This window comes from Bacillus sp. B2-WWTP-C-10-Post-4, assembly GCF_009183805.1.
Classification (GTDB): Bacteria; Bacillota; Bacilli; order Bacillales; family Bacillaceae_G; genus Bacillus_A; species Bacillus_A cereus.
Map to the genome: position 1 here is coordinate 1 of NZ_WEII01000042.1, position 43,571 is coordinate 43,571.

A 43,571-nucleotide genomic window follows, 5' to 3' on the forward strand; every position below is an offset into this window, starting at 1 on the left:
GTATTAGGCACGCCGCCAGCGTTCATCCTGAGCCAGGATCAAACTCTCCAATAAAGTTAGTTTGTCTAGCATCTAAAATAAAAATTGACGTTTCACGTTGTTTGTTTCGTTCAGTTTTCAAAGAACTTGTCCGCCACTTCAGAAGCGACTTCATCATATTAACATCTTCATTTTTCGATGTCAACTAAGTTTTAAAATTTCTTTTTTGTCGTTTTCTGCGTTTCCGCATCAGCGACGTTTATTAATATACCATCACAATTTTTAAATAACAAGTGTTTTTTTATAAAAATATAAAAAAATTATCTACCCTACTTTCTTCTATAGAAATAACTATTATCCTCTCTACTAAAAATAGTTATTCTGATTGTATATTACTACACTTCATTCAACTAAATTGAATTTCACAATACCTTCCCAAATTTTCATTCTCTTCTATATTAAGGTTTATAATAATTATCCTTCTATAAAATAACTATACAAATTAGCCGTAAGAAAAAATCCCATCTACATTAAACAGCCACTCGCGCGCATTATCCCCTTCCTTCTCATTCGAAAATTCCCCCCTACAAATTAACAACATTCCAATCCTAATATAAACTTAAGGGCATTGTTAGAATTTTTTTACATTTAATTAATGAAAAATATCCATTTTTTGTTATATAGTAAGAAAGGACGCACTCAACTATAAATAAACCAATGGAGGAATTATTTTATGGATAGGTTAACAAAGTTTTCATTAAAAAACCGAGCTGCCATTATCATCATGATCTTTCTCATTTCCATACTCGGTGTTTATTCCGGCTCTAAATTACCTATGGAATTTTTACCAAGTATCGACAATCCGGCAATTACCGTCACAACCTTATCTCAAGGACTCGACGCTGAAACGATGACAAAGGATGTAACTGATCCTCTCGAAAAACAATTTCGCAATTTAGAACACGTCGACACCATTACTTCTTCTACATACGAGGGATTATCACGTATCGACATTACGTATACATCAAAAGCAAACATGAAAGATGCAGCACGCGAAGTCGAAAAAGCCGTCAATACAATTAAATTACCTAAAGATGTAACCAAGCCCGTAGTTAGTCAATTAAACACTTCTATGATTCCACTCGCTCAAATTACTATCCAGAAACAAAACGGTTTTTCAAAAGCAGATGAAAAACAAATTGAAAAAGAAATCGTACCACAACTCGAAAACATTGATGGTGTTGCCAACGTTATGTTTTTCGGAAAATCCACCTCTGAATTATCTATCGTACTTGATCCGAACCAATTAAAAAACAAAAACGTAACATCACAGCAGGTACTAACTGTTTTACAAGGAAAAGAAACTTCTACTCCAGCTGGGGCAATTACTGTTAATCAGGAAGAATACAACCTCCGCGTCATTGGGGACATAAAAAATGTAAATGACATTAAAAACATCACTGTGGCACCCCAAGTGAAATTGCAAGACATTGCTCAAATTGAAATTAAACAACACTACGATACAATTTCACATATAAACGGAGAAGAAGGCACAGGATTAATCATCATGAAAGAACCGAGTAAAAATGCAGTTGCCATTGGAAAAGAGATTGATAAAAAAGTTAAAGAGATAGATAAGGAATATAAAGATCAATTTTCTATTAAACTTTTGGCTTCAACCCATGAACAAGTTGAAAATGCTGTTACTAGCATGGGAAAAGAAGTAATACTTGGAGCAATCGCTGCAACTCTAATTATCTTAATCTTTTTACGTAACTTCCGAACAACACTCATCGCTGTTGTCAGTATTCCATTATCTATTTTATTAACACTCTTTTTACTACATCAATCTAACATTACGCTTAACATTTTAACCCTCGGTGGTTTAGCTGTTGCGGTTGGGCGTCTCGTCGATGATAGTATCGTTGTCATCGAGAATATTTTCCGCCGTTTACAAAAAGATTCTTTCTCTAAAGATATCATTCTCGATGCAACGAAAGAAGTCGCAGTCGCAATTACTTCTTCTACTTTAACAACGGTCGCTGTTTTTTTACCTATCGGCCTCGTATCAGGAGCAATCGGAAAATTAATGTTACCTATGGTATTAGCAGTTGTATATTCTATACTATCATCCTTAATCGTTGCACTAACAGTTGTTCCACTTATGGCTTTTTTACTACTCAAAAAAACAAAGCATCGAAAGCCAAGTTCTTCATCACGATATGTCGCTACATTAAAGTGGGCTCTTTCTCATAAATTCATTATTCTACTTACTTCATTTTTATTATTTGCAGGATCAATTGCGGCCTATATATTACTACCGAAAGCAAACATAAAATCTGAAGACGACACAATGTTATCTATTAACATGACATTTCCAGCCGATTATAATGCTGAATCTCAAAAACAAAAAGCATTTGATTTTGAAAAGAAATTACTTTCTAATTCGGATATAACAGACGTTATTTTACGAATGGGATCTAGCGCAGAAGATGCACAATGGGGGCAAACAACTAAAAATAACCTCGCTAGTATATTCGTAGTCTTTAAAAAAGGTTCTGATATTGATCAATATATTAAAGAGTTAAAAAAGGAAAATAAAACTTTTGAGCCTGCTGAACTTGATTATATAAAAACAAGTTATTCAAGCTCTGGCGGCGGCAATAACTTACAATTTAACGTAACAGCTACTAACGAAGCGGATTTAAAAGAGGCGGCTACTATCGTTGAAACAAAACTAAAAAGCATGGATGATCTTTCTAAAGTAAAAACAAATTTAGAAGACTCTAAGAAAGAATGGCAAATTCATATTGATCAAACAAAGGCTGAACAACTAGGTTTAACACCAGAAATAGCTGCGCAACAAGTAGCATTCCTTATGAAGAAATCACCTATTGGCGAAATTACAATTAATAATGAAAAAACTACTATTATGATAGAACACAAAAAAGAAAACATTAATAAACAAGAAGATATTTTAAATACAAACATACTATCACCTATTAATGGCCCAATACCTTTAAAAGACATCGCAACTATTTCAGAAAAACAAACGCAAACAGAAATTTTCCATAAAGACGGAAAAGAAACAATCCAAATTACAGCCGAAGCTTCAAATGAAGATTTGAGTAAAGTAAACACAGCAGTAAATAAAGCGATAACTGACTTAGATTTACCTAGTGGTGCAAAAGTAAATATCGCAGGAGCTACTGAATCTATGCAAGAGAATTTTACAGATTTATTCAAAATTATGGGGATTGCAATAGGGATTGTATATTTAATTATGGTTATCACCTTCGGGCAAGCACGTGCTCCTTTTGCAATCCTATTCTCTTTACCGTTAGCTGCTGTCGGCGGTATTTTAGGATTAATCATTTCAGGAACACCTGTTGATATAAATTCCTTAATCGGCGCATTAATGTTAATCGGGATTGTTGTTACAAACGCTATTGTATTAATAGAAAGAGTCCAACAAAATCGGGAACACGGAACGGAAACAAGAGAAGCCTTACTTGAAGCAGGTTCTACTAGACTACGCCCAATTATTATGACAGCTATTACAACAATCGTTGCTATGCTCCCACTTCTATTTGGCCAATCCCAAGCAGGGAGTATGGTATCAAAAAGTTTAGCCGTCGTTGTCATCGGTGGTTTGGCAGTCTCAACTCTTCTTACATTAGTAGTTGTTCCAGTTATGTATGAACTATTAGATAAAATCGGGAGAAAAAGACGCTCCCGTAGAAAAATAAGCACTTCTACAGAAACACCTGATATTTAAAAGAAAAGGGTTATCTTCACGAATGAAGATAACCCTTTTTCTCTACCTACTCATATAATCCATCATTTTTTCCGCATACCGTTCTAGAGATTCACTAGAATCCACAATCTAAATTACATCTGTTCGTCTATATAATTAATCACAAATTCAACAATCGTTACGCCCTTTCCTTCTATAATTAAAATACAAAAGAACCCCCTATTTATAAGTAGAGAGTTCTTCTTTATAATTTATGCCGCTTTTACCTTTTTCGTCGTTTTACTTTTTCTTTTCGTTCCTGTAAAGCGCTTGTGTAATATAGATGCTACTAAGCGTGAAATAACATTGAATAGTAATACCATAATAATTAATACAGCTGCAGATTTTGTCGCAATTAACTTCGCATCCGGGATAATTCCTTCAGAATTTAACTTCCAAATGTGAACCGCTAACGTTTCAGCTGGTCTAAATGGATTTAAAGGATGAGCAGGACTTGAGAAGTCCGCTGCTGAATTTAAAATCGGAGATGTTAAACCCGCTGTATAAATTAATGCCGCTGCTTCACCAAATATACGACCCGCAGCTAAAATAACACCTGTAATGATTTGTGGTAATGACGACGGAATAATAATACGAGTGATCGTTTGCCACTTCGTTGCACCTAGCCCAAGACTTGCCTCTTTCACATTAGAAGGAACTTCTGAAATCGCATTTTCACAAACACGCGTTAAGCCCGGTAAGTTTAAAATAGTTAAAGCAAGGGCACCACCCATTACTGTATATCCCCAACCAGTCATTGTAACAAACACTAACAAACCGAATAAACCAACAACAATAGAAGGTAAAGATGCCATTGTCTCGATACATAAACGAACAAAGTTTAAAAAACGTCCTTGCTTTGCATACTCTGCTAAATATATTCCAGCACCTAATCCAAGAGGAATAGATATAATAAGCGTTATAACAAGCATATAGAAGGAATTGAATAACTGCGGACCAATCCCACCACCAGCTCTTGTATTGCTTGGTTCTCCAAACAAGAAATTAGGATCCCAAAAACCCCATCCCTTTTGTAAAATCTCAAACACTAAGAACACTAGCAAAGCTACAACTAAAGCTGCAATCGTATAAAAGATACCTGTCCAAACTTTATTTACCGTTCTTGCATTCATTATTATCGCTCACCTCTTTGCCCAATCGCTCGAATTACTAAAATAAACAGGAATGAAATAACAAGTAAAATCATTGCTAAAGTCCATAGCGCATTGTTCCAAGCAGTTCCGTTTAATGTATTTGTCATGTCCATTGTTAAAATACCAGTTAACGTCGCTGTCGGACTGTATATTCCTTCTGGTAATTTAATCGTATTCCCGATTACCATTTGAACCGCTAGCGCTTCGCCAAAAGCACGCGCTAAACCTAAAACAACACCTGTTAAAATCCCTTTCTTGGCAGCAGGAACAATTACTCGGCTAATCGCTTGCCATTTCGTTGACCCTAGACCATAAGAAGCTTCTAAATAATCAAATGGAACAGAACGTATTGCATCAGAAGCTATACTAGCAATAGTTGGCAAAATCATAATACTTAATACAACAATACCCGCAATTAAACTAAAGCCCACTCCCCCAAACGAATCACGTAATAGTGGCACTAAAATCGTAACCCCTAATAATCCGTATACAACCGAGGGAATACCAACTAATAATTCTAAAACAGGCTTCAATACTTTATTTCCAAACTTTGGCGAAATTAAATTCATGAATATAGCAAGAGCTATAGCAATTGGCGCACTAATAATGACCGCACCTAACGAAACCACCGTTGAACCTACAATGAAAATTAAAGCCCCGAAGGATCCTTGATCAGCATTTGGATTCCATTTTGTCGATGTTAACATCTCAGTAAATGAGATACCACTTTGTGTAAAAGATTGAATACCTTTACCACAAATAAACGCAATAATAGCTAATGTAATTAAAACAATAAAAATACCACAAAACGTAACAAGTGATCTTCCTATATATTCACTTTTTACGTAATTAATTTGTTTTTTCCCCTTCATCACAGGACAGACCCCACTTCATAAATTGAAATGAACAGGACTGGCCTTGCAGCCAGCCCCATAAATTTTATTACTTATTTAATTTAGACATTGGAATATAACCCATATCTTCTACTTGCTTTTCAAAATCTTTACCTTTTACATAGTCAATGTAAGCTTTTGTTGCTTCTTTTGCCTCACCTTTTGTTACCATGTACTCGTAAGACCAAAATGGATATTTGCCAGACGCAATGTTTTCAACTTTCGGTTCAGCACCATCAATTTTTACTGTTTGTAGCGCACCTTTTTTCTCGCCGACCATGTAAGACATCGCTAAATAACTTACTGAACCTGGAGTAGAGTTAATTGCTTGTTCTACTGCACCGTTAGAATCTTGTGTAGTACCAGTTCCATCATTGATTTTCGCGTCTTTCATAATTGTTTTTTCAAATGTAGCACGTGTACCAGAAGAAGCTGGACGATTAATTACGTTGATTTTTTCATCTTTCCCGCCTACTTCTTTCCAGTTTGTTACTTTTCCAGTGAAGATATCTTGTACTTGTTGTACTGTTAAGTTATCAACTTTTACATCTTTATTTACGACAAGTGCGAATGCAATACCCGCTACCTTGTTATCTACTAATTCTTTCGCCTTATTAGCATCTTTTATTTTATCTGCAGATGGAACATCTGAGTTACCAATTTGGACTGCACCAGAAGCTACTTGGTTAATTCCAGTTCCACTACCGCCACCTTGCACTTGAATAGAAACGTTTGAATTTTTCTCCATAAATTTCTTTCCGGCTTCCTCTGCAAGAGGTTGAAGTGCTGTAGAGCCTGCAGCTGCTATCGTACCTGACAATTCTTGTTTTGCATTATCGTTTCCTTTAGCATCTTTACCTGATGTCTCTTCTGCTTTTCCACATCCCACTAATGAACCCGCTACCACTAAAGCTGCTAAAGAAAATTTAATACCCTTTTTCATAACCATGTCTTGTACCCCCATTTGGATTATCACTTTTCACATTTGTCTACTTCTTTCGAACACAAATTCATTGTAGGACAATAATATTATGTAAGTGTTAAGCAATTTTTAATTTTAAGTAAATGACGATAATAATCCTTAAAAACTAGGAATCCCAACATTTATAGTTAAAGAACCCAACAAAATCCACACCATTTAAGCTGTAATGTAAATTTATTCTTAACAATGTAAATCCAATGTAAATGTTTTTCTCTCTTTTTCCCTTTTAATTAAAGTTAAATTTACAATTACGCTGTATTTTGTAACTTTTACATGCCTAATTGATGCACATAAAAAAGAATTTCAGTAATATTTTTTAGTACAACTAAATAAATTGGAACAATTCTAAAATTAAATGAATATTTTTAAAGTACCAATTGACAGCATCATCCAATGTAGTCTACTATATTACTAACAAAAAGTTTACCTAAGGAAACTTTTTAAACTCAAACTAAAAATATAGAGATGAGGTAACTTTTATGGTATCGGCTAATATAAAACCACTTTCCGAATTTAAAATAGGAGAGTTTGTACAAATTGAGAAGATACAATTAGAAGGAACTATGAAACGACGCTTATTAGATTTGGGATTTATCCCAGGGGCGACGATTAAAGTATTGCAACGCAGTCCACTTGGAGATCCGGTCGCTTATCAAGTGAGCAACACAACTATTGCACTGCGTAAAGAAGAAAGCTCCCTTATTTTCGGGGTATTAATAGGAGATGATTTCAGATGAGCAAACATCGTATCGCTTTAGCTGGTAACCCGAATACAGGGAAAAGTACATTATTTAATACTTTAACAGGCTTAAAACAACATACTGGAAACTGGACGGGAAAAACTGTTTTAAAAGCTGAAGGAGAATATGAACATAACGGAAGTAATTATACATTAATAGATTTACCGGGAACTTACTCACTATACTCAAATTCCGCAGACGAAGAAGTAGCGAGGGATTATATTATATTTGAAAAACCAGAAGTAACTGTAGTTGTTATAGACGCAACTGCTATGGAAAGAAATTTAAATTTAGCACTCCAGGTGATGGAGATGACAAATAATGTAGTCATTTGCATTAATTTAATTGATGAAGCCGAGAAAAAAGGGATTGTTATCGATGAAAAGAAATTAGCAAAATCACTTGGTGTACCTGTCGTTAAAATTTCAGCACGTAACCGAGTAGGTATTGGTCATTTGCTAAATGTTATTGCAAGAGTAGCAAATAAAAAACTAATTCCAACACCAATTAAAATTACTTACAGCGAAAAAATCGAAAATATGATTCAGAAATTAGAACCACAAATTTATAAAGTGTTCGGTGATACGTATCCAGCACGTTGGATTGCGTTACGTATATTAGATGGAGATAAAAATTTCTTAACTACACTTCAAAAACACCATAATGAACCACTTGTAAGGGAGGTCGTAATTAATGGAATCTCACTCAGCCAGTAAAGCTCTTCCATTAGACTATATTATTCAACATGCACAAACACTTTCAAAAGAAGATATACGAGATGATATAGTCGGAGATATTTACCGAACATCTGCAAGCATATGTAAAGAATCTGTCCAATATACAAATACTGATAAATTATATCGTTCCGAAAAACTAGATAAAATTTTCACATCTCCAATCTGGGGATTCCCAATTATGCTCGGTATTTTATCTATTATTTTTTATCTTACAATTGCAGGCGCTAACGTACCATCTGATATGATTGCCGAATTCTTCGGATGGGCCGAAGGATATTTAACATCTTGGTTCCAAGCAGCGCATGCACCTGAATGGTTACATGGCATTTTAATACTTGGTTTGTTCCGTGGTATCGGTGCTGTTATTAGCGTTATGTTACCACCTATGGCAATCTTTTTCCCTATGTTCGCGCTATTAGAAAACTACGGATACTTACCACGTGTCGCGTTTAATATGGACCGCTTATTCAAACGATCCGGCGCACACGGGAAACAATCTTTAACAATGGCAATGGGATTTGGTTGTAATGCAGCAGCCATTATGTCAACACGTATCATTGAATCACCACGTGAACGTATGCTAGCAATTTTAACGAACAACTTCGTTCCTTGTAACGGTCGCTGGCCTATGTTAATTTTAATGGCTTCACTATTTATGGCTGCTGGTTATACAGGCAGTATGCAAACATTGGTTACTGCTGGTGTTGTAGTTGGAATGGTTGTAATTGGTGTTATTATGACATTAACCGTTTCTTGGGTACTATCAAAAACAGCCTTAAAAGGGGTTCCAACTCACTACACACTTGAGTTACCTCCGTACCGCAAGCCAAAAGTTTGGAATACAATTGTTCGCGCAACACTCGATAAATCAATCTATGTTTTAAAACGAGCTATAGTTGTTGCTGCCCCTGCGGCTGTATTAACTTGGTTACTTGCTAACATTTTTATCGGTGACACAAGCTTACTTATGTATTTTGTAAACTTCCTAGATCCATTTGCTAAAATGTTAGGACTTGACGGGTTTATTCTAGCTGCATTCATTCTTGGACTACCCGCTAATGAAATTGTAATCCCAATTTTATTAATGTCTTACTTATCAACTGGGGCTTTAACTGAAATAGATGATTTTAATCAAATTAAAAATCTATTCCTAGAAAATGGTTGGACTTGGTTAACAGCGTTAAACACAATGTTGTTCTCACTTCTTCATTTCCCGTGCGGAACAACACTTGTTAATATATACAAAGAAACAAAAAGTGCAAAATGGACATTCTTATCGTTTGCAATCCCTACCGTTATCGCCATTGTTGTTACATTCCTCTCTACACAATTGGTACATTGGTTAGGGCTTGTATAAAGCAAAGCATACATAGAAGGTATCCCCCTTCACATATGCTTTGCACGAAAGAAACCTGAAATTATTCAGGTTTCTTTTTTTGCACATCAGTATTCCACGGCTGTGCTCCATACGTTGTGAGTTTTTTATGAATAAAATATATAGTTCCTGGAAGAACTGCCATTAATATCGTGCAACTAATTCCTAATCCAGTAAACAACTTTCATCACCTTATTTCACTCTTTTCGGTAAAGCTGAACCTGAATGTTCAATTGTTGGATGAACATGAACAGTAATTTCAGCATTACTAAAGTAATTTTCGCCTTGATCCCAATTCTTACTTACCTTTTTCCACTCTTTATAATTATGTCGCTTATACACTTCCCCTAACTCTAGTACATCTACCTTATATTTTTTTTGAACAAGTTTAATTGATTTTTGAATACGCTTCTCCATTTCTTCCGATATATCCTTCTCTAAACGCTTTTCATTCAAAACCTTTTTATGATCACTAAAATGCAACTCAGCCAATGTGCCTTCCAGAGATAAATGAATATCAAACTTTGGTTTTGTAGCATTCGTTGTGGATACTTTAATTTTTCGACGTAACTTATGAATTTCATATGTAATAAGTTGATTCTTTTTACGGATGGTAAAAAAACCTCCAATTTTTTTACCTATTATATAATTCATCCCTACTGTTTCTTCCCCACTCAAATTGCCTACACACTTATTATCCTTTCCACGAAACAATGCTGCACCGTTCATTTGTACTCCTTGTTTTGTTAGTTCCAGAATAGGTAATACAAAACTTCGGTTAGAGATCATCTTTTCCTGCACCTCACCAATTCTTGCAGCCTCAATCATTTGGGCATTTTTCGGAGGGTGTTCAGCTAACATATCAATATACTGCGCCGGTAAATTTTCAGGCTTGGCACTTTGTTTTAAAATAGCTTCGGCATTTTTATTAGAAACGAACAAACGAATATTTCTTCTCATCTCATGATCGCGAATATATACATCTAACGTATTTTGTAAAATGTATGGATGTGAAAGTAATTCTTCAGAGAAAATAATCACCTGTATATGAGGGAAAAATAATGTACGACTAATTTTTTTGGCGATTATTCTTATTTGTTCAAATACACTATCTGCTTTTGCACTAACATTAATATAATTTTCGCTATCCCCACCCCCTTGTCCACCCTGTTGAGACAATTTACTGGGGAGTACCATCTGATAGGTCCCTTTCATAATTGGATTCGCTTTCTTCTCCTTCACAATATCGTAAGCCGCTCCTACTACAAATCCTCTTTCTTCTATCTCTTCTAACTCAGAACACCCACTCATAAATCCAGTTAAAGCCATAACCATTATAATTTTAAGAAGGTGTTTCATTTCCACCATTCCTTCTTTTTATTTTATATACAATTAAAACGAGCAAAGGTGCTAACACAACAAACCCCATATCTATCCAAGCTAAATAAGTCCCATAACTTGATAAAGCATTCAAACTACTAGGTATCATATTCACCATAAAAATAATAGGGGCACTTATGAAAATAAAAATTTGTTTCTTCACTTTCGGAAACATAGCACAAAACAATAAAGATGCAACGTCATAATACATTGCTGTAGTGTTATAAATAGTAATAATCCAAGTCGTAAAAAAAATCGCATCAAACCTTTCTAAAAATCCTCCACCAATTTCAATTTCTTTCCCTAATTCAATTGTTGGATATGTCAATCCACGTGTTGTCATATACGTAAAAACACTAATACAAGTTACATAAATTAAAATGTATGACAGCACGTTTACCATCACCGCTTTCGCGACTGCCATTGGCGCTTTTTTCGCTGTCTTATCATTCAGCAACACCGCATAAAATAAAGCTACTTCAAATCCAATAAACGTAAAAATAGAATTTTTAACTCCAACAGCATATTGACTTACTTTCGTTTGAAAAGCTGGTAGTAAATTATTTATTTCCATTAAATTTATATTTAATAAAGAAAGAAGTACTATCGCAATTAAAACAATAGGTAAGAATAAAACATTTAACCTTAATAAGGCTGCTCTTGATCCTGCTATTCCATAAATAACAACTAATAAAAAGAAGAAAGACAGTAGTTGTATTGGTGTATCACTAAATAAATACGTTTGAGAAATAACTGAAATCATTCGCGATTCATATGCTGTCAAAGCAGCGAACGTTAATACTAAAATGCTACTAATTGTGTATGCAACAGGCTTCGTCAAATGCGCACTCGTATATTGAACAAAATTTTGTTTCGGAAATAAGATAGCCACTCTCGTCACAAACCAACCTAAAACTGCACAGATCAATCCACCCAAAAGCAAAATAATCCAACCGTCCGAAAATAAAGTTTGGTTAGCAATATCTCTTGGCATAGACAATGCCCCTATACCAATAATGGTCGATGATACCGCAAACCCAATTTCCCGAGATCCAATCTCTTCATCGCCATACTCAAATGGTTTCAATTATTTTCGCTCCTTTGGACGTATTGTAGAATCTTTTGTTTGTAAGTACTCCGGTCTATCTTTCAACATCGCTTTTGGTATGCGAATAAATTCTTCTTTCCAATCTTTATAAAATGCAGGAGCAATTGGAGTTGTATACGGTATACCAACACTTGTTAAATTTGTAATATGAACAGCAAGTGCAATCAGAGCTAGAATGATTCCATACAACCCAAAAGCAGTTGCAGCTAATACAAAGACGAAAAGTAAAATCCGGAACGTAATCGTAATACTATATACAGGAAGCGAGAACGTAGCAATCGCAGTAACTGCAATAATAATAACTAAAAACGGATTTACAATCCCTGCATTTACCGCAGCTTCTCCAATTACAAGACCTCCTACAATCCCTATCGTTTGTCCCATTGGTTTGGGCAATCGGATTCCAGCTTCTCGTATTAATTCCATAGTCAAGGCCATCATTAACGTTTCAATATATGCTGGGAACGGAACACCTTCCCTCGCACCTGCAATTGAATAAGCCAGTTTAGAAGGAATAAGTCCTTGATGATAAGATACAAGTGCTACATACATAGCTGGTAACAAAACCGCAATTATGCCTGAACCCATACGTAAAAATCTTAATAACGTTCCAATCACCCAGCGCTCGTAATGATCTTCTACAGATTGAAAAATATCAACAAACACAAGTGGTGCAATAAGAGCAAACGGGGATCCGTCTACTAAAATGGCCGCCTTCCCTTTCGCTAATGAGGCTATAATATTATCAGGCCTCTCTGTATTCAAAAACTGTGGAAATGGGGATAAATTATTATCCTGAATTAATTGTTCAATCGTACCTGTTTCCAAAACGACATCTGTCACTATTGATTGAAGACGGCGATCTAACTCTTTTACAATGTGAGGATTAATAATATCTTCTATATATACTAGGGTTACTTCTTTCTGCGATCGCTTCCCCATAATATAAGATTGGAACCTCAACTTTGGATCGCGTAAGCTGCGTCGGATTAACATTTTATTCACATTAATATCTTCATTTAATCCAACTCTCGGTCCACGTATTAAATCTTCTGTCACTGGTGGTTCTAAACTTCGCTTCTCCCAAGCCCTACTATTAATAATGATAGCGGTTTGAATATTATCAATTAATATAACTGTATCTCCCGCTAAAATCGCATTTATAATATCCGGAAATGTTGTCTTCTTACCCACTTCCGCAATAGAAATAAAACGATCCAATAACGTCTGAACGACAGCCGCTTCATTTTGCACTTCTTCATATTGAAGAGTACGAACTACATATTTATAAACATTATCCTTGTCTGTTAACCCACATAAAAATACAACCGCACAACGTGTAAAACTCCCAGCAAGAGCAACTTCTCTAATTGTTAAATCATTAGGTGAACCTAACTCATCCCTAATTTCTTTCATAACTTCAAATAAGTTACCTTCAAGCTCTAACAATTTCCCCACCTAACTTCCTTTTCAACAAGTTTTTAGTTAGATTCCGCTAATTGAAGAAAATATATACAAAAAAGAGCTATCTCTTTTCAAAGATAGCTCTAATAAAGTAAAACTTTAATCAACCCTCACCAATCGGGCTTTTACAGGCAGCAGGGCCCCCACCTAACTTCTTTGCTTCCGCTGAATTTTGAGGTGGGGGTCTTACTGCTTGTTAATGCGGGATAAACGAATTACTTTTCCACTATTATAGTGTTTTTCTTTATAAATACACCTTTTGTAAATCCACTGACTCCAAACATCACAATTATATTAATTAGCAATGCGACTATACCTACATTCAAATCTTTTATATACTGCGGGAAACTCGGAAACATCGTGGCTATAGTTGAACCAGATAAGGTAATATATGCGACCACTAATAGCCCAACTCCCATTCCTGCAATAGCTCCTTGCTTCGTAATAATTTGACGTGGAAACAAACTACATACAAGTGCAGGGAAAAGTTGTGTAACGATACTGTATCCCATTAATAGAAGCGCTCCTATCGTTTCTCCTCCTTTAAATGTAAATAAAACTGCCACGAGCGTTACTACAGGCACAAATAATTTTGCCATCTTAGCAACTTGTCTATCTGAAGCAGCTGGAACTATCGTTCGATAAATATTTTTCGCTAACAATGTAGAAGCCGCCATAACAAGCATCGAACCCGGAACCAATGCCGTTAATACTCCCGCACTACCAATAATTCCAATAAACCAAGGGTCAAACGTTTGAAGAGCAAGTCTGAACAATGAAAGGTCTACATCCCCTCCTTTTAATCCCGGAACCTGTAATATAGCAGCAAATCCTGCAAAAAATACGAAAAGTAAAACTAAAGAATACAATGGCATAATTGCTGCATTTTTACGAAATACTTTTTCATTTTTTGCAGAAAAAGCAGAAGCAAATGTATGAGGCCACATATAGAAACCGAGGGCCGTTAATATAATAGTAGAAACAAACCAAGAAATACTCATTCCTTCTTCAGGTAAAGATAAAAATCCCGGTTTCGCTGCCTCTACAGCCTCAAACATCGGCTGAAATCCTCCATAATAATGATACGGTAAATATATACCTAAAAACATAACGATAAACAGTATCATAATATCCTTCAAAGCGGCCGTCCAAGCCGAACCATGTATACCTGAAACCATTACATATATAGTTATAACAATAGCACCAATCCAAACCGCAACAACAGGTGACACCCTTCCGTAAGAAGCTTCTGAAACGATAATTCCCAGTCCTTTTAACTGTAAAACAAGATATGGGATGATGGAAACAACACCAACAATTGAAACAATAATCCCAAGCGCTTTACTTCTATATTTCTTCGCAAAAAAATCCGACTGTGAAACAAGGTTATGCTCTTTCGCATACTTCCAAATCGGTGGCAATAAAAAATACGATAAAAGATAAGCTAAAGCGCCATAGCCTAAAATATAAAAGGTAGGTGCTCCTTTACTATACGCCCAGCCACTTCCTCCCAAAAATGTAAACGTCGTATAAATTTCACCTGCCATAAGGAGAAAAACAAAAATAGTGCCAAACCCTCTTCCCCCAACTGACCATTGCTCTAAATTCATATCTTTTCCATGTTGTGCCCGAATCCCTAAAAATAGTGCGAGAAACAAAAATAAAATAATGATAAGTAATGCAGTCATTTTACATCCTCCTTATTAGCAGGATCAAACACGTACACAAGCCCCATACAAAAAGATGTAATAAACACTGATAATAATACCCAAAATAATAAAAATGGCATCCCTAATACGTAAGGAGTAACTGAATTCGCAAATATTGGCCCAACTACTAAACAAAGAACTGGGATAAGCGCTAGAATGTGTATTTTCTTCATCTCATTCTCCTTTACTTATAAATTTCATAATGGCTGATACAAAGACTTCCACTCCAATCGGTAATGCATCTTCGTCAATCGTAAAACGAGGGTGATGGTGAGGATATATAATACCTTTCTCTTTATTTCCCGCTCCGATAAAAAAGAATGTCCCCGGTGCCTTTTGTAAAAACGCTGAAAAATCTTCTCCAGCCATCGTCGGCTGTAAACGAACAACTCTATCCCTTCCATAAAGTTGTAAGGCCGTTTGTTCAATAAGCTCTGTAGCTTCATAGTCATTTACAACTGGTCGATACCCATATTCATATGAAAATGTATATTTCGCTCCGTAAGATTCCGTAATATGCTTCACAATCCGCTCAATCTTCTTCTCTGTTTCACCTCGTAATTCATGTCTTAAACTTCTCACTGTCCCTTCAATCTCGGCTTGCTCTGGTATTACATTATGAGTTGTCCCCGCATGAAATTGCGTAACAGATATTACGAGAGAATCTAATGGATTCGTGAGGCGAGATACAATTTGCTGAAGTTGCGAAACGACTTGTGTTCCGATTGCAATACTATCCACCGTTTCATGAGGGATTCCAGCATGTCCACCTTTTCCCTCTATCTTAATTTTAAAAACATCCGGTGCAGCCATTGCAGGACCATAAATAACACCTATTTTCCCAACCTCTAACGACGCCCAAAGGTGAGCACCAATAATATAATCCACACCTTCCATTACACCTGCAGCAACCATCTCCTCTGCACCACCAGGAAAATTCTCTTCAGCATGTTGGAATAGAAAACGAATCTCCCCTTTAATCTTCTCTCTTTCTTCTACTAACTTATATACAACCCCAAGTAATATCGCTATATGTCCATCATGACCACATGCATGCATTACACCTTTATATGTAGAAATAAAATCAAACTCATTTTCTTCATGAATAGGAAGAGCATCCATATCGGCGCGAATCGCAACTGTTTTGCCCGGATGTTTACCTACTAACTTTGCCATCACACTATATTTAGTCGGTCGTGACACTTCTAAACATGGAAATTTCCGAAGTATATCGAACACAAACTGCGATGTTTTTTCTTCTTGAAAAGATAACTCTGGATACTTATGAAAATGCCTTCTCCACTCAACTAACTGATTTTTTAACAAAACAAGTTCCTTTGCAACATCCATTTCTCTTCTCCCCTTCTTCACCAAGTTAAATGTTATTATAACGTGAATTGTTAACTTTTAAAAGAATGTTCTGAATTTTCAGTGATGATAAACTAAAAAGAAAAAGCCATCCAAAAGATGACTTTTTCATTATTATAAAATAGTAATTGCTTGTTTTCCCATTTGCTCCCAAGCTTTCTCAAATTCTGCTCGCGGAACAGCCAAACGTGGATTATTTTTAAGAGGATCATTTACATATACAAAGTTTTGATCATATCCAATTACTACTGCACTATGCTCATAATATGTAATTTTCACTTCGCCTGAACTCGTATTCCATGTTTCAAAACTACTTTCAGCTAGCGGCTTAAACGTCGTATTAATAATGACCCATACCGGAGAGCCTGAACTAATTACTTTATATATATCTTGCATGTCTCTACCTGTTAAATTAATTACTTTTTCAGGAACATATTTTTCTGCTAAATCAAAGATTGGTTTATTGTACACACCATATCCAGGCTCTGCCTTTGTATAAATATTTCCCACAAATCCCTCGTAAGGATTTCCACGCAAACCATTTTGTTCAAATGGAACACGATGAATTTCGCTAGCAAGTTGCATCTTATCTACTTGTACACCTTTATATTGCAGCAACATAGCTAAACTTGTCACTTCACATCCTCGAGGTAATTCTGGTAATTGTTTAATAAACGGAACATCTTCAATCATAGCTGCTTCTTTCATTTCAGATAGAAATTCTAGGCGTAGAACTTGCGCCTTTTGCATGATTTTATCTTTCCCTATAAAAAACGCAGCAGCAATTATAATCCCAAAAACAAAAAGATATTTTAACTTTTTCATTATAAACAAAACTCCATTAATTATTATTTTACAGACACAACTCTTATCATTGTACCCTTCTTCTTACTAGTTTGCTAGAAAGATCATGTGAATTATCGCTCATAGAATGAATTATAAAAATTCTAATTATTTTTAATAAAAAGAAAAATAAATATACATTTCCAGAATATTTTGCTAAAATCAAAATTGTTAACATAGTGAAGATATCACCATGTTAACAAACATTCTTAGAGTATTTAGTCATAGTTCGTTTTTTTACATACTCCATTCATTTCATAGCAAATAAACCGAGTGTGTGTTGCATCCCCCACTAATGATTAAAAACTCAGAATAAAACGAAGTTCACACATTCAAGAAAATACGGGGTGAGGGCATATGAATCAACAAATTGAACAAACAGATTTAAAACGAACAATGAAAAGTAGACACCTATTTATGATTGCACTCGGCGGTGTTATCGGAACCGGGCTATTTATGGGATCTGGTCAAATTGTCCATAATGCCGGACCTGGTGGTGCTATTCTTGCATTTTTAGTCGGTGGATTTGTTATGTATTTAACGATGTTATGTCTTGGTGAATTATCCGTTGCTATGCCAGAAGCAGGTTCATTCCAAAGTTATGCAAGCAAATTCATTTCACCTGGTTTTGGATTTGTTGTCGGTTGGATGTATTGGTTAAATTGGGCTGTTACAGTTGGCGTAGAGTTAACAACTGTAAGTATTTTAATGAAACGCTGGTTTCCAGACGTTTCTTCATGGATTTGGTGCGTTACATTTGCAGCGGCACTCTTCCTCGTAAACGCTTTATCAGCAAAAGCATATGCAGAAGCAGAGTTTTGGTTCGCAAGTGTAAAAGTCGCAACAATTGTTATTTTCATCGTACTTGGCGGCGCTGTTATGTTCGGTCTACTAGACTTTAATGGAAAGCCAGCTCCAATGCTTCATAATTTCACTGAAAATGGCGGGCTATTTCCAAATGGTGCATTAGCTGTTCTTCTTACGATGATTACAGTAAATTACTCCTTCCAAGGAACAGAATTAATTGGAATCGCTTCAGGCGAAAGTGAAAATCCTGAAAAAACAATTCCAAAAGCAATTAAAAACACAATTTGGCGAACTCTCTTCTTCTTCGTCTTAGCGATATCAGTTGTTGTAGGTTTACTCCCATGGCAAGAGGCTAATCTAGTCGAAAGTCCCTTTGTACTTGTATTTGATGTAGCCGGTGTCCCATATGCAGCAGACATTATGAACTTTGTTATTATTACAGCTGTATTATCCGTTGCTAACTCTGGTCTATACGCAAATTCTCGTATGCTGTGGGCGATGGCAAAACAAGGAATGGCAAGTCCAGCATTTACGAAATTAACTAAAAAAGGTGTACCGCTAAATGCATTAATTTTCAGCCTAATTTTCGCTAGCCTGTCCTTACTAACAAGTGTATTTGCGGCAGATACTGTCTTTCTAGTTTTAACATCTATTGCAGCAATGGCTGCCGTTGTAGTTTGGATGTCAATCGCCGCTTCACAGTTTTTCTTCCGTAGAAATTTCGTGAAAAATGGTGGCGACATAAATGATTTAAAATATCGTACACCGCTCTATCCACTCGTTCCAATCGTAGCGTTCTCGCTCAATTTCATTACATTTGTTAGTTTGGCTTTCATTCCAGATCAAAGAATTGCTCTTTATTGCGGCATTCCATTTATGATTATTTGTTACATTTTATACCAAGTTAAATATAAAAAAATTGTCACACTTGAACAGCCACGAACTGTCACACGATAAATAAACTAAATATACAAAATATTCAGCTATCTTTCTTATCATAAGATAGCTTTTTTCTATTTCTTGGATATCCTGGTATAACTTTATTTATCTTAAAATTTTCACAATCACGTTTTTCTCTGGAAAATAGTTTACAATGTAATCAAGTTACAAATGATATTCACCTTAAAAAGTGTGCATTTGTGTCTATTTTTTAACAATATATCAAAAACTATTGCCTTCTATAAATTAATAGGTTTATATTGTTTTATTGGCATAGTTTCAATCCAAGGAGAAAGGAGATTTTCAATCGTGCAACTAAAGAAAGCGTTTTGGAAGTTGGCTTCGCTTCTTCCGTTATCATTACTTCTGTTCCTCGGTGGCTGTGATAAAAAACTCGCAGTATTAAATCCGCAAGGACCTGTTGCAAAAGCACAGTATGATTTAATTGTTTGGTCATTCTTGCTTATGTCATTAATTATCGCAATTGTATTCATTCTGTTTACAGTCATCTTGATTCGTTATCGTGAAAAACCAGAGAATATGGACTATGAGCCACCTGAACAACACGGTAACACATTACTAGAAATTATTTGGACGCTTGTTCCTGTTATTATCGTTATCGCATTATCGATTCCAACAGTAAAAGCAACTTATGCTTCGGAAGAGGTTCCGAAAGAGTCCAAACATATTAAACCAGTTGAAATTTATGTTACATCTGCAAACTGGAAATGGTTATTCAGTTACCCAGAGGAAAAAATTGAAACCGTTAACTATTTAAACATCCCAGCTGGTGTACCAATTCAATTCAAACTGACTTCTGTCGGCCCAATGAATGCTTTCTGGGTACCAGAACTTGGTGGTATGAAGTACACAATGGATGGCATGATTATGGATCTTTATTTACAAGCTGATAAGCCAGGTTCTTACCTAGGCCGTAGTGCGAACTTCTCTGGTGAAGGATTCACACACATGGAGTTCGAAGTTGAAGCAAAAACTAAAGAGAAATATGACAAGTGGGTTAAAGAAGTACAAGAAACTGCTCCTAAACTAACAGAAGCTAAGTACAACGAAATTGTTAAACCTGGTGTAGTTGGTCGTATGACATTCTCTAGTCACCACTTAAGTTATGTAGATCCAAAATCACTTGAATATTGTGATTACAACTACTACAAAAACAAAAAATAATAGCTATTATTCCAACAGATTGGAGTGAACACAGTGAAGCTTGATGAATTCTTTGTCACAGGTGACCCGATTATTTACGGTGCAGACGCTTCTATCGTTCTTGTGACATTAGCAATCATTTTCGTACTAACAAAGTATAAAAAATGGAAATGGCTTTGGGACGAATGGTTAACAACTGTTGACCATAAAAAAATCGGAGCTATGTATATTATTTCTGCGGTTATCATGTTATTCCGTGGTGGTATGGATGGTTTAATGATCCGTGCACAATTAACATTCCCAGAAACAACTTATTTAAACGCTGAACACTATAACGGGATCTTTACAACACATGGTACAGTAATGATTCTTTTCATGGCAATGCCATTCGTTATGGGATTAATGAACCTTGTAGTACCATTACAAATTGGTGCTCGTGACGTTGCATATCCGTTCTTAAATGCTTTAAGTTTCTGGTTATTCTTTGTCGGAGCAATGTTATTCAACATCGCTTTCGTAATTGGTGGTTCTCCAGACGCTGGGTGGACTTCTTACTTCCCAATGGCAGGTACAGAGTTTACTTCGGGCGTAGGAAATAACTACTACGCAATTGCATTACAGATTTCAGGTCTCGGTACGCTAATGACCGGTATTAACTTCCTTGTTACTATCTTAAAAATGCGTACACCTGGTATGACTTTAATGAGAATGCCAATGTTTACTTGGTCAATCTTAATTACAACAATTATCATTATTTTCGCTTTCCCAGTATTAACAGTTGCTCTTGCATTAATGACATTTGACCGTCTATTCGATGCTCACTTCTTTACGATGGCGAGCGGCGGTATGCCGATGTTATGGGCCAACCTGTTCTGGGTATGGGGTCACCCTGAAGTATATATCGTTATTTTACCGGCATTCGGTATTTTCTCTGAAATCATTAGTACATTCTCACGTAAGCGTCTATTCGGTTACAGTGCGATGGTATACTCAATGGTTGCAATTTCTTTACTAAGTTTCGTCGTATGGCTTCACCACTTCTTCACGATGGGTGCAGGTCCAGCGGTTAACTCATTCTTCTCGATTTCGACAATGGCGATTTCGATTCCAACCGGGGTTAAGATCTTTAACTGGTTGTTTACACTGTATAAAGGACGTATTCGTTTTACAGTTCCAATGCTTTGGTCATTGGCATTTATTCCAAACTTCGTAGTCGGTGGGGTTACAGGGGTTATGCTTGGAATGGCAGCAGCTGATTATCAATACCATAACAGCTACTTCCTAATCGCTCACTTCCACTACGTATTAATCGCAGGTACAGTATTCGCTATGCTTGCTGGATTCACATTCTGGTATCCAAAAATGACTGGTCATATGTTAAATGAACGCCTAGGTAAATGGACATTCTGGATCTTTATGAGCGGATTCAACATCTGTTTCTTCCCAATGTACTTCTTAGGTTTAGACGGTATGACTCGTCGTATGTACACTTACTCTGAAAGTCTTGGATGGGGATGGCTAAACCAAATCGCATCTGTTGGTGCGGTAATGATGGGTATCGGCTTCCTACTTCTTTGCTACAACGTAATTTGGAGTGCACGTCACGGTGAACGTGACACAACTGGAGATCCATGGGATGGTCGTACACTTGAATGGGCAACTCACTCTCCTGTACAACATTACAACTTCGCGAAGCTTCCTGAAATTAAAGAAGCTGATGCTTTCTGGTACATGAAAAAACGCGGAGAAACAGTTACACCAGCAGCAGAAGATATCAAACCAATTCACATGCCAAGTAACTCTGGTGTGCCTATTATTGCGTCTGGATTCTTCGGTCTTGCAGGTTTCGCATTAGTATTTAGCTGGTTCTGGCTTGCAGCAATCGGTGGAGTTGGTATTTTAGCTTGCTTAATCTATCGTTCATTCGATTATGATGAAGGTTACTATATCAGTGTTGATGAAATTAAAAAAACAGAACATATAGCATGAGAGGTGAAATGACATGGCGGCTTTAGATAAAAGCTTACCTTTGGAATATCAATCCGAACAAAGCAGATTGAATATCCTAGGATTCTGGATTTTTCTTGGGGCTGAAATTATGCTGTTCGCAACACTTTTCGCCTCTTATCTAGTCCTTGCTGGTCGTACGGCAGATGGCCCAACACCAGCGCAACTGTTTGAACTTAAAACGCTTTTAATTCAAACATTACTACTTTTAACAAGTAGTTTCACATGTGGTATCGTAATTCATGAAATGCGTAAGCATAACCAAAAAGCGATGCTTGGATGGTTCGTCCTTACATTACTTTTAGGTGCAGGTTTCCTATTCTTTGAGATCGAAGAGTTCATTATGTACATTGGTGAAGGCGCAACAATTCAAACAAGTGCTTTCTTATCTGGATTCTTCGTTCTTCTTGGAACGCACGGAGCTCACGTAACAGGCGGTATCATTTGGGCAACTTGTGTTATTATCCAAATTTTAAAACGAGGTTTAACACCAGTTACAGCTCGTAAAGTATTCATTATCAGCTTATACTGGCATTTCCTTGATCTAGTTTGGGTCTTTATTTACACACTAGTTTACTTGAACGGGATGGTGGCGTAAATGGCTCAAAACAACAATCAAGCAAACGGGCATGCGCATAGCGGATTCCCTTGGTCACACGTTTTCGGATTTATTTTATCGCTTGCATTAACGTTTCTAGCGTTATACGTGGCACTTTACACAACATTGCCACTTTCAACAGTCTTAACAACTATTATCATAATGGCTGTTGCGCAAGCATTGTTACAATTAATTATGTTCATGCATTTAAAAGAAGGAGAAGGAAGAGTTCAAATTCTTACAATGATATACAGTTTCTTCGTTGCAACTGCAACAGTTGGTTTAACTGTATGGATCTTCTTCTCAATGTAATGTACATGAAAAAGACTGCTGAGATTCCTCAGCAGTCTTTTTTTATCCCCTCCCCTATTACATCCACATTACGGAATTAACAACAGAATCATGAAAAATATACTTATTATGACAAATGTTAAGAAAAATCTTTCTTTATGAAATCGAATCCATATGCGTTGCTTTTCTACCTATTATATGGCTAAATAGGTACTATATTTATTTGAAGGGAGAGAACGCAGTGGAACATCATACTTCTGTTCTATCACTTATGGTTGTCGTTGCAATCGCGTTTTTCGTTCCCCTTTTGTTACAACGCTTTAAATTAAAAGCACTTCCTGTTGTCGTTGCAGAAATTATTGCAGGAATCTTTGTAGGTAAAAGTGGGTTTAATATTATTGAGCCAGATATATGGCTTCAAGTTTTATCAACATTAGGATTTATCTTCCTCATGTTCTTAAGCGGTTTAGAAATTGATTTTTCTATCTTTAAACAAAAAGGGAAAAAAAATACGACAAACGAGCCAAATACATTTCAAGTAGCAAGCATTATCTTCTTATTTATTTTCATCTTATCTTATGCCCTATCATTACTATTCGTATGGCTAGGATTTGTAGATAATGCAATGTTCATGACTTTAATTATTTCAACTATTTCTTTAGGTGTTGTTGTACCAACATTAAAAGAAAACAACCTAGGAAAAACTGCAATCGGACAAATCATTTTATTAGTTGCTGTTATCGCAGACTTAGTTACAATGATTTTACTCGCTGTTTTCGTCGGATTAAATTCCGAAAGCGGTCAAAGTATGTGGCTCTTACTTATTCTATTCGGTGCCGGTATTGTCATTTACTTTATTGCAAAACGCTTTAAAAACATTCCATACTTAGATAGTTTAAAAGCTGGTAGTGTACAAATTGATACACGAGCTGTTTTTGCACTCATTTTAATCTTAGTTGGGTTATCGGAATCTGTTGGAGCAGAAAATATTTTAGGTGCCTTCTTAGCAGGTGTACTTGTATCGTTATTATCACCAAATGAAGATATGGTGGAAAAACTTGATTCTATCGGCTATGGTTTCTTCATCCCTATTTTCTTCGTAATGGTTGGTGTAAATCTAGAGGTGTGGTCTATTTTCAAAGAACCTTCTAGCATGCTAATGATTCCAATCTTAATTGTAGGACTCTTTATTTCGAAACTCTTACCATCACTCGTCTTAAGAAAATGGTATCCACGTAATATCGTACTTGGAAGTGCAATCTTATTAACATCGACACTTTCTTTAGTTATTGCGGCTGCACAAATTGGTGAAAAACTGGAGATCATCAGTCCAAGTTTATCTGCCTCTCTTATTTTAAGCGCAGTTATTACTTGTATTTTTGCACCTATATTGTTTAAAAAAATGTTCCCAAAAGTAGAAACACCAAAACCAAAAGTAGCTATTATTGGCGCGAGCAGAATTACCCTTCCGTTATCACTAGATTTAAAACGAGAAGATTATGACGTAACGCTATATATGATGCGTCAAAACAAAATAAATGATGAAGAAGCGAAATCACATGACTTCCCTATCGTGAAATTAGATGACATCACAATCGCATCATTAACTGAACAAACAGCATTTGATGCAGATCGCGTCGTTGTTGCAACAAGCGATGATGAACAAAACTTATTATTGGCAGAACATGCAAAAGAGCTAGGTGTTGAACATGTTATTGCAAGTGTAGAAGATCCACTTCTACAAGAAAAAGCAACGCAAGAACATATCGCTGTATTCTCAACAATTAACTCTACACGTATTTTATTACGTGCACTTATTGATAAACCTAGTCTCGTTCGCTTAATTACAACAGCAAACGAAACAGTACGTGAAGTTGAACTGCGCAGCAATAAATATAACGGCGTTGCGCTTCGCCGCCTCCCGTTTTTAGGTGATGTACTTGTCATTCAAATCTACCGCGGTAACAAAGCATTAATACCACATGGTGATACAAGACTACAACACGGTGACACATTACTTGTAACAGGTTCAAAAGAACATATCGATACACTAAAAAACATATTAGAGTAAAAAAATGCCCCTCACATAATTGAGGGGCATTTTTTTAACTTCATATGGTAAAATGTTACTATCACATATTATGAGGATGGATCACATTATGTCTATTGTAACTTTAGCTCTTTTATTATTAGCAGAAATACTCGTTGCCATTATTCTCATCGGTGTTAGTATTGAGGTTTGTAGTTACGGATGGAAAAAATCGAATGGAATAAAATATTCTTGCCTCCTACTTTCACTCCTTCTCGGAACTGCTAGCATACTCGGACTTCTCGCCGCACCTGCTTATTTCTTTATACAATTAACAGAAAAGGCCTTATAAGAAAGGATGTTAATATGATTATCGTGAAAAATATTGAGGGATCTGAAACTTACGTATTACGTCAAAAAATTTTACGCCCCAATCAAACATTAGCAGATTGTAAATATCCTTCCGATTATGAAACAGACACCTTCCACTTAGGCGCATTTATAAACGATGAACTAATTAGTATCGCTTCCTTCTCAAAAGAAATATACCCTGACCTACCAGCCGGTATTCATTATCGTCTACGAGGAATGGCCACATTACCTGAGTTTCGAAACAACCACGCTGGAAGCTCCTTAATTCAGAATGCAGAACAAATCTTACAAGAGCGTCAAGCAAATATGTTATGGTGTAATGGCCGAATTACTGTAACTGACTATTACAAGCGATTAGGCTTTCAGGAGCATGGTGAAATTTTTGAAATTAAACCAATTGGCCTTCATAAAGTTTTGTATAAAAAGATATAAGAAAAGCTTTCCTCAATACGGGAAAGCCTTTCTTATATTTCAATCTTCTCTTTTTATTTTTTTCATATATATGTATATAAACAAACTAGGAACTAAAAAACAAGCAAACATAATAAGTCCTGTCATACTAATTTCCTTTATCGAAATATCTGGTGTTACAACGATACAAATAGCTAAAATCCCAATAATAATACCCACCGGAATGAATAATAGCTTCATAAAATAACGACGCGACACTCCGCCCGTATGCTCATACACTTCCACTGAATTTTTCAGATTTAAAAAGTTAATAATTATTATCCCGCCCATAAATACCATTAATAAATCCGAAACACTTTCATATCCTGCCCCTTGCAAGACATAGCGGTAAAAGACGATAGCTAGTATGACGATATTTTGTAAGATGAAAGCTAATCTAATATGTTTTAACCCTTCAATCATTAAACGTTCATCTTTCACGATTTTCATCCTACCACTCCTTTTCCTCCCAAAACAAATCATTCAACGTTTTATCTACTGCATAACAAATTTTTAAACATAAATCTAAAGATGGATTGTATTTCCCCTTCTCAATTAAACTAATCGTTTGCCTTGTAACGCCTACTTTTTCTGCTAATTGTTGCTGTGTTAAATCTAACTGAACACGCGCGACTTTTATTTTACTTACAGCCATTCATGTTCCTCCTTCACCCTTATTGTAACATATATATTCCATTACGTAATTTATATTTTACGAAACCAATTAAGTTTTCACCTTATCTGAATTGGTGTGGGCTAATACACAGTGAGGACATCCCCTACTGCCTATAGTTTCACTTTATTATACACAAAAAGGGAGCCTCCCATAAGAAGGCCCTCTCCTATATTTATATTATAAGAATAAATGACATCCAAATAAGAATGCAAATAAGTATAGTAATGGATGTACTTCCATCCCTTTACCCTTCACAATTTTCAAGACTGGATATACTAAAAATCCAATTGCGATTCCATTTGCAATACTAGATGTTAACGGAATACCTATAAAAATTAAAAATGCTGGTAACGCATCTTCAAATTCATTCCAATTAATATCTCGAATGCTTTGCGCCATTAAACTACCTACTATAATTAATGAAGGAGCTGTAATAGCGGCTACACTTGATAGAGAAGCAATAACAGGACTAAAAAATGCCGTTATAATTGTTAGACCAACAACTACAATCCCTGTTAATCCAGTTTTACCACCTGCAGCAATACCTGCTGATGATTCAATCGTCGCTGCTGTTGGGCTTGTTCCAAAGATAGAACCTGTAGTCCCGCCAATTGCATCTGCAATAAACGCTTTACCAAAACGCTTCTCTGTATTGTCTGTAATTAAACCTGCTTGTTTAATTAAACCGAGTAATGCACCTGTTGTATCGAATAAAAGTACAAGTAAAAATGAAAATACAACGCCGTATAATCCGTATTCAATTACATCTGAAAAGGCATTGATTGGGTTTGAAACGATGATACCCTCTGGTAAATGAGGCATCGCCACAATTTTATCAGCAAACTTCAATTGCCCTGTAAAGAAGGCAATAATTCCTGTCACAATCATACTAATAAATAATGCACCGCTCACACGCAATGTCATTAATACCGCCGCTAATATTAAACCAATTAAAGTTAAAATAACAGCTGGAGAATGAAAATCACCAATCGTAACTAAATTAGACGGATGATCCACGATAATTCCAGAAAGGCGCAATCCAATAAAAGCAATAAATAGTCCAATTCCACCTGCAATTGCATGCTTTAAACTATCAGGAATTGCTAAAATTAACTTTTGCCTAAACGAAGTAAAAGATAATAAAAGAAAAATAATCCCCGTTACAAATACAGCTGAAAAGGCAACTACATATGTAATCCCTTCTGCCTTCTGTACAACAGAATAAGCAAAATATGCATTCATTCCCATAGCTGGAGCAATAACAATCGGGTAATTCGCGAAAATCGCCATACCTACTGTTCCAACAACGGTTGCAATAATTGTTGCTGTAAACGCTTGGTCAAATGGTACACCTGCATCAGATAATATTTTTGGATTGATGACAAGAATATACGCAAATGTAAAAAAAGTTGTGATGCCAGCTAAAAACTCTTGCTTCACAGAAGTGTTATATTTTTGTAATTGAAACATGCTTATGTACCCTTCCTACACCTGAATTATTATCACACATTCTTTTTCTTACTAGTATGTGAGAAAATATAATACTTAATCTTAACAATCAATAAAAAGAAGAGTCAATATATTCCCTAATAGTTCGAATTTTAAGTTTAAGTCTGACAAGTACAGATGTAGTACAGTTCATTATGATTATTTTTGTAGCATAACAGATAGAAATGTTTTATAATTTGAAATAGTTAAATATTTAGTAAACGCATTCAAATATCGTTCACTCTACAAGGGGGATTCTTCTTATGCAGCACACAAACAAATCTGGAACTTTAAATCGTGGTTTAAAAGAACGACATATTACTTTAATGTCACTGGGCTCAGCTATTGGCGTTGGGCTATTTTTAGGATCCGCTTCCGCCATTAAACTAGCAGGTCCTTCTATTTTGCTAGGCTATATGATTGCCGGTCTCGTTATTTTTTTCATTATGCGAGCGCTTGGGGAAATGGCAATTGAACAACCTGTTGCTGGTTCTTTTAGTAAATATGCATATGATTATATTGGACCACTCGCTGGTTATATTACTGGTTGGAATTACTGGTTCTTATGGGTTGTTACTTGCATGGCTGAAATTACAGCAGCTGGCATTTACATGCAGTACTGGTTCCCTGATATCCCGCGCTGGACTTGGGCGTTACTTGCTCTATTATTAATGAGCGCTTTTAACTTCTTATCGGTAAAAGTATTTGGAGAACTTGAGTTTTGGTTTGCTCTCATTAAAATTGTCACAATTATCTGTATGATAGTAGTCGGAGCTGGTATTATTTTATTCGGATTCGGAAACGGTGGTATCGCTACTGGTATTTCAAATCTTTGGTCACATGGTGGCTGGTTCCCAAATGGATTTTCTGGGTTACTACTCTCCATGCAGATGGTACTATTCGCTTATTTAGGCGTTGAATTAATCGGTGTTACAGCTGGTGAGGCTCAAAATCCGAAGAAAACACTCGCAAAGGCAATTGATAACGTATTTTGGAGAATTCTACTCTTTTACGTTGGGGCATTATTCGTTATGATGGCAATTTATCCATGGAACGAACTTGGTGAGAAAGGCAGTCCATTCGTATTAACATTCCAGCAAATTGGTATCGCAAAAGCAGCAGGTATTATTAACTTTGTCGTATTAACAGCAGCTCTTTCTTCTTGTAACGGTGGTTTATTTAGTACAGGCCGTATGCTATATACATTAGCTCAGCAGAAAAAAGCTCCTGAAAGATTTGGTCGTTTAAATAAAAACGGTATTCCAAGCCAAGGAATTGTAGCAACTGCTATCGTTTTACTCATTGGTGTTATATTAAACTATCTCGTACCTGCAAAGGTATTTACATGGCTTACTAGCATTTCAACTTTTGGTGCAATTTGGACTTGGGGCATTATATTAGTCGCTCAAATTAAATTCCGTAAAAGCTTGCCTACTCAAAATAAACAAAAGTTATCATATAAAATGCCTTTATACCCATTAAGCTCATATTTCTCACTTGCCTTCCTTGCACTAGTCTTATGTATAATGGCGTATTCAGAAGATACACGAATTGCATTGATTGTCGGCCCAATTTGGCTTATCGGCTTAGCAATCGTATATTACATGAAAGGGTTTCATAAGATTGATGAAACACCTAACTCAAAAATTAGTTAAGCAAAACATCCCTTCCTTATTACTTGGAAGGGATGTTTTTATATCTATATAAATATTTCTCAACAAAATTCACGGTATTTTTACAATTTTTTAATATTTTTTATGTTTTCCGTCTTTATTTTTACAGAAAAATAAATTACATTATTAAAGCACATATATTTATTATTAGGGGGATTCTTCTATGAAGAATAAAAAATGGATTACATTTTCTTTAGCAACAGCAATTACACTAAGTATAGGGACCTCGTTCATACCGTCTACTTATGCCGAAAGCTCTGTAGACCCAGCTCCTGAAATCGCTGCAAAAGTTGTAAATCAAAACAATGGGAAGAAAGTATTATTTGATAATACACACGGTCAAACTGCTGGGACAGCTGACTGGGTTATTGACGGCGGCTTTTCTGACTTCGGAAACGGCATTGCAAAAAACGGATATCACGTAAAGGAACTTCGTAAATCAACACCTATTACGTACGAAGATTTAAAAGATTACAATGTATTTATCGTTCCAGAAGCTAATATTCCTTACAAAAAATCTGAGCAGGACGCTATGTTACAATATGTAAAAAATGGTGGTAGTATCTTCTTTATTGCTGATCATTACAATGCAGATCGTAATAAAAATCGCTGGGACTCTTCTGAAGTATTTAATGGATATAGACGCGGTGCTTGGGATAATCCAGCAAAAGGAATGTCTAATGAAGAAGCAAATTCACAAGCTATGCAAGGAGTAGAAAGCTCTGATTGGCTCTCTGACAACTTCGGTATTCGCTTCCGCTACAATGCACTTGGTGATGTTTCAGCGAAAACAATTGTATCACCTGAACAATCTTTCGGAATTACAAAAGGTGTTTCGTCTGTAGCAATGCATGCTGGTTCTACTCTAGCAATTACAAACCCAAAACTAGCAAAAGGACTTGTTTACCTTCCAGAAAATCCATCAAAATGGAATAACGCTGTTGATAGTGGCGTTTATAATGGCGGTGGTATTGCAGAAGGCCCATATGCTGCAATTGCAAAAGTAGGACTTGGAAAAGCTGCCTTTATTGGTGACTCTTCTCCTGTTGAAGATGCTACGCCAAAGTACGTTCGTGAAGATTCTGGCCAAACAAAGAAAACTTACGATGGTTATAAAGAAGAAAACGATGCTATCTTATTAGAAAACATCGTAAATTGGTTATCAAATAAAGAGACATTTACAAGTTTAGATCAAGTAAATGGTTTACAACTTGATTCACCTACAGCTCTACAGACATTTGAACAGCCAAGCTTATCAACAGAACCACAACCTGAACCTTGGGGTGCACCAAATGCAGGTTATCAATGGTTTAATACAAATACTTTCAAACCAGGTTCATACGGTTATAATGGTGCGGTAACAACAAGCGACTACGTCGTTACACACCCTAGCATTCTACCAAACAATGAAATTTTCCAAATGAAGATTCAAGTAAACAACTTACTACCTAATACAACTTATAACAACTATTCTTTAGGTATCTTCACTACTGGAGGAACACAAGTGGCTAAAGTACAAAATGCAAACGGCACTTGGCCATCTACTTTTGGATATAGCAGTGCATTTTCTTTCACAACAAACAGCTTAGGCTCTGCTGAGAAAGTTGTAAATGTACAGATTGATTCAAATACAATTGGACAAGCAACGCTTCGTCTACGCCAAAATACAACAACGAAATATAATGAAACTGTAACAATTAATAAGAAATAATAAAAAAGGCAATCCATACATGGATTGCCTTCTTCTCACTTCTCTTCCTTCGAGAAAAACATTCTTGAAATAACGATACCTATACTACCGACGATTAGGAATAACACTGCCCTAATCATCATTGATACCTCTGGTAAGTCAAGTAAGAATAACTTCCCTACCGTTACGACTAAAACGACTAAACCAGCATATAATATTTCATTCATATTTCTATTTCTTCCAAACCAAACCGCAAATAATGCATATACCATCCATAATAACGATACTGATACACTAATTACGCTTCCATCTGTAGATAAAACTTCACCGATTCTCGTAATTGTAATAAATACAATTATCATAAACCAATAGAGCACTATAGAATACATATATTTGCCGAAGCTCGCTAATACTTCTTTCGCTTCTCTCATGCAATAATAGAACGTTCCTATTAAAATAAGATGAGCAACAAAGCCTGCCGAAATAAATTGATCAAACGGGCTAAAAATAGTCTGTATCATTCCAATTGCGTAAACCGTCGCACTAACATACAATTTTATCTGTTGTTTTACTTTAATAGAAGTGACCATGCCGAGGAAACCTTGTAATAATAGTACAATCGCTGCATTCACTAAACTATACTCATATAAAATTGCTAAACTAAATGCTCCCATTGCGAAACCAAATAAGAGATTTGTAAATGTAGAATGTCTATTTTTCCTATATTCAAATACGAACATAGCGGCATGCACGATTGCACTAATAATTAATCCCCATGTTGTAAAATCAGGTATTTTTGAAATAGCTAGTATAAAGAACACTGCATTTGCACTAAATATCGCCAAACGTGGTTCTAGTATAAAACTTCTCTCCGTAAACATATGCCAAAATAATAGTAAATGAATCAAACCATATACAATCGTTAACTGTATTTGCAAGTTCTCTACTAACATTGACATAACAGCAAAGAAAACGAAAAGGACAATGGCAGCAACAGCGTAAGAAATCATATATAAGTATTTATAACGATTTTTCAACGCATACCATAATAAACTAAGTGTTAATACTGTCTCATATCCAAAGAAAATATAAGGATTAGGAGTCGTACTATTTAACAAGAATGGTACGAAGAACGCTCCGACCGCTACGAAAATAGTGAGATATTCCGATTGATATCTTTTCGCTAAATAAATACCTAAAATAACCCATGCAATATTACAGAGAAACGCGACACTTGCCGGAATAAATCCATATAAATAATGTGCTGCAAACGTTGTTAGAACAATCCCGGTAATACTTCCTCCAGCTAATACTAACCCTAACGCCTGCCGCTCTCTTTTAATTTGAATATCTCCTATATAATACAATCCGATAGATAATACGATACCAAACACAATTCGTATCGCTGGTGTTAATAAGCCAGCATCTACCCCTGCTTTAAATAACCAGATCACTCCAAGCAACATAATACCGACAAATACACGCGGTAACCATGTTTGACAAAACTTAATAATATTAAATGGCTCTGGTTTAAAAGCAGATATATCTACTTGTTTTACCTCACGTTCTTGCAAAGGCTCTTTTATCTTAACTATTTCTTCTTTTGGCTTTTCCTCCATTACCGTTTCAATATATTCTTTCTTGTTCTTACTAACATGTTGCTGAGCGTTTTCTACTTCTATTTCCCTTTGCTTCACTTTTAATTCAGCAAGTGCTTCTTGAATTGTTTCAATTGCCGTTTCGAGTGCTTCTATTTTCTTATCCAAATCCTTCTTCATACGCTCCCCCCTCATTTGTAACTCTCATTAAACCTATATATTACCAATTATCTTTATCATACTCTTAGTCTATTCATTTTCAATAGTATTTTTTCCAAAAAAGAAAGGCGTCTTCCAAAATCGGAAAACACCTTTTTACTCAGTTATTCTTATTTAAAACAATGCTAACGATGAAACCAAGACACATGCCTACAATAGCTGGAACAATCCACCCAACACCTTCTGTATAAAACGGAATGTATTTTAATGCTGACGTCCACTGATTCATCATTACATTTTTATTTAAAATATCAATTGCACTAAATATCGCTACAACCAAAACAGTTACTGCATATACGTATGCATACTTTCCAATATACTTATGGAATAACCCTAGAATAATAAGAGTTAATGCAATTGGATAAATAAATCCAAGAATTGGAACTGATACTTTTAAAATTTGCGTTAATCCTAAATTAGCTAAGATCATACTAACAACGCTTACTATAAATGCCCACACTTTATAAGATACTTTCGGAAATGCACTCGCAAAAAATTGACTACAAGACGTAACAAGTCCAATTGAAACACATAAACATGCGATAGTAAAAATAACACCTAATAAAACGACTCCGCCCTGCCCAAATAATGTAGTCATAACTTGCGCTAACACTTTCGCACCGTTATCGAATGTTCCTAATGAGCCACTAATTGCCCCCACATATCCAAGGATGACATAAATAATCGATAATAATAATCCTGCCACAATGCCAGCAATACTCATATATTTCGCTAAACTTTTATCATCTTCAATACCTTTTGCACGTAATGCATTTGCAATAACAATTCCAAAGATTAAAGCAGCTAACGCATCCATTGTTAAATATCCATCTAAAAACCCTTGAAACATAGGAGCTTGTCCATAGTTCCCTATTGGTTCTTTCATATCTCCTACCGGTGTAAACATACTCTTTATAAAAATAAGTGCAATCATACATAATAATAACGGCGTCAATACTTTTCCAAACAATCCCATTAATTTAGATGGAGATAAACTTAACCAGTAAACAATACTAAAGAAAATAACTGTGTAAAACAACAATAGTCCGCTTCCTGCTTCAGGGAATAACTGACCTGGCCCCATTTCAAAAGCTAAACTTCCCGCACGTGGTATACCAAGCCCAGGTCCAATAAATACATACACGATACATGGAAAAATAATTGCAAATGAAGAATGAACCCTACCCGCTAACGTTTGAAAACTTCCTGCTTTTGCAATAGAGATAACACCTAATATAGGAAGACCTGTTGCTGATATAATAAACCCTACTAATGAAATCCAAACATGTTCTCCTGCTTCATACCCAAGGAAAGGTGGAAATATAAGATTCCCTGCTCCAAAGAACATAGAGAATAACATAAGGCTAATAAGTAAAATTTCTTTTTTCTGTAACAATTTCATTTCTTTCTCCTTCTTTAATTTCATCTTTTATGAAATCAATTTCACATATAAAAAAGTACAATAACCCGCTTCCTTACAAAGAAAACATAGTCCATAGTCTATCACAAAAGAAACACCCATTCTATAGCTATTCCTCTTTTCCAATTTCTTCTGAAAAATCAACCTTTATTGACTTATAATAGTTAATAAGGTAAAATATTAAATGTACAAAATTATTAACTTTGTTTTTGTTTGTGTCAGGAGGAAAATAACATGGAATCAGCGATACAACTAGAAAGAGAACAACAAAGAAAAAAGAAACATCCTCCAGGTTTATACTTACTCTTCTTTACAGAAATGTGGGAAAGATTTAGTTACTATGGATTACGAGGATTATTAACATTATATTTAACGACAGCTTTAGTAAGCGGTGGTCTTGGGTTTAGTCCCGCATGGGCACTCTCTATTTACGGATTTTATACTGGAGCCTGTTATTTCACACCAATGATTGGTGGATACTTAACAGACCGTTTTCTAGGTAGACGAAAAGCAATCACAATTGGTGGTATAACAATGGCAATCGGTAACCTTACACTATTTGCCTTGCAAAACCAATTAGGTCTATACCTCGGATTAGCGCTTATTATTATAGGTAACGGATTCTTCAAACCGAACATCTCTACACTGGTTGGAGAATTATACGAAGAGAACGATCCAAAACGTGATAGTGCATTTACCATTTTCTATATGGGTATTAACGTCGGGTCATTTTTAGCTCCACTCGTTTGCGGATTTTTATCAGAAAATTTATTCAAAACAACAGTTGATGGCGTTGTACATTACGGATTCCGTTACGGTTTCTTAGCCGCTTCAATCGGAATGATCATTGGACAAATTTTATTTACAACACTATCAAATCGCTTCCTTGGTAATATCGGTAAAAAACCAACTCGCGATTTACAAACAGCTGCTGGACAACCATCAGTAGGAGATACACCGTTAACCAAAAAAGAAAAACAACGTACCGCAGTTATTGTCATTTTAACATGCTTCGTTGTCTTCTTCTGGGCTGGCTTTGAACAAGCTGGTAGCTCATTAACATTATATACAAACAAATTTGTAGACCGCTCTGTGTTCGGATGGGAAGTTCCAACATCTTGGTTCCAATCGGTCAATCCATTATTTATTATTTTACTTGCTCCAGTCATTTCTGCATTATGGGCAAAACTTGCAACTCGCAAGCAGGGTGATTTAAAAATCCCAACTAAAATGGGACTTGGTATGATCTTACTCGGTATCGGTTATATCATTCTCGTTATCGCTACATTAAAAACAGGTAGTGATGAACATAACATTACAGAAAAAGCAAACTTACTGTTTATCGTCTTTACGTATCTTTTCCATACGTTAGGTGAGCTATTCTTATCACCTGTCGGACTATCAATGGTTAGTTCGCTTGCTCCGGTAAAATTAGCATCTTTATTAATGGGTGTATGGCTAGCAAGTTCAGGTATCGCCAACATTTTAGGCGGACAACTTGCAAGCTTCACAACTTCACTTGGATACGCTGAAGTATTCACAGTTATTGGCGCTGTGGCAATTGTATTAGGCTGTGTTTTATTATTAATTTCTAAGAAATTAGTGAAATGGATGGATTAAAAAAGATGAGGAATTTCTCCTCATCTTTTTTATGCCGTTTTACCTTTTTCTATTGCTTGTTCGTACAGCTCTTTATGTTCTTTATATTCACTTGGTACGAAACTCTTATAGAAGAATGAGAACCAGCTGTCTCCTTTTTTATACCCTTCTTCTCGAATTTCCGCTGCTTTTTTATTCGATTTAAATCCTTCAGTAAACCACTTCTTTAACAATTCATTTCGTTCATACTTAGCAGGAACTTTTAAATCATAGTTTTCAAATGCATACTTATAGCCAGCCTTTTCTACTGCCTTTTTTGTAGACTTATAGCCTTTTTCATACGCTGTTTCATATGCCTTCACGTATACTTCTTTCTCTCTATTTTCAGGATTCTTTTCAGCTAGTTCTTTCCCTGTCTTTTCCCCTAATTCAGCTTGCTCTTTTTCAATTTTTTCGGTTCTTTCTTTATTCCCTACTTTGAACCCGTCTGCAAAGTTTACCTTAAACTCTGGAGCAACTTGACTATCGTCCATCGTCTCTTGTGCTAAACCTTGTTCTTTTCCTTTTTCAAAATGCGTTTTCTTCTGCTCTTCTAAAGACCATGCGGCTGCATAAGTCGCTTTAAACGCTTGTTTATATGCATCAGATTTTCCAGCTACATGCACTTCTGCATCATTTTTTCCTGCTTTAAAATCAGTTTCTCCATTCTTTTGACCTTCAAGTTGACCTTTTTCCATATCAGCTTGGCGCTGCGCTTCCTCTTGCTTACGTGCCTCTTCAGCTTTTCTTTGTTCCTCGGCTACACGTTGTTTCTCTTCTTCAGCTTTACGCTGTGCTTCTGCAGCACGTTGTTTTTCAGCCTCAGTATTGCGCTGTGCTTCTGCTTGTCTCTCAGCTTCTACAGCACTATTATTATTCTGACTAGGAGCTGGGCTCGTTGCGCCACTACTAGAAGCTGGTTTATTGTGATAATGATATTCCCCGTACTGTAATCCCCACTTCTCACAATTTGTACGACACGTATGTCCGCCATTAGCATCTGTACGCCCTGGATGCGCATAAGCTGAAATTGGAGCTACCAATAACGCTATACTCGTTGTTAAAAGAAGTTTCTTCACCTGTTGTCTCACTCTTGTTCCTCCCAAAATATAGAATTCTAACTTTATCATACATAAATAGAAGAATAATTAAATACAAACCGAAATATTCTATTATTTCTCAACATTAGTAAAAAAGAAGGGGAACTCTTTAAAGAGTTCCCCTTCTTTTTTACTTCTTCGCCTTCGTTCCTACTAAATCACCAGCAACAACATAACGCTTAGAATTGTCCTTTACAGATACACATGTAATAAGCGTTATCTCATCTTTCCCATGATCCTCTACAACTTCCCACTTATCAGGAGTCACTTCAGATACACCAGTAACCGCATACTCATATTCATTTTCATTGTCATACAAATAAATTTTATCGCCTTTTTTCAAAGAAGCTATATCACTAAATAAAACACCTTTTTTAGACATATTATGTCCTGCTAATGCGTAATTTCCTTTTCCCATAACTTGATTCTCTTTTACTGTCGCTGCACCTGATAATAAGTTTTTTTCAGTAGAAGCTTTTAAAACAGGCAGTTCTACTGAAACACTTGGAATCGAAATACGACCAATTACTTGTTTCTTATCTAATGATGCATTCGCTACTTCCGCCAAGTCTGGTTGATTAATTTTGGAAGCATCTACAAATTCCGTCTCATGCTTTTCATAATCCATCTTTTGAACAGCCTGCACATTTTCAGTCTGTTTCTTTTCAGCCTGATATCCATCATAAAATGGCTTTCCAATTAACACGCCACCTACAACAAATAGCAGAATTGCTACTATACTATAAATTCTTTGCTTATTCATACACTGTTCCTTTCCCTTACAAAATCTTACTCTATATAAAATGATAAAATAATATCGCTATATGTACAAGTATTAGCTGAAAAGAAACCTTCTTGCCGGTGCAAGAAGGTTTCTTTTTAAGCTAATTTATTTCTGTATAGTGATACGTGAAATACTGTCATTTGAATAAAGAAAATAGAAAATAGAATATATAATGGGTATCCAGGAAGATATTCATTAATAATAGGTGAAAAAGTTAAAAATCCAACTGCACAAGGTAAGACAAACCATAACGATACAAATGTTGTTCTACAAGCTTTATCCGTAATCGCTTTTTCACGTTCATCTTCTAGTGGAAATAATAATGGATACATCCAAAAAGATAAATTCTTATATTTTTTCTTTTGAATTCTATAAAAAATTGTAACTATAATTGCTCCAATAAATAATAAAATGAATGGTACTCCATTAAACCATACTTCAAACGGGAATTTCTCGTTTTTAATTATATCTGCTAACTCTGTAATAACACTATAAAATTCAACAAATGTCCAACATGCTAGTGCAGTATAGAGTACATTTATAATATAAGAAAAAACAATTCTATTCATCCTTTTCCCCCTCCTTATTTAAAACAAACACATCTTCCATCTTTAACTGAAACACATCACAAATCGTAAGTGCCAATAACAACGAAGGAACGTAATCCCCTTTTTCAATTGCTGCAATTGTTTGTCTCGTTACTCCAACCTTTTCTGCTAATACGCTTTGCGTAAAGTTAAAACGAGCTCTTAATTCTTTTACTCTGTTTAAAATGGTCAAATTTACCACCTCTCACCATCATTGTATGCTATCCTTAACAAAATGTAAACTCAACTTAACATTATTATTATAAAAAAATCCAACTCTACGTATTGTAAAGTTGGATTACATATTAATTTAAAATTTTAACTTTAACTGTTCTTCTACCCCAGTCATTAGCTTGAGCTGAATTTGGCATTAATAAATCAATGATATGCCCTTTTATTGCACTACCAGTATCTCCAGCAATTGCTGTTCCATATCCTTCTACATATACAGTAGAACCTAATGGGATAACAGATGGATCTACAGCAATTAATTTCATGTTTGGATTTGCAGTTAAATTATGTCCTAACTTAGATTTTACAGTTTCACCCGGTTTATAGCCATTTTCAGATGGATCAGCTGTATAAGCGGTTGCTGTTACGTAAAATTCTTTTCCACCTTGAGTTGGTTTCGTATCAGGCTTAGACTGTGTTTCTGTATTTTTTGCTACAGGTTCAGCTGGTTTACTAGCTTTTTCCTGCTTTTGCTTTTCAGCAATTTCTGCTTGTGCTTTCGCTAAAGCTTCTTGCTCTGCTTTTGCAGCCGCTTCTGCTTTTGCACGCTCTTCCGCTGCGATTCTTGCTGCTTCTTGCTCACGAGCAATCGTTTCTTGTACTGTCTTCATATTTGATTCAATTTTAGCTTTTTCTTCCGCTGCTAAATTAAGTTGACTTGCAACTTCATTATATTTAGCTTGAACTGTTTGTAAGTTATCTTGACGTTTTTTCAAGTTATCTTGCAGTTCAGCTTGCGCTTTTGCTAATTTTTGTTTGTCTACTACTAAAGATGCTTCTTTTTCGTCAATTGTTTTCTTGTCCTCTTCAATTTGACGAAGATCTTGTTCTTGTAGACGTAAAATTTCTTTATCAGCTTCTAGAATAGTAGAAACTGCGTTCATACGTTGTAAGAAGTCTGCAAAGTTTTTTGACTCTACTACAACTTCTACTACTAAACTTGTATTTGAACTGTTTTGAACAGAAACCATACGTTTTCTCATAATATCTTTACGAGCAAGGACTTTATCCTCCAAAACGACAATTTCTTGCTTTTTTTGCTCAATCTGCTTATGTGTTTCATCGATTTTACGTTGAATAGCAGCTTGATCCTCTTTATTTTTTGCAATTGTATTATTTAAATTATGTAGTTCGTTTTCGATACCTTTAATTTCTTTACTAACAGCTTGCTTCTCTTGCTCTTTCTTTTGCATTTCTGCATCGTTTTGTTGCAATTGCTGTTGCATGTTGTTAAGTTTCTCGTCGTTTGACTCTGCTTTAACAGCGACTGTACTAGAAAGACCGATAATTCCTGCTAATACTAGACAGCTGATTCGCTTAAAATAGTTCATAATCCGACTCCCTTCTTATACAGTTATACATGATTTATTTTACAGTTTGTTTACAAAACGATTAAATACAGTTTATTTTTCGTGACGAAAAAAAGAGAATTATGAATAAAATGTAATAGATTCTTAAATATTTAACAATTCCTATATTTAAAAAATACAAAAGATGCTAAAATCCAAATATAGAGAAAATATAACTTTCGAAGGCGGTTGAAATAAATACATGTTTACTCAAAAAAAATCACTCCAACATACAATTGCTCAATTAGAAGAGCGTATACAAGAATTAGAAGCAGAATTAAAACAAAAAGATATCGAAAAGCAAGAGACTATTTCTACTATCCACGATCATGTACAAAGCGTTATCCAAGAGCATCAACTTGTAAATAACCAACATAATACACTTCAAAATTTAGTTCAACAGTTAAGTTCATGTTTCGAAAATGTTTCAACACGTACGACACATTCCAATGAGTTAAATAATGAAATGTTACAAAAGGAACAAAGCTTAATTCAGTCTATTGCAGAAATTATTGACTGCTCTAATGAAGGAAAAGAATCCGTTCACCGTTTACTTATTGTAATTAATAAATTAGGTGAACAATCTCAACGCACGTCTAATAGTATGAATCATCTAAGCGAACGCTCAAAGGAAATCGAGCAAATTGTAGAAGTCATTCAAAACATTGCAGCACAAACAAATTTACTTGCATTAAATGCGAGTATTGAAGCCGCACGTGCTGGAGAGCACGGTAAAGGATTCGCCGTCGTTGCCAATGAAGTAAGAAAACTAGCGGAAAGTACAGCAGAAAGTACAAAAAACATCGGCAACTTAACGAAAAAAATACAAGAAGAAATTGAAAAAGCATATGATAACACAAAAGATAATTTACATTTAGTCGATGAAGGTGTAGAAATGAGCGCCGATACAAATGCTAGAATTGAAAATATTTTAGTTATGATTCAAACGTTACAAAATGGTGCTACAAATGTTATTAAGGCTATCGAAAACCAAAAGTCTTGTAATGATGACATATTACGAGAATTCGCTAACACACAACAAATGTTCCAAAAATTAAATACTACTATTATGAATCATATTCATGATGCTGAAAAAGTCGATGTTCAATTATCTAAAAGTCTTCAAGGAACAGTGACTTCTTAATTAAAATTAAGAATCCCTTATACTGCTATAAGGGATTTTTATTTTATTTTGAATATTTATTTCTTTTCAATATTCATCCATATCTTTGTTATAATGGAAAAGTTGTTTCTTTCAACTAATAAACAAGGAGGTTATTATGGAACAATTTTACTACGTTTTAAAATATTTAATTCTCGGTCTGTTCCAAGGACTAACAGAACCAATTCCGATTTCTTCAAGTGGTCATCTCGTTTTAGCACAACATTTGCTAGGACTAAAAATAGAAGGGTTTAGCTTCGAACTACTTGTTAATTCAGCTTCATTATTAGCTGTATTACTTATTTATAGAAATGATTTAATTCGTCTAACGAAGAATGGTCTCTCTTATATATTTACAAGAGCAGAAGACGCAAAATCAGATTTCTTCTTTATTATTTATCTTGTTATTGCAACCATTCCAGCAGGTGTTATTGGTGTTTTATTTAAAGATTACATCGATCAGTACTTAAAAGGTGTGAAGATGGTTGGGGTTTCCCTTCTTATTACTGCTGTCGGCCTTTGGATTATTAGAAATTTACGCGGTCGTAAAAATGATGGCGACCTTTCTATGAAAGATGCAATCATCGTCGGATTAGCACAAGCTTGTGCACTGATTCCCGGAATAAGCCGATCTGGTGCCACAATCGTAGCAGCAATGTTACTTGGTATGAAGCAAGAAACAGCTCTTCGCTTCTCATTCTTACTATACATTCCTGTTAGCTTAGGTGGCTTATTGTTAAGCATTACAGACATTGCAAATGACCCAAATCTAGACACATTATTCGTACCATATGTCGTTGCATTCATCGCAACATTTATCATGACGTATATTTCACTAAAATGGTTTATGAACATTATGGCAAAAGGAAATTTAAAATATTTCTCTTTCTATTGTATTATCGTAGGTGTACTTACCCTTATTTTCTTATAAAGTAAAACTTACAAATTAAAAGCGAGTCATCTAGTGTAATAGAATGACTCGCTTTTTTATACCTTTATTAAGTTAAAACCTATTATTTACTTACAATTTTCAGAATAGTATAATATTTATCAAGTTCACTATTACAGTAATTCTATCTTTCCTACTATTATCGTAAAAGAGGTGTTTATATGTTTATAGTTACAAAACTCATTCACATTAAGTACGAATATGAAAATGAGCTACTTTATGGGCTTAGACAATATTATCCTTCCCCCGGAACGAACGGTTGTATTAACATAGAGTTTTCACCTGTTCATCGTACAAATGATAAGGCAGAGTATATGATTCGTATGTTATGGAAAACACAACAAGATTACCATACATGGCTTTCTCAAAAAGAAGGCAATGAAACTTTGAAGCACAAAATACAAGGCTATATCCTTTCTTCCAAATCAAATGCTACCTATGTGCATTAATCCTTCTCTTTTTATTCCTTACGAGGGGCAAAATGATAAAGTGAAACTTTAATCACCCTCATCAATTGGGCTATTCACAAATAACGAGATAAGGACCCTCTTACTTTTCATACTGTAAGAGGGCTTCTCTTATGCATACACTTTCTTCTCTTGACAATACAAACGAATAACATGTTTATTTTGTTGAAATACATCATGCGTCAGCCGAATAATAATAAAGTTTCGTTTTGTTTGATCATCATGAACAAAAATCTGTTCTCCCTCCTGAAAACGCCATGCACTTTCAAAAGTCGTAATATGATCCCCACTTACAGAAAAAAGTTCATATCGCATCTCTTGTACCCTCTCTCAACTTATATAATCACAATATCCT

39 protein-coding genes and 1 pseudogene are annotated in these 43,571 nt (G+C 35.5%); 18 read left to right on the forward strand and 22 right to left on the reverse strand.

All coding sequences use genetic code 11. The annotated features are described in order from the left end of the window. Window positions 1–712: 712 nt before the first annotated feature. On the forward strand, window positions 713–3,757 hold the full coding sequence (locus GBN78_RS17000; protein WP_152127556.1) for an efflux RND transporter permease subunit: 3,045 nt from the start codon (window positions 713–715) through the stop codon (window positions 3,755–3,757). A 230-nt stretch (window positions 3,758–3,987) separates the two neighbouring features. Here GBN78_RS17000 and pstA read toward each other — a convergent pair whose 3' ends face one another. The 3 genes from pstA to GBN78_RS17015 all read right to left on the reverse strand — a co-directional run bounded on the left by pstA (window position 3,988) and on the right by GBN78_RS17015 (window position 6,771). After that, a complete protein-coding gene (gene pstA / locus GBN78_RS17005; RefSeq protein ID WP_000994155.1) occupies window positions 3,988–4,908 on the reverse strand; it encodes a phosphate ABC transporter permease PstA in 921 nt (306 codons plus the stop codon). A 2-nt stretch (window positions 4,909–4,910) separates the two neighbouring features. Then, entirely contained in the window at window positions 4,911–5,801 is an 891-nt protein-coding gene (gene pstC, locus GBN78_RS17010; RefSeq protein ID WP_000676676.1) for a phosphate ABC transporter permease subunit PstC, read from the reverse strand. 70 nt (window positions 5,802–5,871) lie between these two features. After that, the gene (locus GBN78_RS17015) at window positions 5,872–6,771 is read right to left on the reverse strand and encodes a phosphate ABC transporter substrate-binding protein PstS (RefSeq protein WP_000245116.1); all 900 of its coding nucleotides are present in this window, start codon (window positions 6,769–6,771) and stop codon (window positions 5,872–5,874) included. Window positions 6,772–7,283: 512 nt separating this feature from the next. Here GBN78_RS17015 and GBN78_RS17020 point away from each other — a divergent pair. Genes GBN78_RS17020 through GBN78_RS17030 form a run of 3 tightly spaced genes read left to right on the forward strand, consistent with a single transcriptional unit; the run spans window position 7,284 to window position 9,638 of the window. Continuing rightward, window positions 7,284–7,541 carry a FeoA family protein gene (locus tag GBN78_RS17020; RefSeq protein WP_000252982.1) on the forward strand — a complete coding sequence of 86 codons (258 nt, stop codon included), beginning with the start codon at window positions 7,284–7,286 and terminating at the stop codon, window positions 7,539–7,541. After that, on the forward strand, window positions 7,538–8,260 hold the full coding sequence (locus GBN78_RS17025; RefSeq protein ID WP_000033870.1) for a FeoB small GTPase domain-containing protein: 723 nt from the start codon (window positions 7,538–7,540) through the stop codon (window positions 8,258–8,260). The genes GBN78_RS17020 and GBN78_RS17025 overlap by 4 nt, the downstream gene beginning before the upstream one ends. After that, on the forward strand, window positions 8,238–9,638 hold the full coding sequence (locus GBN78_RS17030) for a nucleoside recognition domain-containing protein (RefSeq protein ID WP_152127557.1): 1,401 nt from the start codon (window positions 8,238–8,240) through the stop codon (window positions 9,636–9,638). Before GBN78_RS17025 ends, GBN78_RS17030 begins: the two co-directional genes overlap by 23 nt. A 61-nt stretch (window positions 9,639–9,699) precedes the next feature. Here the strand turns inward: GBN78_RS17030 and GBN78_RS30230 are convergent, their stop codons facing one another. The 8 genes from GBN78_RS30230 to GBN78_RS17065 all read right to left on the reverse strand — a co-directional run bounded on the left by GBN78_RS30230 (window position 9,700) and on the right by GBN78_RS17065 (window position 17,510). Beyond that, window positions 9,700–9,837 carry a hypothetical protein gene (locus tag GBN78_RS30230; protein ID WP_000493997.1) on the reverse strand — a complete coding sequence of 46 codons (138 nt, stop codon included), beginning with the start codon at window positions 9,835–9,837 and terminating at the stop codon, window positions 9,700–9,702. Window positions 9,838–9,848: 11 nt separating this feature from the next. Further along, the gene (gerLC, locus tag GBN78_RS17035) at window positions 9,849–11,015 is read right to left on the reverse strand and encodes a spore germination protein GerLC (protein WP_000681631.1); all 1,167 of its coding nucleotides are present in this window, start codon (window positions 11,013–11,015) and stop codon (window positions 9,849–9,851) included. Continuing rightward, window positions 10,999–12,123 carry a spore germination protein GerLB gene (gene gerLB, locus GBN78_RS17040; protein ID WP_000802007.1) on the reverse strand — a complete coding sequence of 375 codons (1,125 nt, stop codon included), beginning with the start codon at window positions 12,121–12,123 and terminating at the stop codon, window positions 10,999–11,001. The genes gerLC and gerLB overlap by 17 nt, the downstream gene beginning before the upstream one ends. Next, entirely contained in the window at window positions 12,124–13,602 is a 1,479-nt protein-coding gene (gene gerLA / locus GBN78_RS17045; RefSeq protein WP_002004436.1) for a spore germination protein GerLA, read from the reverse strand. It lies immediately after the preceding gene. Window positions 13,603–13,823: 221 nt separating this feature from the next. Then, window positions 13,824–15,296, reverse strand: coding sequence for a sodium:solute symporter family protein (locus GBN78_RS17050; protein ID WP_000125933.1), 1,473 nt, complete (start codon window positions 15,294–15,296; stop codon window positions 13,824–13,826). Then, a complete protein-coding gene (locus GBN78_RS17055; protein ID WP_000719833.1) occupies window positions 15,293–15,490 on the reverse strand; it encodes a DUF3311 domain-containing protein in 198 nt (65 codons plus the stop codon). The genes GBN78_RS17050 and GBN78_RS17055 overlap by 4 nt, the downstream gene beginning before the upstream one ends. Window position 15,491: 1 nt before the next feature. Beyond that, window positions 15,492–16,667, reverse strand: a complete 1,176-nt coding sequence (locus tag GBN78_RS17060; protein ID WP_000382089.1) for an amidohydrolase — start codon at window positions 16,665–16,667, stop codon at window positions 15,492–15,494. 132 nt (window positions 16,668–16,799) lie between these two features. Then, window positions 16,800–17,510, reverse strand: a complete 711-nt coding sequence (locus GBN78_RS17065) for a C39 family peptidase (protein ID WP_000734482.1) — start codon at window positions 17,508–17,510, stop codon at window positions 16,800–16,802. Between the two features lie 375 nt (window positions 17,511–17,885). Between GBN78_RS17065 and GBN78_RS17070 the strand changes: the two genes are divergently transcribed. The 8 genes from GBN78_RS17070 (at window position 17,886) to GBN78_RS17105 (ending at window position 26,167) form a co-directional block, all read left to right on the forward strand. Continuing rightward, complete coding sequence (locus tag GBN78_RS17070; protein ID WP_001075750.1) at window positions 17,886–19,292, forward strand: amino acid permease; 1,407 nt, start codon at window positions 17,886–17,888, stop codon at window positions 19,290–19,292. Between the two features lie 291 nt (window positions 19,293–19,583). Beyond that, on the forward strand, window positions 19,584–20,459 hold the full coding sequence (locus GBN78_RS17075; protein WP_001176165.1) for a cytochrome aa3 quinol oxidase subunit II: 876 nt from the start codon (window positions 19,584–19,586) through the stop codon (window positions 20,457–20,459). A 33-nt stretch (window positions 20,460–20,492) separates the two neighbouring features. Continuing rightward, a complete protein-coding gene (gene qoxB / locus GBN78_RS17080; RefSeq protein WP_000762367.1) occupies window positions 20,493–22,427 on the forward strand; it encodes a cytochrome aa3 quinol oxidase subunit I in 1,935 nt (644 codons plus the stop codon). 13 nt (window positions 22,428–22,440) lie between these two features. After that, window positions 22,441–23,043, forward strand: a complete 603-nt coding sequence (qoxC, locus tag GBN78_RS17085) for a cytochrome aa3 quinol oxidase subunit III (protein WP_000729318.1) — start codon at window positions 22,441–22,443, stop codon at window positions 23,041–23,043. After that, window positions 23,044–23,355: a cytochrome aa3 quinol oxidase subunit IV gene (gene qoxD, locus GBN78_RS17090; protein WP_000068425.1), complete on the forward strand. Its 312-nt coding sequence runs from the start codon at window positions 23,044–23,046 to the stop codon at window positions 23,353–23,355. Between the two features lie 220 nt (window positions 23,356–23,575). Next, window positions 23,576–25,405: a monovalent cation:proton antiporter family protein gene (locus GBN78_RS17095; protein WP_000399972.1), complete on the forward strand. Its 1,830-nt coding sequence runs from the start codon at window positions 23,576–23,578 to the stop codon at window positions 25,403–25,405. A 52-nt stretch (window positions 25,406–25,457) separates the two neighbouring features. Beyond that, window positions 25,458–25,715 carry a DUF4022 family protein gene (locus GBN78_RS17100; protein ID WP_142326168.1) on the forward strand — a complete coding sequence of 86 codons (258 nt, stop codon included), beginning with the start codon at window positions 25,458–25,460 and terminating at the stop codon, window positions 25,713–25,715. A gap of 14 nt (window positions 25,716–25,729) precedes the next feature. Then, window positions 25,730–26,167, forward strand: a complete 438-nt coding sequence (locus GBN78_RS17105; RefSeq protein ID WP_000587681.1) for a GNAT family N-acetyltransferase — start codon at window positions 25,730–25,732, stop codon at window positions 26,165–26,167. 39 nt (window positions 26,168–26,206) lie between these two features. Here GBN78_RS17105 and GBN78_RS17110 read toward each other — a convergent pair whose 3' ends face one another. The 3 genes from GBN78_RS17110 to GBN78_RS17120 form a co-directional block, all read right to left on the reverse strand. Then, window positions 26,207–26,635 (reverse strand): hypothetical protein, encoded by a 429-nt coding sequence (locus tag GBN78_RS17110; protein ID WP_000706629.1) that lies wholly within the window; start codon window positions 26,633–26,635, stop codon window positions 26,207–26,209. Between the two features lies 1 nt (window position 26,636). Next, a complete protein-coding gene (locus tag GBN78_RS17115; protein WP_000301183.1) occupies window positions 26,637–26,840 on the reverse strand; it encodes a helix-turn-helix transcriptional regulator in 204 nt (67 codons plus the stop codon). Window positions 26,841–27,038: 198 nt separating this feature from the next. Then, a complete protein-coding gene (locus GBN78_RS17120; RefSeq protein WP_000487191.1) occupies window positions 27,039–28,331 on the reverse strand; it encodes an NCS2 family permease in 1,293 nt (430 codons plus the stop codon). A gap of 281 nt (window positions 28,332–28,612) precedes the next feature. On the opposite strand from GBN78_RS17120, the gene GBN78_RS17125 reads away from it, so the two are divergent. Both GBN78_RS17125 and GBN78_RS17130 read left to right on the forward strand, forming a co-directional pair. After that, window positions 28,613–30,004, forward strand: coding sequence for an amino acid permease (locus GBN78_RS17125; RefSeq protein ID WP_001164895.1), 1,392 nt, complete (start codon window positions 28,613–28,615; stop codon window positions 30,002–30,004). Between the two features lie 181 nt (window positions 30,005–30,185). After that, window positions 30,186–31,733 carry a DNA-binding protein gene (locus GBN78_RS17130; protein WP_000791508.1) on the forward strand — a complete coding sequence of 516 codons (1,548 nt, stop codon included), beginning with the start codon at window positions 30,186–30,188 and terminating at the stop codon, window positions 31,731–31,733. Window positions 31,734–31,768: 35 nt separating this feature from the next. Here GBN78_RS17130 and GBN78_RS17135 read toward each other — a convergent pair whose 3' ends face one another. Both GBN78_RS17135 and brnQ1 read right to left on the reverse strand, forming a co-directional pair. Then, window positions 31,769–33,490, reverse strand: coding sequence for a DUF2339 domain-containing protein (locus GBN78_RS17135; protein WP_000710924.1), 1,722 nt, complete (start codon window positions 33,488–33,490; stop codon window positions 31,769–31,771). 139 nt (window positions 33,491–33,629) lie between these two features. Then, a complete protein-coding gene (gene brnQ1 / locus GBN78_RS17140; RefSeq protein ID WP_152127558.1) occupies window positions 33,630–34,931 on the reverse strand; it encodes a branched-chain amino acid transport system II carrier protein BrnQ1 in 1,302 nt (433 codons plus the stop codon). A 252-nt stretch (window positions 34,932–35,183) separates the two neighbouring features. On the opposite strand from brnQ1, the gene GBN78_RS17145 reads away from it, so the two are divergent. Next, on the forward strand, window positions 35,184–36,569 hold the full coding sequence (locus GBN78_RS17145) for a peptide MFS transporter (RefSeq protein ID WP_044584139.1): 1,386 nt from the start codon (window positions 35,184–35,186) through the stop codon (window positions 36,567–36,569). Window positions 36,570–36,598: 29 nt separating this feature from the next. Here GBN78_RS17145 and GBN78_RS17150 read toward each other — a convergent pair whose 3' ends face one another. From GBN78_RS17150 to GBN78_RS17170, 5 genes are all read right to left on the reverse strand, one after another. Next, window positions 36,599–37,678, reverse strand: a complete 1,080-nt coding sequence (locus GBN78_RS17150; RefSeq protein ID WP_001249809.1) for a YHYH domain-containing protein — start codon at window positions 37,676–37,678, stop codon at window positions 36,599–36,601. A gap of 139 nt (window positions 37,679–37,817) precedes the next feature. Next, complete coding sequence (locus tag GBN78_RS17155; RefSeq protein WP_001041724.1) at window positions 37,818–38,450, reverse strand: class A sortase; 633 nt, start codon at window positions 38,448–38,450, stop codon at window positions 37,818–37,820. Window positions 38,451–38,566: 116 nt separating this feature from the next. After that, window positions 38,567–39,040 carry a DUF2178 domain-containing protein gene (locus tag GBN78_RS17160; RefSeq protein WP_001080043.1) on the reverse strand — a complete coding sequence of 158 codons (474 nt, stop codon included), beginning with the start codon at window positions 39,038–39,040 and terminating at the stop codon, window positions 38,567–38,569. Next, window positions 39,033–39,251, reverse strand: coding sequence for a helix-turn-helix transcriptional regulator (locus GBN78_RS17165; protein WP_000154020.1), 219 nt, complete (start codon window positions 39,249–39,251; stop codon window positions 39,033–39,035). The genes GBN78_RS17160 and GBN78_RS17165 overlap by 8 nt, the downstream gene beginning before the upstream one ends. Window positions 39,252–39,363: 112 nt before the next feature. Continuing rightward, window positions 39,364–40,620 (reverse strand): 3D domain-containing protein, encoded by a 1,257-nt coding sequence (locus tag GBN78_RS17170; protein ID WP_001105785.1) that lies wholly within the window; start codon window positions 40,618–40,620, stop codon window positions 39,364–39,366. Window positions 40,621–41,251: 631 nt separating this feature from the next. Between GBN78_RS17170 and GBN78_RS31180 the strand changes: the two are divergent. The 3 genes and pseudogenes from GBN78_RS31180 to GBN78_RS17185 form a co-directional block, all read left to right on the forward strand. Then, window positions 41,252–41,782 (forward strand): annotated as a pseudogene (locus tag GBN78_RS31180) (methyl-accepting chemotaxis protein); the annotation flags it as partial. 136 nt (window positions 41,783–41,918) lie between these two features. Then, window positions 41,919–42,731: an undecaprenyl-diphosphate phosphatase gene (locus GBN78_RS17180; RefSeq protein WP_000434796.1), complete on the forward strand. Its 813-nt coding sequence runs from the start codon at window positions 41,919–41,921 to the stop codon at window positions 42,729–42,731. Window positions 42,732–42,910: 179 nt separating this feature from the next. Further along, a complete protein-coding gene (locus tag GBN78_RS17185) occupies window positions 42,911–43,198 on the forward strand; it encodes a hypothetical protein (RefSeq protein ID WP_025966743.1) in 288 nt (95 codons plus the stop codon). Between the two features lie 129 nt (window positions 43,199–43,327). Here GBN78_RS17185 and GBN78_RS17190 read toward each other — a convergent pair whose 3' ends face one another. Beyond that, complete coding sequence (locus GBN78_RS17190; RefSeq protein WP_001268332.1) at window positions 43,328–43,531, reverse strand: hypothetical protein; 204 nt, start codon at window positions 43,529–43,531, stop codon at window positions 43,328–43,330. Between the last annotated feature and the right edge of the window lie 40 nt (window positions 43,532–43,571).

Bases quoted from the DNA above. Each gene is read 5' to 3' on its own strand.
- GBN78_RS17155 (WP_001041724.1), bottom strand. From the start codon at position 38,450: ATGAATAAGCAAAGAATTTATAGTATAGTAGCAATTCTGCTATTTGTT.
- GBN78_RS17160 (WP_001080043.1), bottom strand. From the start codon at position 39,040: ATGAATAGAATTGTTTTTTCTTATATTATAAATGTACTCTATACTGCA.
- GBN78_RS17125 (WP_001164895.1), top strand. From the start codon at position 28,613: ATGCAGCACACAAACAAATCTGGAACTTTAAATCGTGGTTTAAAAGAA.
- GBN78_RS17025 (WP_000033870.1), top strand. From the start codon at position 7,538: ATGAGCAAACATCGTATCGCTTTAGCTGGTAACCCGAATACAGGGAAA.
- GBN78_RS17105 (WP_000587681.1), top strand. From the start codon at position 25,730: ATGATTATCGTGAAAAATATTGAGGGATCTGAAACTTACGTATTACGT.
- GBN78_RS17180 (WP_000434796.1), top strand. From the start codon at position 41,919: ATGGAACAATTTTACTACGTTTTAAAATATTTAATTCTCGGTCTGTTC.
- GBN78_RS17065 (WP_000734482.1), bottom strand. From the start codon at position 17,510: ATGAAAAAGTTAAAATATCTTTTTGTTTTTGGGATTATAATTGCTGCT.
- GBN78_RS17100 (WP_142326168.1), top strand. From the start codon at position 25,458: ATGTTACTATCACATATTATGAGGATGGATCACATTATGTCTATTGTA.
- GBN78_RS17190 (WP_001268332.1), bottom strand. From the start codon at position 43,531: ATGCGATATGAACTTTTTTCTGTAAGTGGGGATCATATTACGACTTTT.
- GBN78_RS17055 (WP_000719833.1), bottom strand. From the start codon at position 15,490: ATGAAGAAAATACACATTCTAGCGCTTATCCCAGTTCTTTGTTTAGTA.
- pstC (WP_000676676.1), bottom strand. From the start codon at position 5,801: ATGAAGGGGAAAAAACAAATTAATTACGTAAAAAGTGAATATATAGGA.
- qoxC (WP_000729318.1), top strand. From the start codon at position 22,441: ATGGCGGCTTTAGATAAAAGCTTACCTTTGGAATATCAATCCGAACAA.
- GBN78_RS17060 (WP_000382089.1), bottom strand. From the start codon at position 16,667: ATGGATGTTGCAAAGGAACTTGTTTTGTTAAAAAATCAGTTAGTTGAG.
- GBN78_RS17020 (WP_000252982.1), top strand. From the start codon at position 7,284: ATGGTATCGGCTAATATAAAACCACTTTCCGAATTTAAAATAGGAGAG.
- GBN78_RS17110 (WP_000706629.1), bottom strand. From the start codon at position 26,635: ATGAAAATCGTGAAAGATGAACGTTTAATGATTGAAGGGTTAAAACAT.
- GBN78_RS17185 (WP_025966743.1), top strand. From the start codon at position 42,911: ATGTTTATAGTTACAAAACTCATTCACATTAAGTACGAATATGAAAAT.
- GBN78_RS17120 (WP_000487191.1), bottom strand. From the start codon at position 28,331: ATGTTTCAATTACAAAAATATAACACTTCTGTGAAGCAAGAGTTTTTA.
- GBN78_RS17170 (WP_001105785.1), bottom strand. From the start codon at position 40,620: ATGAACTATTTTAAGCGAATCAGCTGTCTAGTATTAGCAGGAATTATC.
- GBN78_RS17130 (WP_000791508.1), top strand. From the start codon at position 30,186: ATGAAGAATAAAAAATGGATTACATTTTCTTTAGCAACAGCAATTACA.
- GBN78_RS17135 (WP_000710924.1), bottom strand. From the start codon at position 33,490: ATGAAGAAGGATTTGGATAAGAAAATAGAAGCACTCGAAACGGCAATT.
- GBN78_RS17115 (WP_000301183.1), bottom strand. From the start codon at position 26,840: ATGGCTGTAAGTAAAATAAAAGTCGCGCGTGTTCAGTTAGATTTAACA.
- pstA (WP_000994155.1), bottom strand. From the start codon at position 4,908: ATGAATGCAAGAACGGTAAATAAAGTTTGGACAGGTATCTTTTATACG.
- GBN78_RS17050 (WP_000125933.1), bottom strand. From the start codon at position 15,296: ATGACTGCATTACTTATCATTATTTTATTTTTGTTTCTCGCACTATTT.
- GBN78_RS17030 (WP_152127557.1), top strand. From the start codon at position 8,238: ATGGAATCTCACTCAGCCAGTAAAGCTCTTCCATTAGACTATATTATT.
- GBN78_RS17015 (WP_000245116.1), bottom strand. From the start codon at position 6,771: ATGGTTATGAAAAAGGGTATTAAATTTTCTTTAGCAGCTTTAGTGGTA.
- GBN78_RS17145 (WP_044584139.1), top strand. From the start codon at position 35,184: ATGGAATCAGCGATACAACTAGAAAGAGAACAACAAAGAAAAAAGAAA.
- qoxD (WP_000068425.1), top strand. From the start codon at position 23,044: ATGGCTCAAAACAACAATCAAGCAAACGGGCATGCGCATAGCGGATTC.
- GBN78_RS17000 (WP_152127556.1), top strand. From the start codon at position 713: ATGGATAGGTTAACAAAGTTTTCATTAAAAAACCGAGCTGCCATTATC.
- brnQ1 (WP_152127558.1), bottom strand. From the start codon at position 34,931: ATGAAATTGTTACAGAAAAAAGAAATTTTACTTATTAGCCTTATGTTA.
- gerLC (WP_000681631.1), bottom strand. From the start codon at position 11,015: ATGAAACACCTTCTTAAAATTATAATGGTTATGGCTTTAACTGGATTT.
- GBN78_RS17070 (WP_001075750.1), top strand. From the start codon at position 17,886: ATGAATCAACAAATTGAACAAACAGATTTAAAACGAACAATGAAAAGT.